This window comes from Vibrio nomapromontoriensis (assembly GCF_050337205.1).
Lineage (GTDB): Bacteria > Pseudomonadota > Gammaproteobacteria > Enterobacterales > Vibrionaceae > Vibrio > Vibrio nomapromontoriensis.
On the sequence record NZ_JAKJSS010000011.1, the window covers coordinates 1 to 57671 of the forward strand.

The following is a 57671-nucleotide window of genomic DNA, read 5'->3' on the forward strand; positions in this document are numbered from 1 at the left end:
GTCAGACCGACCGAGATGCCTAAACCTGTTTAATTGGGAAGTAATCAATACTGTTTAACGAATGAGGCTGGCATCATGCGAATATCATCAGGGTGACGGAGCAAATCCGATTAAACACCGAATGTAGAGCTGCTGTCCGACCCACTGTTGTCAGCGGGAGCTATTGTTGACAAAAGAGGGAGTCCATGTAGCCCTGTTAAGGTGTGAGCAACGCAATACTGAAGCTACCGCATAGCACCTTAATCACACAAACCAACGCATGGTAAAAATGCCACGCGTTGCGAATCACTCTTAAACAGTTTGTTAGGCATATTTAATGTGGTCCAAACGCCCAATTATGTGCAGCCCAGAACTCTCCGTTTTTATTGAAAGCACTATATTTAGTTAACGAAGCATGTAACTGAGCAGGTACCACATAGTTGTAATACGTGCTTTTGGGAAGCTCAAGCAAGGAATATTGATAAGGAACAGCGAAAGTCTGAATATCTTCCGCATTATATTTATCCAACAATTCACTCACAGCCACGCTCGGTAAGTCAGCTATAAATGTCATTGATTTTCCACTAATATTGTCAGAGTAAATATCAAATCCCTTGCTATCTATACCTTCACAGTAACTCGGCTTACCACTTTGTGTTGGGTGGGAAATTAATACATAGTTCCGCAACATCTCTGGGAGCTTTGATATTTCTACAGTTAAATAACGTTCCTTGTACAGATATGCCAATATTTTTGTTGCTTCTTCCAGTTGGCGAGCTTTAGCTTCCAAGGCGTCTGATTTTGCCTTGTTATATAATTTTACATCTTCAGATTCAGCGCCATTGCCATATTTTTTATAATACCCTTTAGCATCCATGCTTATACATTTGAATAAAACCTCCTCCCCAGCACATAGTTTTTTCAGAATATCTAATATCACAATATCACTATCAATGATCTTACCACTCTCAATCCTTAACTTCTTAGAGCGTGAATCTAGATATTTTGCTTTGACCTTCAGTTTAATAGGGCTATCAACCTTCACGACAGCTCCCAGTGAACCAAGGAAAACAATTGCTGGCTCCCAATCAGGTTGGAAGCAAAGCCAACCAAAAGATAAAATCAAAACTACTAAACTTAAAATAAACAAGCTTTACTCCTTACTAGAGATGCCTAACATGTATTAGACTGCATCACGCTCGTATAGTCAGGAAAAGCACGTGCCTAACAGCCCAATTGATGCTACCACTAATACTCATAAAATCAGTGTATTAACAGCGAAATTGTTTTGGTCATCACAAATATGCTGCAAGTTGCACTTATAGTTTCTGATACGACGTATTTTTACATGTAGTGTGTAAATAAACAGGGCTAATGCAGAGGGGCGGAAGTAACAAACTTGGTGAGTTCGCTTGAAAGAAAACGGAATCAGTGGATAAAGATAAGGTTCTGAAATGCAAAAAGCCGCTAACAAGTAGCGGCTTTTCAAATGGGTGGAAGCCCCAGCCGCACCCAAACCACCAGCTCATAAACCCTTGTAACATAAGGATTTGAAAGAATCAGGCACCGTTGAGAGATGCGAATTAGTACCAGCGTTTAGTACCAACTCATGAATGCTTTTACACTAGCCTAGTTACGCTCACAGTTCAATAATTAGGCGAAAAGTTAACCCCGTTTTGGTGATGACCACGACTCTTGTTTCTTCTTTATTTTCTTTGCTAACTTCTCATCCCAGCACTTTGCGGTTTTACTCTCCTCAAACGCCACACCAACCAACTCAAAAGCCCTAGCCTGATGCTTATCCATCAGCTCTTGACGTATCTCTTCAGGGATTGGGTTTCCAAGGCGCTGCTCAACATCCTCAAACTGTCGCTCAATCAAAGGAAGCAGTCGCTCCATGATGGTGTGTTTCGCCTCGGTCATTAATTCCTTTTTAGCATCGAGCATACTTTGATGCAGACTCTCAGCCATTGAGTCCAACTCAGCATAAAAACTCCTGACCTTGGTGTGTTGCGCAGAGCCTCCGTAATTGGGGGCTGTGAGTCTTGGCATTACACGTCGCATTACCTCGTTGTATTCCCGTTGTAACTGGGACAAGTTCGATTTGTTAAACAGATCTCGCGCATTGAGAACCCGACGTCCATCCGGCTTTTCATCAAGAGGTACTATGGTGATGTGCATATGGGGTGACGATTCATCAAGATGAAGGATAGCACTCGCGAGATTTTGTCCGAATCGCTCCCTCAGCCATTCAAGCGTTGTATCAACAAACATTTCAAGGGCTGCATTGTCTGGCGTTCCATCAGCCTTATAAAATGCTTCAGGCGATAGCGTGATCAATCCATCCATACATAGAACGGCGTTACGACGCGGTGATGTGGTGAGATCGTCGAGTCGGTTTTGAACATCTCTAGCCATATTGTCTGTACCCACCAGCACTACATTGAGATGTTGTCGCGCCGGATCGGCATTGGGAGTGTGTTTGTGGTGTCGATGTTGGTGTGCGCCCGCTTGACGAATATTGGCGAAACTTTTTAATTTTTCGACACGTAGAATTGTTGTTGCCATTTGAAGTCTTCTTTATATAGAAGGCTACAAATTGTATATGCGTATGTCCAATCCACACAGGTTGGACTCAGACAATCGCAGATTGTGTACTCACTATACAATCACGGCGTACCTTGATAATTGTGTGAGTCCTGCGGAACTAAAAAAACCTCCAAATGGAGGTTTAGACCTAATGTTGATAACCGCTCATCCAGTTGCTACAGCCTAAGGAAAATTTATCTAAAACCTATTTTCTGTCACTAGGTTTTGGCTCAAGACTTCGGGCAGGAGAACCAATCGACGGTACTTCCCAGATTTTCATTTCCATGATTATCAGGTAATAGATCCATAATGAATCTCGTACCTTTTCCAGCTCCTTCCGTTGCTGAACACGGAACTCATGTCGCAGCCTTTGCACAATCAATTGCAACGCTCGATCACTTGCTAGCCGCTGTTCTAAAATCTCTCGCACATAGGCACGGCGCATTGAGGATTCCATCAGATGCAACTCACGAGTGACGACTTCAAGCTCCCCTATAAGGGAAAATACTTGTTTCAAACTTGCCGTGTCGCTACCCAAAATATGCGCAATTTCTGCTTTCAATTGGGCGCTTTTGATTTTCAATATATCCATCTCTTTATTAAAAGGTTAATCAATTAAAAATCAGATTGCTATCGAGACAGCTTGCCTTTTTGGGGCGTGAATTCACGCCCATATTTAACTTTTACAATGAATAAAAAACAAACTACTCAATTTGAATCACCAAAATAAAACCCAACAAATCAACATCATAACAACTCATTGACTTCATGCGGACTTTTCGACTAAGCGCTTTTCGTCTCCTTCTCTTTTTGCTGTACGAGCATATCTCCACTCCCTAGATTGAATGGAAACCAACCCGTGACGCGGGAGCACCTGCGACACGATTACAATGAGCAACAAATCGTATGCACAATCAATCAAAGAAAATATATGGCGCGTTAGAGTTTTCTATCGGCTCTGAAGGCTTCGATCACATTCAATCTTGGCTCGCAAAGAGCTTCTTCTCAAAATCCTCATTTGGTGTTATCTACGGGCAATCCGGATCACGAAAAAGCTTTATTACAATAGACCTGAGCTGTTCAATTGCTACTGGCACACCATGGCAAGGCAAAACGGTTGCCGCTGGCGCTGTGATCTATGTTGCAGCCGAAGGGCAAACAGGCATGGCTCGCCGTATAAAAGCGTGGGAAATTGCAAACGGTAAAGAAGCCAACAAACTCTATTTGCTCAGTCAAAGCACGCTTATCTCTGATGCCACCGTCAGAAACACCTTGATTCAGTCCATACGTGATATTGAAGACAGGGAAGGAGTTAAAGTTCAGTTAGTCGTCCTCGATACTCTTGCTCGTAACTATGAGGGCGATGAGAATAGCTCGGACGCAATGGGACAGTTTATTCGCGGCTGCGATATCGTTAAAGATCTTATCGATACAACCATCTTATGTGTTCACCATTGCGGCAAAGATACTTCAAAAGGCGTTCGTGGAAGTTCTGCGTTGCGCGCAGCTTGTGATTTTGAGTTTAAGGTGACACACAACGTCTCAACGAACCTAACAACACTAAGTAACACCAAGCAGAAGGATGCCGAGCCAGCACCGGATCTTGTATTTGATTTCCAAGCCGTAGACCTAGGCACGTTTTGTGACGAGAACAAGCCCATCACCTCTTTAGCATTAACGACACCTGCTACGACCAAACGTGCAGAAACGGACGAGAACCACCCAGTTATCAAAGCGTTGCGCGACGAGTTTAAAGGCAAATGCACAAGGGATGAGCTACGAATGACTTGCTTTCCTCCTCAAGAAAATGTGAAGGCAAATACAACGAATCAGCAATTCAAACGCGCTTTGACTCACCTACAAAACCAAGGCTTGATTACCATCAGCCAAAAAGGTGCAAAGGCAGGCGCTAGCGACGAAATTACGGCTCTTCGCCAACACGAACTAACTCACGAATAACAACCAGCTCTTTCGTTCCTACCTTAATGACAAATGACGCACTCATAAGAGTGCGTCATTTGTCATTTGGGTAGGAGCATGATTTGTGAGCTTATAAAAGTTTCAACTGATAATGCTACTGCCGGAAACCACTATTCTATTTCATCAATACAGCGCTAGATATGCTCTTTATATACCACCTAATTAGCGATTAAAGCTCTTGCTTAAGATTTGGGTTCTCGCAAGTAAAGAACGACAGTACAGAGCGCCTAAAGATAGCGACTACGTCTCGGCTTTTAGGAGGAGAATGGTTGTTGAGAACCACACTTTTGCCCCAAAGTGTGTTTCGACGGATTGGGCATCACTTTACCAAATACTAGTTTGACCTACTTTTACTTATGATCGTAAGGTGTGTACAACATCAAGGGTGCATCAAACACAACAAAATAAAGGATAGTTAAACAATCATATGTTCAATTTTATACGGACAATACTAGAAGATAGGACTACAAAGTGGATTTTAGCTATGATTGGTATAGCCTATTTGTATAGCATGTTTGTATCTCCATTCACTAATAATCAGTGCCAAACAATGAGCTGCCGCTGGGCTAATTTGCTCGATACTTGGAAAATTTGGCAATCATTAAATGCGTCAGTTATTGCATTCGTATCTGGTTTGCTCGTCATCTATAGCACAACTCTATCTGAACAAACAAAAATGCTTCAAAAAAGAAAGGTTGCAAGGGCATTTCTTCCAAAAGCTCTGGCAGAAATATCTAACTACCTCAAAGAGATGGCAAGTGAACTTAGAAAACCCGACTTACCTCAAAGTGCATTAAAGCGGATTGAATCCTTTCTTGAATTTACTCAACCAGAAGATAGCTTGCTATCAGAGCATTTGGTTATTGTTATCAATACCCTACAGGTATATGACTCAAGGTTGGATGGTTACTATGACCGAAGACGAGTTAGGCAAGATTTACAAGCGTTTAATCAGATCAACCTATGTACCAAACTCAGTGCTTTGATATCAGGTATGTATTCTTACGCACGAAACCAAGAAGAAATATATGAAAACAAAACCTTAGATTGTAATATGTTTGGTACAAATGACATCAATCTTTATATGACAAAAGAAGAGCTAGATGAATGCTCGAAGAAGCCGATAACGCTAGAGTTATTCTGCTCTTAAATAGAAGGGTCTGACATTGAATGCTATTTTGCACTATTAATACTGGGCACTGAGTTAAGGGGGTTTCTAAATCTAGAGACTCCCTTTTTTATCTGTTGGCTAAGCAAGGTATGTTGAGATTGCAGTAGCGATAGCAGCCACATTTGCCCCTAGTGGTACTAGCGAGAATAAAAGAGTCTTAGCAGCCGTTAGCATAGGTTTTTCTGCTTTGACTAGACCTTCACAAGCTTGGATTGTTTCAAGGTGTCCTTTCTTATCATCAGCATTAAGCTCAAGCTCAGAGATAGCCTGTCTTAGCTCAAAAAACATCTTATCCAACTCACTATTCTCAACGGTAATAGAGGCTGTTTGATTGTTATTGTTACCAGTGATGTTCTGGTTAATCACGTTCTCAGCATGATGGACAATCTGAATCATAGGAGCAGTAACCTCTTGTCTGTCATCCATTGGTAGTTCTAGCTCAATGTCCTCTAGCTTATAGCCAATCTCTCGCATCAAAGGTTCAGTGACATTTTCATTGAAGAATGAAACAAACGTATCTATTCGGTTAGAAGAAGAAGCACAGAACGAGATAGAAAAATTAAGTACATCCATTTCTTTGTTACCGATCTTCTGCAAAGCCTGATACATCACTGATAGCCTGTCATCAGTGTTGGTAGGGAAGATTAAAGAACCACTGCCTCTCATACCTTTTTCAGTAGCTTTTCTCTCTTTGTACCAATCACCAAAATCAACATTAGGATTGTTGATTAACTGGTTATGGATCTCAGTAAATAGCTCATCAGTACGAATGAACTCTAGAAGTAGAGACAATCTATCTTCAAAGTTGTTCATATCTGAATAACGAAGATCTGATGAGTAGTCGTGGAATCGTCTAATACTTTGTCTAGCTTTTCCTGCTTTCAATACGTTATCTCCTACAGTTTTGGTATGAACATTATACTCCTATGCTTAGCCACTAGGAACAATAGCTAACCAAATCAACGTTATAGTGTAATTTACCAATAATGACCTTTAGTACTGATAGATGGCACGGCTTAAAGTAGTAAATCCCCAAAACTTAATACACCATCAAGTTGATTAATCGAGACTCAAACAGGATAGATTGAGATACAACATCTAATCCGTAGTTTATGAATCTAGCAGTGCCAGTAACTCGTTTCTGTCCAAAGATGAGTTAGAACAAAACTCTCACATGATCTGCCATGTACCCACCTCCTCAGCCCTTCTACGGTGCGAGGAGGCTATTGAATGATATAGCTAGTAAGTTGCCACCTTAAACGGCTTCACACCCTTCAAAATATCACTGACGTCGTATTGCTCTATCGTGTCTTTGAGCACCTCAATGGTCATTGAACCGCCATAAAGATCATCGGTGATATTGCCGTTCCCATGACCAATAAGCTGCTTGAGAGCCATACCGCTTTGCTTGCGCATTTGATAATCAAAAATAAACGTGTGCCTTAAGCTGTAGAGCGATTTATTTTGCCCTGTAAGCTTCATCGGCTTAGTAAAAGTTTTGTAAAACCAATCTTCTACTTTACCGTAATAACCTGAATCTTCGGTATAGGTAAGATCTGGGAACAGCATTCTCCCATCGCTCACCGAATCTATATACGCTTGAAAACCGAGCGTAAATACAGCGTTAGGGATAGGAATATACCGCACTGCATTATCATTTTTCACGCTTTGATCTTCGTCTTCTGCTTGTATACAAAAACACAGCACACCATCGACTCGCCGTATATCTTTGATTCTAAGCTGACAAATTTCGTTAGGGCGAGCACCCGTTAACATTACTATCAACAAAACCCAATACTGGTAATTCAAACGAATATTTTCGCGCGTGTTGCGCCCAATCTTGCCTTGTGTAAACACGGCGTGTGAGAAGATTTTTTTGAGATCTTCTCGGATAAATGGCACTTTTTTCTGTTTCTTGCCTTCCTTGTTCTCCATCGTGCGCGAGCCGTCAGTTTTGGACGATTCACTCCCAAGACCTTCAAAGGGGTTATACGATAATTTGTTGTGCAGTACCGCCCATTTGTAAACCGTGGACACGTTCCTCATATCTCTTAACGGCTGTTCTTTTTTCCGAACCTCAAAACCTAGCGCTTCATTTTTCTTGATAATTTCATTGGCACTCAAGCCAACAAAATGCTCCCTTTGATGACCATTATTCGCGTTTTTGGGGAACAATTTTAGCTTGGCAAGGACTAGTGTGGCATCTTCTCGGCTAACACGAGTCATATCTGAATTGTCTAATAAGTCATGAACCAAGCGGCACGATCTCAAGTATTTTTCAATGGTTTTTGAGCTTACGTTTTTCGCTTTCTGCTCAAGCTCGTAACCTTTCAATACCGCCTCGATATCGACAGCTACCGCTGCACTCTCCTTTTGCTGGACTTGTGGTTTTAGCTGTTCATCTGACTGTAAAGGTGTATTGTGGCTTTCGTGCACTGGCTCTTGGTTTAGCCAGCACTCGTCAATATTAAAATCATCGGGCAAAGGTTCTGACGTGCCTGACTCGTACTCCTCTATCGCTTTCAGGACGGCTTTAGCTCCTTCGAGATTGAGTGAATCTAGGCAACGCTGATAATCTCGGTAAAACTGCCCCATCGCGATGTGGATGTTCTTCTTGTCTTCACGATAGTGCAGAGTGTCCAAGTCAAAAGCATGGTCATCCAACGCAACAATCTGTTCTGCAATGTCTATAGGATTCGCATCTCGCTGATAGATCGACTCAATAATGTCGATAGATGGGATGCTCGCGTCATTTCTGCGCAGCTCAAGACGCTGCCTTTGCGCCCTCAATAGATTGGGATTACGCTCGAACAACTGAATATACGTTCTCAACTTAGTAAGAGTTTGCCGCTTTAAGCCGCTTAGGTATTTCGAAATGTAGCCATCATCCAAAGGTGGATGATTTGGCATTACGCCTATCACCTTACGTCCATCACTGCTGTGCTTTTCTAACAACTCCATTTTTTCCCATACGACCTGTTGCAATTGAGATGCTCTCAATTTAGCAGTAGTGAGAGAACGAGTGGATAGCGATCGCTTGATTTCACGCCCATATGGAAAAAAAGATCGAAATTTAGTGGGGATTTGATAGCGGAAGTACCAGATTCCAGAGGACGAACGTTGGGTAAGATAGCGCATGTTTAGTACCACTATTTAGTACCAGTCGCTTTCTTCACTATATTTAAAGGGTAATTGCTTGATATGTAAGGATAAAGCTTAGAAGGGCGGAGACCCCAGCCACATCCCGGCACACAAGTCATCCGCTGCGGCTGCTTCCTTCCGGATCTGACCGAGTTCACGAACTATTGTTGCGGGAGGACCAGGGCCTCCATAGATTCTTTTGATTTTGCGCTAAGGCTAAATCGTGGAAAGGATTATCGGGTATAGGCGCATTGAATGCAATAGCTAAGCGGACTTTTTAGTGTAAGTTAGCGTTAAGTGACTAGAGATTAAACAAAAAGGCATTAAAGTGAACTTCAATGCCTATCTAAGAGCCACTTTGCTAACAAAAATCAGTGCTCTTGGTTTTCATGGTCACTTCGCAAAATATAATCTGTCATCCATGCCGTCCCTAGTAGGCATATCCAAACAACAAAAACAGGCTTAGGAACATCCACACCTGGAACAATCACTAATGCCGCAAACCCTACGCTAGGTAGCGTCCAACAAAGCAGTTTATTCCAGCGGAAGGTTTTAAGCTTACCAAGACTCTCCATTGACGCAAGCATACCGGTAAAACACAATGCGATGAGCGCTGCATGAGGTAAGCCTGCGGCCCAAATTGGAATAATCAGCGCCAGTGACCACCAGCTGTGTTTATTACTGCCTTTCCAATGGCTCGCCGCATACCATGCCACAAATACCGCAAAGCCTTGAATCAACGTGACCATTGGGGTGCCCCCAAGCTTCCCAGACAGTTGAGTCATCATAATTCCGACATTAAGCGTGATAACAATCAGGCCAACAAGGCAAACTATCCAAATGTTGCTGCGCCGAGAAGAGGCAACCATAAATACCGGAAGAAGAATCCACACGGCAATAGACATCGCTATTGTTTGCATTGGCAATGTGATGCCATATACCACCATTGCGGCGAGCAATGCCAACCCAGCTACCCCTCCTTGCGGAAGTACCCATAATGCTGGAATCATCAACGCTAAAACGGGAATATCACCTTCAGTAACGCTAATCGCTCTGGCGCAAACCATAGCAAGAACACTTGTGATTATGAATTGAAACACCGAAAATACCATTGCTCCTCCCTATACCGAACCATGGCACATTGAACTAGGACTACATTCAGTATGGAACAGTTTCGAACACAAATCTTTGCTGTGATTCACCAAATTCCGCATGGAACTGTGACAACGTACGGACAGATTGCAAAAATGTCTGGCTATCCAGGTTACGCTCGACATGTTGGCAAAGCACTGAGCGACCTACCAAAAGGAAGTACTCTGCCTTGGCATAGAGTTATAAATGGAAAGGGAGAGATATCACTAACAGGGGATAAATTCAGTGAGCAACGAGCCAAGCTGCTAGAAGAAGGCATCGTTTTTACTAAAAGCAATAAAGTCAGTTTAAAGACCTATGGCTGGCAGCCATAGTAAGAAGATGTTGTTCGCTATCTGGTCAATCAGCAAACCAGATAGCGATAGTAAACCTACTTAGCGCGCACACCGATAAGCAGTAAATTCACTTCATTGGTTTTATTTTGGTCTGTGATCACAGGGTAAGACGTATCGCTAATAAAGCGTAACTTACCGTCGACTTCAATACGTGCACTCACACTATAAGTATGACGGCTATCGATATCCGCTGCGTTGTAGCTTAATTCAAAATCAAACGGAACTTGCGCTCCATCGGTTTCAAAGGTTTGTTCTGCAATCAATGTTGCTGGCGCATCGGCTAATGACACATCTTGAAGTTTAACCGTAACGATAGCGTTTGGCGGTAATGCAATTCTTTCACGGTAAGCAATGGTGCCCTTTACTGCTGTCATACTATTCTCCGCCGTGACTGGCGCATCTGTTGCAGGTGCAGTCTGACAGCCAGCAAGCGTTAAACCCAATGCCACTGCCAATAAACCGGTAATTATTTTTTTCATAAAGCCTCTCTAATTAGTCAGCAAATATTCGCTGTTTTGTTCCAACTTGTTTCTCCAAATGATCTCAAGATGCTCGCTCAGCAACATTGGCTGCTGAGGTAATAGTTTGAAATCGTTTGAGCGTATTGCATTAAAGATATCAGAAATTTACCTAACCATCGCTCTAATAGCGGTATATTGCATCAATCTCATACCATTCCTACACGCTTTGTTACGCGATGGCCATCATGAGCCGCTTGACGAATATACTGACAAAACCCACACTTGCTTTATCGACCTAAAGTATAAGTGAATTTATGAGTAAACCATTACGTGAATTGCTGGAATTGCTTCAACTAGAAAAGTTAGAAGAAGGATTATTTCGTGGTCAAAGCCAACACTTGGGTTTACCACAGGTGTACGGCGGTCAAGTGATTGGGCAAGCGCTGTCAGCTTCTCGATATACGGTGCCAGATGATCGCACAGTACACTCGTTTCACAGCTATTTCCTCTACCCTGGTGATGCAGAGAAACCCATTATTTATGATGTAGAAAACCTGCGTGATGGTAAGAGCTTTAGTACCAGACGAGTAAAAGCGATTCAAAATGGCCGGCCAATTTTTTACCTCACGGCGAGTTACCATGGGCACGCGCCCGGGTTTGAGCATCAAACAGAAATGCCCGTTGTTGATGGACCTGAAAATTATGTTTCAGAGTCAGAATTGGCGGCACGCATTGCTGACTTCTTACCCCCAAAGATTCGCGAAGTATTTTGCAGTGAAGAAGCCATTGAGGTGCGCCCAGTCACTGTAATTAATCCGCTAAAACCGGAAAAAGCGGAGCCGAAGCAGTATTTATGGATCCGTGCAAATGGAGAGGTACCAGACAACGCTCTTATCCATCAATACCTACTTGGTTACGCATCGGATTGGCGCTTCCTAACAACGGCGTTACACCCACATGGCGTCTCAATTATGTCGCCGAAATTTCAGCTAGCAACGATCGATCACTCTATGTGGTTTCATCGCCCGGTTAAAATTGATGAGTGGTTACTTTATGCCATTGATAGCCCAAATGCGAGTAACTCGCGAGGCTTAGTGCGCGGTGAGATTTTCAATAGACAGGGAGAGCTTGTCGCCTCGACAGTCCAAGAAGGTGTGATGCGATTCAGTGAATAGTTAACGTAAAGAGTCTCTCCTAGTCTTTATGGGCAGAGAGACTCGCTATAAATAAGGGAATTAATGCCTATGGCTGCGAATGCTTGCACTGGCACCAAATGACCCATCCACCGCTCCTTTAAAACAGTTTAATACCCATGGAAACGAGTCGGTGACATAGTAACCATACTGGCCGTCGACAAACATGCCATTACATTCATCTAACGTCCCTAATGCGACAACATATTCGTAATCACCGCGAAATTGCCCATCATACTGCTGACTCACGACTGAGCCTCCCACTACTGGTGTACTGTAACTACCCACATCTTGTCTTACGCCCGACTTTAGCTGATAACTAGACGTGGCCTTTTTCACCGCTCCGTCCGTTTGATCTAAATAACAACTGCCATAGATAGGATAGCCGTCGGCAGCAAACCCAATAACAGGGGATGCGGCGCTACCGGCACAATCTTGCTCAAACAATGCCATCGGGTTGCCATGGTAATGATAGGTTCCGTCGGGTTGGACGTGGGCGTGGTGCTCATCGGTTCCAAAACCATTCAGTTCAGACATTGGGTCGAAGCGCCATGGGTTATTGATCTGATCCTGACCGCAACCCGTACGTTCATCGCCAACGTCATAACAGGCCGCGGCTAAAAGATCGATTTTTACGCCGTTGAGTAATACCGCCTCAGAGACAGGTAGACTGAGCGCCGTTATCGAGCCTGAATGCGAAGGGGAAGATGAAAACTCAAACTGCTGGGCTTGCTCCGACACATTGGTCGCAAATGACGCGCTCTGATCATTGAAGTCGTGATTAGGGATGCCGTTTGACTCTATGATGCACTCAACACCTGATGATGATAACGAAACGCTTCCGGTGTAAGTAAGGCTTCGTTTAATGTCTTCGACACTAGAAAAATAATCACCTGAATATTGCTCACAATTGGCGCTCGTTTCACTCAATAGCCGATTGGTAATATCACTTCCATTGGTTGGTGTGTTGCTCACCGTCGAGCCAGAACCTGAATCACCGCTACCACAACCAGCCAGTAGCGTCACCGTGCATAGTATAAACGCAAAATAATAAGCTTGTTTCGTTGTATTTGGCATCACACCCTCACTCATTGTTATCATTTTGTTACAATAACAATGAGTCTATGTGCTAACTGTAAAGTTTCACGGACCTTTACAGTGTTTTACTTAACGTACGCACACAAAGGGTGAGTGAGAATCCCTCAAAGCCCATCATAATCAAAGTACTACTCTGGGTATTTCCCCCACTTTCTATTGATTAGAAAATTCACCATTCGGCGGGCAAAACCAGAATAAGGCGCACCAAGAAATGCGGTTGCGGCCCACTTGCCTTGCACCATGACAGGGCGCATCTTAGATAGGCTATTGAAACCCTCTCGTCCATGATAATGCCCCATACCACTTGGCCCCACGCCACCAAACGGTAAATCGTGCTGACCCACATGCAGCATGACATCATTGACCGTCACACCACCTGACAAGGTGTTCTCCAGTGCCGATTTCTGTAACGCTTTATCATCAGAGAAAATATACAACGCTAATGGGCGATCTCGTTGACTAATAAAGTGATAGACGTCATCCAACGTCTTGTAAGTTAAGATAGGCAAAATAGGCCCAAATATTTCACGAGTCATGACATGTTCATCAGCTGCAGGCGTCACGACTAAGTGAAGAGGAAAACGTCGACTTGCCGCGTCAGGCTCACTGTCAGGGATAAGATTAATTACTTCACCACTGCCCTCTTTCGCCGAGCGCAGTGTCTCGCTTAAACGCTGGAATGACACATCATCAATCACAGACGTATAGTCAGGGTGTTCAATGGTTTTAAAGCGCTTCTTCACTATAGATTTCGCAGCCTTAATCACTGAATCAAGCTTATCTTCAGGAACAAATAGATAATCGGGCGCAACACACGTTTGCCCGGCGTTATAGAGCTTGCCGGTCAAGATACGCTTCATTGCTTTCTTAATGTCGTAATCTGGCGCAATAATCGTCGGCGACTTACCCCCTAGCTCTAGCGTGACCGGCGTAAGATTCTCTGCTGCCGCCGCCATCACTTTGCGACCTGTTGCACCAGATCCTGTAAAGATAAGGTGGTCAAATGCTAGCTTTGAAAACGCTTGGCCTGTCTCGCCTGTTTCCGCGATAAAACAAATTTCATCTTCGGTAAACGCCGTTGAAAACACATCCGCTAACACTCGGCAAAGATGCTGAGAGTTTTCCGACATTTTTACCATCACTCGATTACCAGCGGCCAGTGCAGCCGTCATTGGTCCTATGGCAAGAAACAGCGGATAATTCCATGGCACAATAATGCCCACCACACCGATAGGTTGCGGAATTACACTGTTTTTGGCTGGCTGAAACCATATCGCGGTATGACGTGACTTGGGCTTCATCCACTTTTTAAGTTGTTTACGGGCATCGACAATGCCATCAATCGAAGAGAAAAATTCGAGTAGTGCCGTTTCGGTAGAAGAGCGATGCCCAAAATCCTTGCTAATGGCCTCGCACAACGCCGCCTGATTTTGACGAATAAGGCGCTCTACTTTAGACAGATTACTCAGTCGTAATTCACGACTAAGAAAAGGCGATTCTTTAAATGCTCGTTTTTGCTGGTTAAAACACTCTTGCATTTGTAATTCACTAAGCTCGACTTGGCTCATTATTCAACTCCTAATTCGACAAGTTTTTCTAATAACTGCTGGCACTGCGACAATGACATAGTCTCGGGAACCGGATACTCACCAAAGGCTTCTTTTATCGCTTGTTGCGCAATACGAGGGATGTCTTCTACTTGCAATTCTTTGACGACTTTTGGGATCGCAATCGTGTCTAATAACGTTTTTACCGCGTCGGTAAACTGCGAGGATGCGCTCCCGTGCACACTGTCTTTATAGCCCAGCTCAACCGCAAGCTGTGTCAGTCGTGCGTTATCTCTTTGTTGAATCATCTCGAGGACAAGAGGTAATACTATCGCGTTGGCTCTCCCGTGCGGAACATGATAAAACGCGCCGAGTTGGTGAGCGATAGCATGAACATAGCCGATGTAAGTGCGGGTAAACGCAAGCCCTGCTTCAAAACTTGCTAACGCCATTTGTTCTCTAGCATGGGCGTTTTTACCGTCTTGGTACGCGGTGGGTAACTCACTAAAAATCCGCTTTATCGCACTCACAGACCATTGGCGAGTTTGTGAATTAGCGTACCCACTCAAATAAGACTCTATGGCATGAGTTAACGCATCGGCTCCTGTTTCTGCCGTCACTTGCGCGGGTAAACCTAACATCAATTCAGGATCCAGAATCGCGACTTTCGGCACCAAAAACGGGTCGGTAATAGAGCGCTTTTTTCGAGCGTCAATATCGCTAACCACCGCAGCAACCGTGCACTCAGAACCCGTGCCTGCCGTCGTCGGTATCGCAATAATGGGCATAAGACGACGATGTACTTTAAGTAATCCCGGCAACCTAGCGACGTCTTTCTTGGTTTTCACACTCGCCGCCATGGCTTTTGCACAATCCATTGGCGACCCACCACCAAAGGCAATGACGCCATCGCAAGTATGATGCTGATAGTGGACGACGCCACGCCTCACCGTTTCATAATCTGGATCTGGAGTAATGTCATCAAAGATTGAATAGCCTATATTCGCCTCATCCAACGCTTGCATCAGGTTATCGAGTAAGCCAAGCTTCATCAAAACGTGATCAGTGACAATACAGGGCTTACTCACGCCAAGTTCTTGGCATATTTTGGCAATATCATTCACCTTACCACGCCCAGAGATACACCTTGGTTGTGGGACTGGCACCATTTTAATAAACGGCTTCTTAACGGAAACCAAGCATTGGTGCAGCATATCGACGCTCCTTATAAACAAGATGACTGGGTGGACAAGCTGACATAGCGCTCATGACATAGTTCTCATGACATAGCGCTCACGAGGTAGCTCTCTGAGATCATTCAGATGACCCAATTATCACGGTTACGTTCTAACAGCTCAGCTTTTAATGACATTCAGTTATAGAGTGATTGCTCCATATAAGCAAGATTCTCATCCAAGAGTTGAGAGCCTTATAACTGCTACATAGTGCCCGCTAGCGAATCGGTAATGCCGTGGTGTATTTTAAAGGTTCCATGGCAAAGGTGGAGGTCACGTTCGATAATTCATCGATACTGTTGACCAATTTTTTATAAAACTCATCAAAACACTTCATGTCTTTGACCAAGACTTTCATCATATAGTCGTACTCCCCTGCCATGCGATAAAACTCCATCACTTCAGGAAATAGCGATACCGTGTCCACAAAGGTTTTATACCACTCGTGAGAATGGTTGGTGGTTTTAATCTGTACAAACGCCGTAAAACACAGCCCTAATGACTCCGGATTAAGCAAGGCAACTCGCTTACTAATCACGCCCTGATCTTCAAGCTTCTTTAATCGTTTCCAACACGGCGTTGTCGTTAAGTTCACAGCCTCAGCTAAATCATGCAACGAAAGCGTACTGTCTTGCTGCAATAAGCCGAGTAGTTTTTTATCAATGCTGTCGATTTCCATTAAACCCTCAAATAGAGAATAGCTTTCTCTAAAAAGTCATTTATACAGTAAATATAGCAAAGTTTTTCTCTTCATTTGTAGGTAAATTATTACCATGACGATAGCCAAGTAGGAAACCTAACTATGTGTACTGATCATCAATGGATAAACAATGCCATTCGTAAAATTGAAGCTGACTATCAACGCTCTGCCGATACTCATCTGATTAAACTCGATCTGCCAAGCATTGAGGGTATCGATCTGTATCTCAAAGATGAAAGTACGCACCCTACTGGCTCGCTAAAACACCGCTTAGCACGGTCGCTTTTCTTATACGCGATTTGTAATGGTTGGATTGGTCCAGAAACAACGGTGATTGAATCATCGTCGGGCAGTACTGCCGTTTCTGAAGCCTATTTTGCAAGGTTACTAGGCCTGCCATTTATTGCGGTGATGCCAAAAAGTACCGCCTGCAAAAAGATTGAGCAAATTGAATTCTATGGCGGTAAAGCGCACCTTGTTGATCGATCTGACCAAATTTATGCGGAATCTCGCCGCCTTGCCGATGAACTAAATGGTCATTATATGGACCAATTTACGTATGCTGAGCGCGCCACTGACTGGCGTGGTAATAACAACATTGCTAACTCTATTTTTAGCCAAATGGAGTTAGAAGATCACCCGATTCCTACATGGGTGGTCATGAGCCCTGGCACAGGCGGAACATCGGCAACGATTGGTCGTTTTATTCGCTATCAAAAGCACGATACTAAATTGTGTGTTGTCGACCCAGAAAACTCGGTATTTCACCACCACTATCGAACGGGCGATACGACAATTACGAGAGATTGTGGCAGTAAAATTGAAGGTATAGGTCGACCTCGCGTAGAGCCAAGTTTTATTCCTGGTGTGGTAGATGAAATGCGCACGATTCCAGATGCTGCGAGTGTTGCGACCATTCACTGGCTCGAAAAAATCTTGGGTCGAAAAGTGGGCGCATCGACGGGCACCAACTTATACGGGGCATTGCAGCTGGCGTGTGAAATGAAAAAACGTGGTGAAACTGGCTCTATCGTAACCTTGCTGTGTGACAGTGGTGAACGTTACCTCGACACTTACTACAACCCAGAGTGGGTTAAAACCCATATTGGAGACTTGCAGCCTTATACTGAAAAGCTAGAGATCTTTGAAGCCACAGGTGAATGCAGCGCAGATTGCTAAGTGCCAACTAAGTGCTAAGCCCAATCATTCAGCCTAAAGGCACAAACAGCTAGCCTGACGGCGCAAATAAACAGAAAAAGGAGTGATGCTATCACTCCTTTTCTGTTTATCCGTATCACTTTTATTTCGTTCAGTGTTGCGTACTACTTGCGGTCATAAGTACGATTAACCTGCATTTGCGCAGCCGTGATGTAGGACACCAAGTCTTGATACGCTCGGTCTAACTCTTCAACCACCAGCGCATCGACTGTATCGTTAGCAATAAGCTGCAACCCATCATGGAATGCCTTCGCTTTTACTGAAAAGTACTCAAGTGGTCCGCCGACACTGGCCAACTGTCGTGTTTCCTCATGGTTTGCCACTACCGTACCAAATGTCGTTTCAAGCTCGCCAAGCAGTAATAGCGCGTGATCACAGTTAGCCCCAATAAGTTTTGAGTGCGCAGTTGTCCACATATTGGTGTACTGGGCAATACCACTTGAGGCATAAATATCAACGGTACTTTTGTAAATGACATCAACGGTTGTCGAGGACAAGGACAATATGGCTTGCGTATCCTTAACAATTTCTGCCGCCCCCACCGATGCATCCGCCACCTGCACAGAGACTTTCTCGATATTCTCTCCCGCAAGGTTGGTGCTCGATTCAATTCTTTCCACTAAGCCAGAAATCTCACTGGCGGCCTCATTAGCTCGCCCAGCAAGAGAGCGTACTTCATCCGCGACAACCGCAAAACCCCGACCATGTTCCCCTGCGCGCGCCGCTTCAATTGCTGCATTAAGGGCTAATAAATTGGTTTGCTCTGAGATCTGGTGAATAATACTAATGAACTGGCTAATGTCGCCAGTTAATACCTGTAATGCATTCACGGTGTCTTTACTTTCAGCGGAAGATTGAGAGACTAAATTAAGTGAACGGTACATTTCTTCAAGTTGACGTTGTGTCGACTCAAATACACCCAGCTTATTTTGCAGCTGGTCACTTTGAGCAATCAAATCATTATTCGCGACCTCGATACTATTCGCAGAATCTACAAGATGAGGGACAACCATACCTAAGAAGCGTCGTGAACGAGATTTTTGCTCAGTCAGCACCTGCTCTATCGCCGCCACTTCATTCTGCTTCGCCGCCAACTGCTGCTCCAGCTCGGTAACTTGTTGCTGTAATGCCTCGTTTGCTGTTTTTTCAGTGAGTACCTGCTGCTGCGCTTCTTTTAGTTGTTTTTTTGATACAAACATTGAATCACTTCTTCCACCACGACCTTCCTATGTTAACTACGCTAACACTCAGCAAGGAATTATAAATAGCGTGAAGGATAAGTTGTGATTACGACCAAGCCCTATACCCCGATTAGGGTATAGGCAGAGCAATATACTAAGTAACTGTTAAAATTTGGTGTTTATTTAAGCCAATTAGCCCCTCACCCACCGTGATATGTCGGATCGTGGCGATAAAAATAGTAATACCTCTGACAATGCAGAGGTATTACTGAATAAATGCTAACTAGAAAGCGTACGATTGAAACTCGATGAAAAACCAGCTCAGAATTACTTTTGCTTGGCTTCAAAAGCCGCCAGTTGCTCTGGGGTCGCTTTCGGCTGATGATTTTGTTTCCACTCATCATAGGTCATGCCATACACTCGCTCACGAGCGTCATCAATATCGAGATCAAGCTCTGCTTGTTCCGCTTCCGCTTTATACCATTTGCTAAAGCAATTACGGCAAAAGCCCGCCTGAATCATCAAATCAATATTTTGCACATCTTTGTTGTTGTCAAGGTGTGCGAGTAAGCGACGAAATACCGCTGCATCTAGTTTATCTTGTTGTTCTTGAGAAAGTGTTTTGTATTTGAATTCTGCCACGCGATGTCCCTTATTTTACTATTTACCCTATCCGCTACAAACCACGGTTTTACTTGTCCCACAACGCCAGATATGCACCAGATTGCAATATAAGGCGATGTGCAATACCATTATTGTTTACAATTTGGATACATACAGTCAAGCACTGTTCATCATCACTGGAAGATAGATAATGAAAAGATCCCTGTTACTCACACTCATCGCTACCGCCTCATTTTCTTCATTAGCCGCAACGTCCGTGGATTTAATCAAGTCCACGCAATCTTGGGATGGCACGCCGTTACCGACTTATCACTTAACACAACCTGAAGTGACAATAAAAGAGATCATCATTGAGCCAGGGGAGCGCCTACCACTTCATGTACACCCCGTCATTAATGCGGGAGTACTGCTTGAAGGCACACTCATCGTCAAACTGAAGGAAAAAGAAATCACACTTAACGCAGGTGACGGACTCATTGAAGTGATGAACAAGCCCCATTACGGTCTAAACCCTGGAGATATTCCGGCAAAAATCATTGTTGTTTATCTCGCTGAAAAAGGCGATACCGTCACTTTATTGGAAGATGAATAGCCCTCATTACAGTACTTTTCATCACGGTATAAAAACGGTCTGTTCATTAAAACAGACCGTTTTTATATTTACGATGACGGCAAGCGCCTTAGCCGTGACTAGTCCGCGCTTTCACATCTTTTTCTAACGCTTTATTAAGTTCGCTTTCCACATGCCCCGGCGATTGTGTCTTCGCAGATATTAAGCGATACATCGCTGGAATCACGAATAACGTCACTAAGGTTGCAAACGCCATCCCAAAGAAGATCACCGTACCTACCGCAACTCGGCTTTCATAGCCCGCCCCGGTGGAAACAATCAACGGGATTGCACCAGCTAACGTAGTAAACGCCGTCATTAGAATAGGGCGTAAACGCCTTGCCGATGCATCAATGATGGCCTGTTCAAATTCTATGCCTTTGTCTCTTAGTTGGTTAGTAAACTCAACGATAAGAATACCGTTCTTGGTCACCATACCAATTAACATTATCATGCCAATCTGGCTGTAGATGTTCAGCCCTTGCTGCATAATGAGCAAGCCTAAGAAGCCACCAAATACTCCCATAGGAACGGTAAACATCACCACTAACGGGTTAATAAAGCTTTCAAACTGCGCCGCTAAGACCAAGTAAGCCACTAACAGTGCCAATGCAAACACCACAAAAATACTCGATTGATTCTCTTTAAAGTCTTTCGACTCTCCCGCATAACTAATCGAAATATCACCCGGTAGCATCTCTATGGCCTGTTGGTCCATAAAGTCCAGAGCCTCACCTAAGGTATACCCTTCCTTGAGGTTGGCTTTAATGGTAATAGACTTCTGCTTGTTGTAGTGCGACAAGCGAGTGGAAGACGCCACTTCTTCAATATCGGTCACGGCATCTAATGTGACCAACTCACCAGACTGAGTACGCATGTAAATTTGGCTCAGATCTGCGGCATTGTTGAAGGTATTTTCATCCCCTCGCAAGTACACATCGTACTCTTCACCACGCTCAACATAGGTTGTTTCGCTTTTACCACCCAGCATAATTTCTAGCGTATCGGAGATATCTTCAACACTGATCCCGAGCTCTGCGGCACGCTCTCGGTCGATGGTCACTACCAGTTCCGGTGTTTTCTCAGAGTAGTCGGTACTCGCGCCTTCCATCATTGGTGAAGCGTCAGCGCGTTGTTCTAGTAAGTCTGCCCATTTTTGCAATTCAGCATAGTCAGAGCCGCCAATCACAAATTGTACTGGCTCACTTGACCCGCCTCTAAAACCTGGCATAAACGGGAACACACGAACATCAGGGATCCCAGCGAGGGCTTTTCGAGCCTCTCCCAGCGCTTCGGTTGCAGTCACATTACGTTCGTTCCAATCCTCTAGAATCATAATAACGAAGCCCGTTTGGTCACCGGCATTGCCGCCAAACGCTGGCGATTGAATACTAAATGACTTTAAGAAACCTTGCCCTAGCAACGGCATCAATCGCTCTTCCACGATGTCCATGTTCGCCGCCATTCGGTTGTAACTGGTGGCATCCGCACCACGAACAAAAGCGAAGATGACCCCACGATCCTCTTGCGGTGTTAACTGAGCAGGTACTTGCTGCATTAACTGATAACTGCCGCCAACACAGGCTAAAATCACCACTGGCGCGAGCCAACGAAATCGTAAGGCCTGCCCAAGCGCTCGCTTATAACCACGCTCTAATTTTCTAAAGCCTGAATCTACCCATTGTGTGAAACGATTTGGTTTCACGTTCGCTTTTAGAATCGAACTTCCTAATACCGGCGTAAGAGTGAGAGCAATCAAAGATGAGAAGATCACCGACATGGCTAGCAGCACAGAGAACTCGGTAAACAGCAGCCCTATCATGCCGTCCATGAATGAAATCGGTAAAAACACCATCACCAGCACTAATGTGGTGGCGATAACGGCAAACCCCACTTCGCGCGTCCCTTTATAAGCAGCAAGTAGTGGCGGCTCGCCTTTCTCGATATGGTGGAAGATGTTTTCCACCACCACGATGGCATCATCCACCACTAAGCCAATAGAGAGAATCAACGCCATTAACGTGATCAAATTGATGGAAAAGCCAAAGAAATAGGCGGCAATAAACGACGCAATCAAAGATACGGGTACCGTCACGGCGGGTATCAGCGTGGCTCTGGCTTGACCAATAAAGATGTAGAGCACCAATATGACCAAACACCCGGTGATAAACAGCGTGCTGTACACCTCAGAAATGGAGCGATCGATAAAGACGGTTGAGTCATAGTCAATGGCTAAGCGAGTCCCTTCCGGCAGAAACTGCTGCATACGTTCCACTTCTTTATGCACCAAGTCAGCCATTTCCAGCGGGTTCGCATCCGACTGTGGCACGATGCCCATGCTGACGTTAACCACACCATCACTCTTAAAGGTGGAATTCTCATTCTCTGCGCCGATATACACATCGGCGACGTCTTTCAAGTAAATCGGTGTATTGTCACTGGCGCGTTTCACCACCAAATATTCAAAATCTACCGGGGAGTTGTATGACCGGGCAGTACGAACCGACATCACCGTCGCATCATTTCGCACTTCCCCACCGGGGCGTTCAATATTTTCAGATCGTAGCGAAGCGGTGATGTCAGAGGTGGTCACCCCTCGTCCAGCCATGTACGCAGGCTTGAGCTTGATATACATCACTTGATATAAACCGCCAGAGATATTGACCGAACTCACGCCAGAAATCAGGCTAAACCTATCGAGAAGGACTCGGTTGGTGTAGTCCGTCAATTGGGTGCGATCCATCACCGACGAGCTAAGATTGATATAGACCGACGCTTCACCACTACCATTGTTTTTAAACACCAACGGATCATCAGCTTCATCGGGCAGGGAGCGCTGGGCTCGCGCCACTGCATCACGAATATCACTCACGCCGGTATTCAGGTCATAACCCAACTCAAATGTGACGGTAATTCGTGACATGCCATTTCGAGTCACCGACTCTATTTCGTCAATACCACTAATACCAGAGAGTTGATCTTCAATAGAGGAGGTAATCTGGCTTTCAATGATGGTGGCTGACGCCCCTTCATAACGAGTGGAAATCGACACCACTGGGTTTTCGATGTCTGGCATTTCACGTACAGCAAGTTTATTAAATGACACAATGCCAAATACACATAACAACAAGCTCAGTACGATAGCGGCAACCGGACGCTTGACTGAAATATCAGATAAAAGCATTAGCTGACTTCCTTCTCACTAATGAGTTCGGTGCGCTTGTCAGTGCGCTGTGCTGTAGGCTCCGATTTCACTTCCTGAACAGCAGATCCATCACGCATGTTAACAATGCCCTGCACGACAATTCTCTGACCAATTTCTAGCCCTTTTTCAATCACCACTTGGTTACCCACACGAGCTCCTAAGATGACCTCAGTACGATGCGCTTTGTTGTTTTCATCAATCACATAAACAAAGCGCTTGGTGCCCGAATACTCGAGAGCTTGAACCGGGATGATCGGTGCTTCAATAGGAGGAAAAGCCATGTTCGCTTGAGCCAGCATACCCGGCTTCAATCGATTCTCTTGGTTTTCAAAATGAATTCGCACGCGAAGGTTCAACGTCTCTTGGTTCACTCGTGTGTCCACCGCGACTACCGCACCTTCAAATAGGCGATTGCCCCAAGCTGACGTTTTCGCTGTGACTGGCATGCCTTTTTCAAGCATGGATAGGTATCGCTCTGGGACTTGTAAATCCAGCTGCATAATAGATAAATCATCTAACGTGAGTAGCTCTGTTCCCACATTTACTAACTTGCCTCGGCTAAAGTCTATCAAACCAACGGTGCCTGGGAATGGCGCTTCAATATGAAGATCATTTAACTGAGCATTGGCCGCGTCTAGGCGAGCATTGGCAATATCTACGTTGGTTTTTTGGGCATCAATTTCCGTTTTAGTAATCGCATTACTAGAAGCGAGACGTTGAAATTCTGCCAAAATACGTTTTTGGTCACGTAAATAGGCTTTCGCTTCTGCGACAGCAGCGACAGCTTTATCGTCATTAAGTAAAACCAGGATCTGCCCTTTAGGCACCTTTTCATTTGCCGACACTCGAATTTGGTCAACAATGCCAGATACTTCGGAAGCAATCACAACCGACTGATCCGCTTCTAATTTGCCAACCAACGAAAGTGACTGAGATACTTGGTGAACGGCCACCGTCTCGGTCACGACTGAGATTGCTTGCGACCCTTGAGGCCTTTTTGCGTAGCTTGCAGAAGACGCACTAAGAATAGACAGTGCTAGCAAACCGATTATTGTTTTATTTTTCATCGTATTTGTCTTTTAATATAGAAACTAATGATATTCTAGCGACTAATGAGCGACATAACGTCAAGAAGTGTAAATCCTAATCTGAGTTTTTGTTTACAAACATTGCACTGTCACCAACTGTGCTAAAAAATGAAACAAAAATGGCTCAGCTAAAAAGATCAATGAGTAAACATCGCCTTCTCATTGTAAGCATTCGCGGTAAAACCAGAACTTCCTGTAGCGAAGTGGTTAATAAATAGAGCATAAACCTATCTTTTTAGGCACCTCTGCCCAAAAAGGCACCATTCAGTTCAAAATGCCAAGAAAAAACTTTACAGCTTTGCGGAGTTTGCTATGATTCGCTCCGCACTTGAGTGATGCGTTGGGAAAACGTCAAACAAGTATAAAACACCCTGGAGGGGTTCCCGAGTGGCCAAAGGGATCAGACTGTAAATCTGACGGCTCTGCCTTCGATGGTTCGAATCCGTCCCCCTCCACCATATTTAGTTTAYTTGGTTATARCCAGATAAACRCACTTGAGTCGCCGCGTTGGGAAAACAGCGAAACAAGTATAAAACACCCTGGAGGGGTTCCCGAGTGGCCAAAGGGATCAGACTGTAAATCTGACGGCTCTGCCTTCGATGGTTCGAATCCGTCCCCCTCCACCATATTAGTTTACTTGGTTATRACCAAATAAACGCACTTGAGTTACTGCTTTGGGAAAACAGTGAAACAAGTATAAAACGCCCTGGAGGGGTTCCCGAGTGGCCAAAGGGATCAGACTGTAAATCTGACGGCTCTGCCTTCGATGGTTCGAATCCGTCCCCCTCCACCATATAAAAAAACCGACTCTTTGAGTCGGTTTTTTTTCGTCTGAACCTTTTAATATAAATACTGCCGAATATCATCACAAACCTAGAACGGAGTGCTACACAGAACAACTCGCTTTACATTGTAAGAAATGTAAACTAATACAATAAGTTAACTTACTCCCGCTTACAGCAACTCTTGAATGTTCGATGATAAGATCTCTCATGTCCTAATAACAATATCCAATGAGAAATCAGAATGAAAAAAACACTATTAGCACTTTCCTTGATCATAAGCTCTGTGTCTGCATCATCCATGGCGAGCGAAGGCTTTTATCTTGGCGCCGCCTACTCAAAGATGAATTATGACGCAGTGTTTGTGGCCAGCAATGAGGTCGAAAATGGCTACGCCGTAAATGGTGGATACGACTTCCCTATCGGCAGCTTTTTCGTGATTGGTACTGAAGTTGAGTACAAGAACTTAGGCTCGACAACAGAATCCATCGGCAGCGACTACTATAAGCTGTCTATGACCTCTTATGGCGTTAACGTGCTGCCAAAGCTCTACATCGGTGACCACTTCTACGCGCTGGCTAAATTCGGTTTTCATAAAATCAATTCCGAAATAAGCACTAACGTTACGACTGATGCTACCGCGGTATCTGACACCGCTTCGGTATATGGATTGGGCGCAGGATACGATATTTCCCCAAACTTTGCTATTCAAGCAAGCTACGAGATCCACAATATTGCTGTCTACAATACGTCTTCCGCCAACATTGGTGCAAAGTTTAACTTTTAATTCTTAATGGTTAACAACGCCTCACAAGTAGGCCATCAACGAATGGGCTACTTGTGATTTTTTAAAACAAAGGACCGTAAGTAACTTTAAAAATACAAGGGCGTAAATAAATTTGAGGCTATTCACTTACCACACGTTCAGACAGCGGCTGGTAATACTCAATCACATCGACATCTATGCCGTTTAATTGAGTAAAGGCATTAATTTCTCGAACTGGACGAAAGCCATTATTCTCCAACACCTTTCTAGAGCCAAGGTTAGTGGTTACCGCGTGTGCACGAACCTGTGTCAATGAGCTTGATTCACGTAATTGCAGGAGCAATAACCTCAGAGCCGATGAAGCAATACCTTGCTTAAGGTAGTTGTGTCCGATTCGATATCCAATCTCTGCCTGAGTGGGTGTGGACTCTTTAACATTGACATTAATACGACCGCAAATAGCGCCTGATGGTGTCTTGATTAACATAGGAAACATTAAACCAGCGCGATGATATAGAAGGAACTCTTGTGTCTGAGCTCTAACACCCTCGAGAGAATAAAAGCCATCCTCACGGGGAGGAACATGTTGTTCAAACCACGCTTGATTTTCTGTTTCGAATGCCAGCAACGCCGCGCAATCATTAAGGTGAAGCAAGGTTACCTGTATGCCTTCCATCGCTTATCCCTCGTCAATACAGTATTAACATAGACAGGTTGGGTAGTCCGTCTAAAAGACCTCATTGACATGGAAGTAAAAAGTACCACCATGCTCACCATAACCGATGTCGGCACGAACATTCACCGTATCTTTAATCTTCAATCGAAAGCCTGTCCCTGCGCTGGCGAGGGTATTGTCCCATAAGCCTGACACATCATTGGAAACCGTACCTGCCGCCCCCCAGAATACGACTCCGACACGCCAATAGACAGGCAATCGGTATTCAACTTGCCCCATCATCATTTGGTTGTCACGGTAACGCCCAAGAATGTACCCACGCATCGCATCTGAGCCCCCGAGATCCGGAAGATGATTCCATGGTACTTCACCCGACGTTAAATTGGCCTGAACTTGCCACGCAAGCAGGCCTGGCATCGGCGCCAATGCCAAATACTGCGATGCCTTTAATGAATACTTGCCAAAGTTTTCTGAGTTGGTGGTGTCGTGATACAAGCCAATATCAGCCTGCAATAACGTGCCTCGAGAAGCATTGGTGACGTTATCGCGTGAGTCATACACATTCGAAACAAACAGCCCATAGCTGGTGTTATCGGTAAGCTCTGATGCGACCCCCTCTTGAGTAGGCGTCTCAGACTTTATTTCATGCGGCTTGACCGATTTGATGTTACCGCCAAAGCCAATAAAGTAATCACCAGAAACACGGTTAAGCCAAGTCGGCTTAATGTCTATGACCTGTTCTTTAAAGTTGACGAGATTACCGTCTTGCTGACCATTGTCGTAGCCTTGGCCGTAGTATGTGGCCGCATCATCAAAGATTTTAAGATCTGTATAAAGACGATTATCGCCGCCATTATAAAAATGCTTATTACTTAGCGTGATCCCAGCAGAGCCGTTTGAAGAGGCATACGGATTCACAACCAAAGATGAAGGTTGCCCTGTGCCATCCGTTTCATCACCGTATAAGCCAACGTACAGTAACCCTAACCCTAGTCCTTGTTCTGGCTTGTAGAATACCGCGGGAATATAACTGGAATTTAATCCTTTTGATGAATCATATTCCGACTCGGCCCCGAACACATCCAGCACTTTATCTAGTGCGTCAGTGGTTGCATTGGGCTCTGCCTCAAAAAGGGGCACAACGTCTTTAGAAGCTGCGGCAGCCTGACTGATGCCGATAAAGGAGAATCCAAAAAGAAGAGTAGAAAATAGATTGCGCATAAATTGAGTTCTTAAATTCATCACTGATTGAGACAAACGAATGTGTCGAAGTATACGGGAAAATAATCCAAGACGTGCAAATATCCAGTCAATTGCGGCAACGATGCGCAAATGACTGCTGCCAGATATAAAAAAACCGTGGCCTTTGCCACGGTTTCATTCGGGTAATAGCAATGACAGAAACGCTAAACTCTAGGGGTTGCGTTATGAGCCAATGCTTACCTTAACCTTGAATACCTACTATCAACCATGGTGCATTCGGCGCTGTCAGATCACGCTCTAGATGCCAGATATCCTCGATATCTTCCTCAACACCCTCGGCAGCATCACGGTAACGACCTGAGAACTGTAGGCTTAGCTGAGCTTTATTTGCATCATAGTCACCGCGTACAATTTCAACATCCACGTACATAACGTCAGTGTGTTGTTCACCTTCAAGTTTCGCGCGCTCTGCCATTAAGTCTTGTAGTAAGCTTGGCGATACATACTCTTCAATAGTATGCAGTTCATTATGGTTCCACGCACCTTGTAGGATTCGGTAGTGCTCACGAGCACCATTTAAGAACGCCGCAGAATCAAAGCCTGGTGGGTAATTATGAGGAATATCACTTTGTCCAGCCGCACCAAAACCACTGCCTGTTGCCGCGCCCTGAGGCTGCTCAAAGCTTTGGAAGTTTTGTTGTGTTTGCTGCTTTTGCTCAAACGGATTGCGTGCGCCGTTGCCGCCAAATGCTGGCTGCTGTCGCTGCTGGTTCATACTACCCTGCTTAGCGCCGAGCATGCCTCTCATTAATTTGAAGATAACAAAAGCAATCAGACCCATAATCAAAATATCCATAAATTGGATACCTTCAAACGCGCCGCCAAAGAATGCTGCCAATAAACCACCAGCGAGAAGACCACCTAATAGCCCTCCCATCAGCCCTTTCTTACTGCCTGCTTTATTTTGATCCTGTCTTACCGTATTGGTGTTCTGCTTTTGTTGTTTTGGCGCTGGCGCCGTTTTAAAGCTCTTACCAAACGATTTGCCGCCACCGAATTTCTTCGCTTCAGCAACAGGATTCACCGTTACTGCAAGTACGAGTAACGCGATGAAAGAGAATAAACGTTTCATTCTGTACCTTTTTTATTATTACGCAAAATCGTAGACTCTACGGTAGGGAATACGATGGTTAACGAATCATATACTGAGCTTAGCACTAAAGGAAAGCATCATATGATCCGACTTGTTTCAGAATATTGCACGTTTGTTGCAAACATCGTAGAAATTACTGAACGATTTAGCGATGATCTCTTCTTATACAAGGCTTCATCAGTTGACGCTGGTAGTGCCTCACTCTAAAATAGTGAACTGTGTTCAATTCGATTATCACTATCATGGCCCGTAGAAACGATCATACAAGGGAAGAGCTTGTCCAGCTAACACTTAGCACGGTCAAAGACTACCTTAGCGAAAACTCACATCACACGCTTAGCCTGCGAAAAATCGCCACGCTGATCGGCTATGTGCCAAGCACCTTGGTCAACGTTTTTGGTAGCTATAACCTTCTATTGTTACGGGCCGTTGCCGAAACACTCGATGACTTATCAAGTGAAGCAAAAAATGTGGTTGAGAATGCTCAAAATCCAGAAGAAGCGCTTTATGCTTTAGCGGCTTGCTATCACGATTTTGCCAAGCAATCGCCTTATCGTTGGCAATTGATTTTTGAACATAATATGAACGGTGATCGCCTACCTGAATGGCAAGCACAACGTATCGATGGAATGACCGCTATGCTTGAAGGTTTACTCTCTGTTCATAGACCCGATAAATCTCACTCTGAGGTACTAAAAGCCAGTCGTGTGTTATGGGCTGGCGTACACGGTATTACATTACTGAGTGTTGATGATAAATTTTTCTCTGCCGAACCTATCGACGGCAACGAGCTTATTCGAGATCTGATCTCGAAATACCTACAAAGCTGGTAACACCACAAGGAACGGCAATGCCACACTCGAAATCAGGCTCTTTGCTCTCGCAAAGGCGCTTTTTACCCTATTTCATTACTCAATTTTTTGGCGCTTTCAATGACAACATTTTTAAAAATGTATTGCTATTGTTCGTTGCGTTTGCCGGTCCCCAAGTACTACCGGTATCGAGTAACTTATTTATTAACCTAGCGGCGGGTCTATTCATTCTGCCCTTTTTCCTATTCTCTGCCTCTGCGGGGGTGCTTGCAGATAAATACGAAAAATCATGGTTTATTCGTAAAGTTAAGCTCATTGAAATCGCCATCATGTGCTTGGGTGCCATCGGTTTTATCACACAAAGCTACGGTATTTTGCTCTTTTTGCTGTTCCTTATGGGGACACAATCGGCATTTTTTGGTCCAGTGAAATACGCATTGTTACCTCAACAGCTAAAGCCTAATGAGCTCCTTTCTGGCAACGCCCTCGTTGAAACGGGAACATTTATTGCCATTCTTGTAGGGACACTAGGTGCTGGGATTATTGCTTCGGCTGAGCATGCCAACTATGTCGCGGCAGCGAGTGTCGTTATTTTTGCTATCGCAGGTTACCTATCAAGTCGCTACATTCCAGAAGCCGCCGCCAGTGCTCCTAACTTGAAATTTCGTTGGCAGCCAATTAAACACACCAAAGAAACGCTGAAAATTGCTCATCAAGATCGTGTGGTATTCCAGTGCATCATGGCGATCAGTTGGTTCTGGTTTTTGGGCGCAACTTATCTAACCCAATTTCCAAATTTCACCAAAAACCATCTCATGGGCAACGAAGCGGCGGTGTCTTTTCTGCTGGCACTATTTTCTGTTGGCATCGCGTTAGGTTCTATGCTGTGTGACAAGATGTCTAGAAACCGCATTGATATTGGTATCGTGCCAATTGGTAGCCTTGGCATCACCATTTTTGGTGCGCTCATGGCCTACGCCGTTCCAAGCCATTTACCGCAGTTTGATACGTTTTCCATGTTTGTTGCACACTCCGAATTATGGCCTGTTTTTGGTTTCTTGCTGATGCTAGGTATTTCTGGTGGCCTCTTCATTGTGCCGCTTTACGCACTAATGCAACAACAAGCGAAAGAAACAGAACGCGCTCGAGTGATTGCCGCCCTTAATATCTACAACTCGCTGTTTATGGTAGGCAGCGCCGTTTTAGGTATCGTCACCTTGTCAGTGCTTGAATTAACAATCGTGCAGCTGTTTCTTGTTCTGGCATTATTGAATTTTGCGATGGCGGTTTACTTGTTTCGACAAGCGCCTGTTTTTGTCGTTTGCTCTATCGTCCGAGGTTTAACGGCATTGCTTTACCGAGTCAATCTAAAGAACCTTCACCACATACCTAAAGAAGGCGGTGCATTGATCGTTTGCAATCACGTCAGCTATATGGATGCGGTGGTAGTAACCGCTGCCTGTCCACGCCCAATGCGCTTTGTTATGGAAGAAGATTACGCCAACTTCAAACCAGCACGTCGCTTCTTTAAGGGCTTAGGTGTCATCCCAATTTCTGCGACCAAACAAGGCTCCATTCGCCGAGCCTTTGGTGAAATTGAAGAAGCATTACGTCAAGGTGAAGTCGTGTGTATTTTCCCAGAAGGACGCCTTACTCCAGACGGTGAGATGAACGAATTCATGCGTGGTGTTAACTTGATTATGAAACGCTCTCCCGTTCCCGTCATTCCAATGGCGCTTAAAGGACTATGGGGTAGCTATTTCAGTCGCCACAAAGGGCGTGCTTGCAAAGGTCTACCAAATCGATTCAGAGCCAAACTAGAAGTCGAAACGGGTGAACCGGTAGAACCTAGAGAGGCAAGCTGCCAAGTGATGTTTGAAAAAGTGTCTACGCTGCGTGGCCAATATCGCTGATTAACGTGCTACATGTTCAGTATTATTGAACGCTAGTTCATTAATATTAGATTTTTCTATCCAGTCAATAACGATAGGATGGCAATACTTATATTCGCCATCCTATTTATTTACGGTTACCCATGCTGACCTTGCTTCGATCATCTCCGCTGTTTTTTCTAGCCTTACTTGTTTGCCTCACCCCTTGGGTCTCATCACCAATCGCATTGATTCTGGGTTTTCTGCTCACAACCTTCAGCTTAGTTCCACGTGGGTTGCCGTTGGCAAAATTCACCAAAACGCTGCTCGCCTACTCTATTGTCGGACTGGGGTTTGGGATCCATCTCGATCAGGCCATTCAAGCCACTAGCCATGGTATCGGCATTATTGTAACGACTATTTTCGGCACGCTAATCATTGGTTGGTTTCTTGCCAAACGTATGGGTGTTGAAAAACAAACCGGATATTTAATTGCCTCCGGAACGGCGATATGTGGCGGAAGCGCTATCGCCGCTGTCGCTCCCGCAATAAATGCCGATGACGAAAAGATTGGCATAGCACTTGCCACAGTATTCGTCCTTAATTCTGTGGCTCTGTTTGTGTTCCCTGTCATTGGGCACGCGCTGCAACTCGATCAACACACCTTTGGTACATGGGCAGCGATCGCCATCCATGACACGTCCTCGGTGGTAGGCGCAGCATCAGCATATGGTGAAGAAGCCCTAACCACCGCGACCACTCTAAAACTGGCTCGCGCCCTATGGATTGTACCTGTGGCGTTTATCAGCGCGCTCATTTTTAGTAGCAAGCAGAAGAAAATCACCATCCCTTACTTCATTGTGTTTTATTGCGCGGCGATTGTATTTAGTGACTACTTCCCACAATTTGACATCGCCTATCAAAGTATCTTTGCGCTTTCAAAACAGCTACTGGTTGTCTGCTTATTTTTGATTGGCTGCAGCATCTCAGTTGATAAACTCAAGCAAGCAGGAAGTAAGCCCATGATCTTCGGTGTTACTCTGTGGCTATTGATTTCGACGATTTCTTTAGGTTGGTTGATGATGGGGTTGGCTTAACTTTTTGAGTGAGCGGCACAGTTGCCGCTTGTGCTGATGTCCGACGTTTAATGTTAGCAAACAACACGAAGGTAAGAATGAACGCGGTGAGCTCCGCCATTGCTCGTGGAAGCCCTTCCGTGGTGAGTGCCAGTACAATCTGCAACACTATCGCTATTCCAAGAGTTATATTCATTCCATTTGCTCACGTCATTATCCTAAAGACATTATGGTGAGCAATTACCAAAGAGAAAATTCCGTTTTGGACTATGAAATAACCACATAATCGGACTGCGCACTTGATAGCCAGATCTTAACTTGTGCCCTTGATATTTTAATACCCGACGACGCTAGTGATTCCGGTAGATGATAATAGGCGACAGGATATTTAAACTTCTCTAACCCAGTGCCTTTAAGTAGTTGACTCATTACCAACTTTTCATCTGAGCTCAATTCACATGGGCGCATCTCTAAATGTTCACTATTATTATCCGCTCTTTGTATAACGGCAACGGGTCGCGCACCAAACTCGTCGCAACCAACGGGTACGATAATGGACTGAATGATATTAGGGAGTCGATTTAATACCGCTTCTATCTCTTCACAATGGATGTTTTCGCCCCCCGATATAAATAAATTGTCTGCTCGCCCTGTCACGATCAGCTCACGATGTTCACTCCAGCGCCCCAGATCCCCGGTATCAAACCACCCATCGGTTAGCGCCAGCGCTCTAAGATGCCCTTGATAAAAATAGCCTTGTGACAATACTTCCCCCTTGACCAGTATGCGCTGACCTTGCAAGTTAACTTCTCGATGGGGTAAAGCGGTACCAGAAGAGCTATGTCGGTCAACGAGCTTAGCCGTTACTGTTGATGCGGTTTCTGTCATCCCATAACCCATCCACATCGCAATGCCTAAGGCTTGAGCCTGTTCAATCAAATCTGTAGGGATATGGCTACCACCCAGTAACACGCGTTTAAGCTGATTGGGAATACGTTGATCAATGATTCGCTTAAGCTGAGTCACAACCAAAGATGCATGACTGACATCCGCGATATCCTGGCTAAATACGCCACCAGCAATTTTTAACTGTGCACCGGCTGATAGCCAACGCCAAATAATCGCCAAACCGGAGACATGAAACATAGGTAGACTAAGCAGCCAACTGTCAGTGTCGCGATACGTAAACCGCTCCAATAATCCACTGGCCGATGCTAGGTGCTGCTCAACCGTGTGTACGACCGCTTTAGGTTGACCAGTCGATCCCGAGGTAAAAATAATCGAGGCGCGTTGGTTTAAATCAGCACCGCTGAACACTGCACGTGATGCCCTTTTCTCACGGTGCGATTTATTCTCGAGTGAATGTAGACGTATTGAACAACAATCTCTTGTCAGACTCTGCGCAGTAAAATCGATACCAGAATCTGAGCAGTCCCATAGGTAGGCTTTCTCGTTCGCTTTGTATAGCGTCTCTAGCCTGTCATTAATATTTGATGATGCTGACACCATTGCCGGTATCGCACTATGAGCGATACACGCCAGATAAGCGAACACAAAATCAACTTCTGATCGCCCTACTAGGCATACCACGTCGTGAGCTTGTACGCCTTCGTCAATTAAGTATTGTTGGTATTCCTGCACCGTATTCTGGATCTGCTGCCAAGTGTAAGGGCGATTCACCGTCACTAACGCAGTATCATTGGGCTTATGCTTCGCCCACGTTGTCCACAAATTCACGCGCTCATGGTCTCCATAGCCTGCCACTTGGTTACGACTGCCAGTACAACGTCTGCTCATCGAGTGTTACGACCGGAAGCCGACATTTTGGCCACGTCACTTCAAGTTGGGCGGCGAATAACTGCATTGTATCAAGCCCCGGCGTTTCGTTTGGAAGTTGCCATTGAGAAAAACGAGCCAGGTGATTAAGACCGATACTGCTTTCTAAACTCGAGCTAATGACGACTTGGATACCTTGCTGATGCGCCGCTTCAATCAGAGCGATGCACTTCTCTAAGCTACCGACCAAAGTAGGTTTAATAATCAGCGTTTTTACGCCGGTTAACGATTGGACCGAAAAATCCGATGCTCTCACTGCTTCTTGTAACGTTTCATCCCACGCAATCGCTATTCCGGTATCAATAGTAAAAGACAGACTATCTCCCGGTGTCTTGCAAGGTTCTTCGATAAAGTCGATACGCTGGCGCAGAGATGGGGCGATATAAGAGGCAAACTTGGTCGCTTTTTCAACGCTCCACGCTCGATTAGCATCCAGTCTCAACGTCAAATCTGGTATGGATTCTAAGAATAGGCTGACGATCATACCATCACGGATCGCTTCATACATACCTACTTTAATCTTTGCGACTTTACGACCGGGCATCGTATTGAGGATAGGAAGAAGGTCATCGGGATCACCAGAACACAACGGCGCCGCCTGATAGTTGCCACTGATCGGTAAACGATTAGACAGCTCCATGGCTGCGCAAGATAAGCCAAATGCCACAGAAGGAAAGCACTCGTCAAGGTCAAAGTCGGGATGGTCTTCTTTCACCCATGATTCAAGGTATTGCTGCGCTTGAGTGCCAGCTTCTTGTATCGATTCCTGACTAAAACCCGGTAGCGGTGCGATCTCGCCCAACGCCTGTTTGCCGCTTTCAATCAGTTCAACAACCCACCCTTCACGTGAGGTAAGTTTGGTATCTCGTAAGATCACGCCACTGTCCATAGGTAGCGTGTAGCGATAAAGCTTTGCTTGTCTCATGGTCAACATTCCGCGTTTAAATAGTAGTTTTGATCAATTTAGAAGTATTGAAGGTAGCGGTCGTCGGCCGCTCTTCCTATCAAAAAGAGCGGCATAACTACCGTTGTCGCTTAAGGGTTACGTGGAAATTTATGGAAATCAGGACGACGTTTCTCATTAAACGCATTGCGCCCTTCTTGTCCTTCTTCCGTCATATAGAACATCATCGTTGCGTTGCCTGCAAGCTCTTGCAGACCAGCTTGACCATCGCAATCGGCATTTAATGCAGCTTTAAGGCAGCGCAGCGCCATTGGGCTGTGTTGCAGCACTTCACGAGACCAACGGATCGACTCTTTCTCTAGTTCAGCAACAGGAACCACTGTGTTAACCAGCCCCATATCTACTGCTTCTTGAGCATCATAAAAACGACACAAGAACCAGATTTCACGTGCTTTCTTCTGGCCGACAATGCGCGCCATGTAAGAAGCCCCCCAGCCACCATCAAACGAACCTACTTTCGGGCCTGTCTGACCAAACTGAGCGTTGTCTGCAGCAATCGTTAAATCACACATCATATGTAACACGTGACCGCCACCGACAGCCCAGCCTGCTACAGCCGCAATCACTGGTTTAGGGCAGGTACGGATCTGACGTTGAAAGTCTAATACGTTTAAGTGGTGAGTACCCGTATCATCTTGGTAACCGCCGTAATCGCCACGAACTGATTGATCACCACCAGAACAGAAGGCCTTTTCGCCCAAGCCAGTTAAGATAATCACACCAACATTTTCGTCATAGCGTGCATCGGCAAGCGCACGGATCATTTCTTGAACGGTACGAGGCGTGAATGCATTGTGAACTTGTGGTCGTGCAATGGTAATTTTCGCAATACCATCTTCGGATTTGTGATACTGAATATCTTCAAAATCACAAGTGACGTCAGCCCAGTTTACGGGTGCATAAAGTTCTTCTTCGGTTAATCCAACTGTTTTTGCCATGGTATGTTCCAATGTTAGCCACCGTTTAGTTCGGTGTGTTTATATATTTGAGCAGAGCTGACGTAAACGCCTTAGGGTGCTCTTTGTGAACGTTATGTCCCGCATGCGGAACCACGTAATGATTTAGGCCACTATGCCTTGCCAATGCAGTGAACTTGGCATCATTAGCACCGCTAATGAATAACGGCGTATGACCGGAGCCAAAACTCAGTTGTTGCACTTTGTCTAGTAAGTACGGCTGACGCCCTAATGAGGTGCAATCAAGCATCACACTTAATTCGTTACCTAGGTTAACACTTCGCTTTGCAATCAAAAGTTGTCTTTGCTCATGATTTAATGAAGAAAACACGGGCTGTTGGTACCAGTCGGCTAAAACCTCTTCGATTTTTTCATTTTGAAAGCGTCTTGCCCAAACTTGATCCGATACTAGCCGTTGCTGACGTTCATCGTGATGTTGTAGGCCAAAATTGCCCCCTTCAATAACCAGCCCTAAAATTGGGTTTGTACACCATGCCTTTGAATGGTGCATCGTTAAGTGATACATCAGCAATCGTGCGCCTAATGAATAGCCAATTAGGCAAACAGGAGTTACAGGGTCAATTCGGTGTTCATCTAATGCACGTTGAATCGCTGCACCCAGTAACACACTTGCCTCTTCAAACCCAGAGCAAGTGACGTCGGCACTTAAGCCGTGCCCCGGCAAATCTAGAAGTAAACGCGGGTAATCCGTCAAGTTATCGGTGACGTGACACCAATCATCGGTCGAACCAAGAAAGCCATGCACAAAGACTAATATAGGTCGATGCATATGTGGTTGGCATCCCGGTAGGAACCGCGAACTCAGTAAATGGGTGTTTAGTAAATGAGCGTTATTCGGCATGATGCAAGTACGGGAGTTTCAACGCTTTAACCTGCTGGGTAAGCGAGCGAATGTGACTACCGACTTCTTCGCTAGGCGTGATCACTTCAACCAAGAGCGTCTGCGTACCATTCGCTAAGTGATCAAGCAGTATTGACTCAAGCTCATTACTCGATTGAGGCTGACAATACTCCAACCCAAATTGCGCGGCAGCATGCTTGAAAGTAAAACCGTGAGGCATTTGATAGCAGGCGACTTTTTGCTCCATAGGTACTGGCAGCAAATCAAAAATCGCGCCACCATCATTGTTGGTCACGACAATGATATTCGGTTTTGTTGAGCGGCTAAACAACGCTAACGAGTTCAAGTCATATAAGAGCGAAGTATCGCCTAAATACATCACTATCGGTGAGTCTTCAGCGCGAGCAACGCCGCAGGCAGTTGCCACTAACCCATCGATTCCCGACGCGCCCCGATTACTGTATGTGCGATGCCCATTAACTGACGACAGCATATCAACAAGCCGAACAATGAGGCTATTGCCTAAAAATAGCGGTATCCCCTTAGGCAATACTTGGATACTTTTTGCTACATCCAACTCGCTTATTGCCTCACTCGGAGCAGACAAGCTATTAGTTGCAGTCGCGAATCTCTTTAAATCATCTCCCCAATGCGCATGTTGAGAAGGTGTTGACATCGCTAACGCATCGCCTAACCACCGTTCTGTGTCCACTAGCAAGTGCGTCATCGGTATATGATCTGGGTTAAGACGATCAAAATGCTCGGTAAGTAAGACGCAACGGGTACCGCTGGTGACTTGCTCATTTATCCATTGGTTAAGTCTTTTAGAGACAAACCTCGCACCAATTTGCAAGACAAAGTCGGCTTGTGAAAACTGATGATTTACCACTGGATTCTGCAACCAAAGATCATAATGTTGCCAATCGCTGCTTTGACCCGATTGAGGGTCAAACATAATAGGCCAGCCTAACGAATGAGCAAGTACTGCAGCTTGATTGGCAATATTCAAGCTCGTATTCCCAACGAGAATGACCCCTTTTTGAACGACAAGATCTAAGCGTTGTATGCTCTCAGCATAGTCTTGAACGACAGGCCGTTCGTAGCGCACATACGCACCTTCACTTTCTAACCAGCCCCTGATTGAGCCTCGATACTCCTCGAACATTGACTGGTCTTCCCCGCCATACAGTGGCTCAGGATAAGGACAGTTAATGTGAATACTGCCGCCATTTTGTTGTTGCGAGACAAAAGCCGAGTCAATCGTGGTCAGCAGCCAATTTAATGAAATAGTGGTATTTGGAGAAGGCAGTCCGACGTATTTCGTCACGTGATGAGAAAAAATGCCGCTTTGCACTATGGCTTGATTTGCGCCGCACTCCACTAACTCGATCGGGCGATCAGACGTTAGCAATATCAGCCGCTCTTTAGTCAGCATAGACTCCGCAACAGCAGGTAATAAATTGGCGACCGCAGTGCCAGACGTGACAATAACAGCAACTGCATTATTGGTTGCCTTTGCCAGCCCTAGCGCTAAAAACCCTAACCCACGCTCGTCAAAGTGGGTATGCAATGTAAAGCCACCGTGAGCCACCGCTTCTAACGTTAACGGCGTAGAGCGAGAGCCTGGTGCAATACAAAGGTGACGTACCCCTTGTCGATACAGCGCCTCCAACATGACCTTTGTCCACACCCGATTTAATGCGGCTTGGTGTGCCATCATGATGCCACCCCAAGTAACGGGTGCTCAGTAATAAGGCTAAGTAAGGTCGACATCTTTTTATCCAACTCTTGCCACTCGTGCTCAGCAACAGAACCGGGGACAATGCCAGCGCCTGCGAAGAGTTGCAATTGATCTTCAACGATTAGCGCACTGCGAATCGCCACGCAAAATTCGGCACTATCGGGGCTCAAATAGCCGACAGAACCAGCATACCAGCCACGCGCAAAGGGTTCATTTTGTTCGATATATTGCATAGCAGCCTGACGCGGCAAGCCAGCAACGGCCGCCGTCGGCTGCAACGCTTGCAGTAGCTGTACGCCATTAATTCCAGGGTTAAGCTGGGCATGAATATTACGCTTAAGATGCTGAACCTTTCGCAATCGCACCAATCGGAGCTCTTCTTCTATCGCAACAGTGCGGGAATGCGGGGCCAAGCTTTGTTGAATATCATCCACGACATACTGATTTTCATTAATATTTTTAACGTCTTGGGTTAGCCAATTAGATAGCTGCATGTCATGAGAGGCGTTGCCACCTCGACCTATCGTACCAGCCAAGGCTTCTGTTTCTAACTCTTGTCCGCGGCGTCGATATAAACGCTCAGGTGTCGACCCAACAAAACTGTGTTTCGGAGATAACGCCATCAAAAAATGAAAGCTATGATGGTTATTCAAATAACTTGCTTTTAGCAGTTGGGCTGGTGAAATTGGCGTTTGCAGATCAATTGATGTCTTACGGGCCAATACCACCTTTTTAAATTTTTCTTGCTGAATTCCCTGTAACACATCATCGACTAAGCTCCCCCACTTCGCCTCTGTAGGAGTGTGCGTCATCGCCACCACCGACGTCGAGATAGGAGGTAAATCTTGATGAGAAACAATAAGCCGCTGCAAGGCTCTTATTGAGATATCAACATTCGTCCCGATATTAACCGCCAAGCGCCAGCCTTTATCAAAACGAATCAATTCAATTTGCGGTAAAAAGAAGAAAGCAGGCATGCAACGGCGGTTCTTGGCCGTATGACCATCAAAAGAACGTCCACCCCATACACGCTGATTGTGACCTAAAATCGCATACGCAGGAGCTGGTTCAGAAAACGTATGCAACTGACCTAACGCCACGACTTCTTCACGGGTGTCTCGCGACTGCCAATAGAATTTTGGGTAATGAGGTTGCACATCTAACCAGTCAATACTTGATGACTTGGGTTTACCATCCAATGGTTGCTCGAGACGCTTTGTACCCGGCGGTACACTCTTCAACTTATCAAGAAGCTGGATAATAGCTGGTTCTAAATGAGACAAATCAACCTCAAAACGATTTCTTTAATTTAATCAGTAATACAGAAGCTACTGTATTTATACCTACAGGATAGATCAAGCGCCATTACCCTAATTTGCTAGCCACGTGTTGTAGCACGTCACAACCAGATTTATATCAACACTTTATTTGTGCGTTTTCTTAGATTTTTATTCTAAAAAAACGCAATCTGGTGTAATTTGGTAAAGAAATTATCGGATTTTTAGGAACATAACAATGAAAAATATCGAGATGTCGTCAAAACTCGATAATGTCTGCTACGACATTCGAGGACCAGTACTCAAACATGCTAAGCGCATGGAGGAAGAGGGGCATAAAATCCTGAAACTCAATATTGGAAACCCCGCCCCTTTTGGTTTTGACGCCCCCGATGAAATCTTAGTCGATGTGATAAGAAATTTACCAACATCGCAAGGTTATTGTGATTCCAAAGGTATTTACTCCGCTCGTAAAGCTGTGGTGCAGCACTATCAAAAGAAAGGCATTCACAGCCTCGATGTAGAAGACGTCTATATCGGCAATGGCGTATCTGAGCTTATTGTAATGGCGATGCAAGCTCTGTTAAACAACGGAGATGAAATGTTAGTTCCCGCTCCTGACTATCCTTTATGGACAGCAGCGGTTTCTCTGTCTGGTGGCACGCCCGTTCACTACCTCTGCGATGAGGAAGCCGATTGGTACCCAGACCTAGATGATATTAAGAAAAAGATTACACCGAAAACACGCGGTATTGTGCTTATCAACCCGAACAACCCTACGGGTGCAGTGTACAGTCGCGACTTTTTGCTTGAAGTGATCGAAATTGCTCGCCAGCATAAGCTGATTATTTTTGCTGACGAGATTTATGACAAAGTTCTTTATGATGGCGCAACACATATTCCAGTAGCAACGCTTGCTGAAGATGTACTTGTTCTAACCTTTAATGGTTTGTCTAAGTCGTACCGTGTTTGTGGCTTCCGTGGCGGTTGGATGTTTTTAACAGGACCAAAAGAACATGCAGTTGGTTACATCGCCGGTTTAGAAATGCTCGCTTCCATGCGACTTTGTGCCAACGTGCCTATGCAACACGCCATACAAACAGCGCTTGGTGGATACCAAAGTATTAATGAGCTCATTCTTCCCGGCGGTCGATTACTTGAGCAGCGAGATCGCGCGTACGATCTTATTACGCAAATTCCGGGTATTTCTTGTGTGAAACCGAAAGGTGCCATGTACCTGTTCCCAAAAATTGACACTAAGATGTACAACATCAAAGATGATCAACGCATGGTACTCGACTTTCTCAAACAAGAAAAAGTACTGCTAGTACAAGGCACTGGCTTTAACTGGCCAAAGCCCGATCACTTCCGCATTGTGACACTGCCACATGTCGAAGACCTTGAATTGGCCATTGGGCGATTTGAAAAATTCCTGACAACATATAGCCAGTAACTCTTTCATATTATTATTAATAAGCCTATTCTTATTGAATGCCGCACTGTGAGGTGCGGCGTTTTATTAGGGAGTATGTGCAATGGAAGACAGTTGTATCAAAGAAAGCCATTTTTTTGCCCACTTAGCGCGGATGAAGCTCATACAACGCTGGCCTTTAATGCGTTCCGTATCCAACGAAAACATCTCCGAGCATAGCCTTCAAGTCGCGTTTGTCGCGCATGCACTGGCGATAATAAAAAACAAAAAGTTTGGCGGAAAAACCAACCCTGAACGCATCGCGATCTTAGCGATGTATCACGATACTAGTGAAGTGTTAACCGGCGATCTCCCCACCCCAGTAAAATACTACAATCCTGAAATCGCCAAAGAATATAAAAAAATAGAAGCTGCGGCCGAATTAAAACTTCTGTCCATGCTGCCTGAAGAATTTCAAGATGATTTTAAGCCTTTTCTTGTCTCCACTAGTGCTTACGAAGAAGACACAAAAATCGTCAAACAAGCCGATTCTCTTTGTGCTTACCTCAAATGTCTTGAAGAACTCAGTGCGGGCAATCACGAATTTGCATTGGCGAAAAAGCGACTCGATCAAACGCTTAAGTCCATAGCGACCGAGGAAATGAATTACTTCCTATATACCTTTGCCCCGAGCTTTGAATTGTCACTCGATGAAATCAGTTAATCTGCCTCAAAATTAGGTGCGAAAACGACAAGACAAAACAAACAAACAAACAAACAAACAAACAAAAACACAATAACTCCATCGCTGACCGCTTGAAAATAGCATGATGGAGCGTAATGAGAGTGGTAACCCTATGCAGCTAGAACAACCGTTGATTTGGCAATCCAGGCACAGTGATGAGCACAAGCTACGCCGTAATGACCATAGGGACCCTTACCAAAGAGATAGAGCCCGAGTCCTGCATTCCGCCGCTTTTCGTCGCCTACAAGCTAAAACACAGGTACATGGTACTGGAGGCAATGACTTTCATCGAACCCGCCTGACGCACTCACTTGAAGCGGCACAAATTGGCTCTGGTATCGTTTCACAGTTGCGACAAAAACAGCCTGAATACGTAGCCATTTTACCCAGCGATGCGTTGATTGAAACCTTATGTCTGGCGCATGATATTGGCCACCCCCCATACGGGCATGGTGGCGAAGTTGCACTAAATTATATGATGAGAAACTTTGGCGGTTTTGAAGGTAACGCGCAAACATTCCGCATCGTGTCACAACTCGAACCTTATACCGAACATAACGGGATGAATTTAACTCGTCGAACGTTACTTGGTTTACTTAAGTACCCCGCATATTTGAGCCAAACCTGCGCAAGAATTCAGCCAGAGCCAGTCGCACATCAACGTCAGCTTAAAGCCAAAGACTGGTCACCCGCTAAAGGCATTTATGACCAAGATAACGCGCAATTTGAATGGGTCACACAGCCACTCAGCCAAGGTGACCAATCGCAGTTACAACAAATGCGTACACCACTACCGAAATGTCACCAGCACCACAAAACCAAATTCAAATCTCTAGACTGCTCTATCATGGAATTGGCCGATGATATTGCCTATGGCGTTCACGACCTCGAAGACGCCATTGTGCTTGAGTTAATCAGTAAAGAAACTTGGCGAGCGAGTATTGAAGGTCAACTTTCCCTACAAGCTAATTCATGGTTTGCTCAGCATTTTGATGCCATTACTGAGTTACTATTTTCTGGCAAACACTACCAAAGAAAAGACGCTATTGGGGGCATTGTAAACGCGTTACTCACGAGCATTTGTATCACACCGCACGCTGATATTGCCTTTGATTCGCCTTTGCTTCAGTTCAATTCCTACTTAGAGCCTGAAATGGCGCATGTACTCGCCATCCTTAAGCAATTTGTTAGTGAGCACGTCATACAAGTGCCACGGGTTCAGATTTTCGAATATAAAGGTCAGCAGATTATTATGGATCTTTTTGAAGCGTTCAGTGCGGATCCAACACGCTTGCTACCAGAGTCCACAAAAGAGATTTGGCTGAGTACCGAAGGGAACAAAGCAAAAGAAATGCGGGTGATCGCCGATTATATCTCTGCAATGACCGACGGCTATGCACAAAAAATGCACCTACAATTGTTTGCGGCGCATTCGCATTGATCACAACTATTCATCGACGTTGGCAGACTAGTCGTAGTTTCGCTCAAAAACACCCGGTGGCATCTGCGAGATATGAAACTCAATCATTTGGTTAAAAGCAAAGATTAGCGCGGAAAAATCTCGTTCGGGTTCGAGTATAGACAAAATATGGTAGCCAGCTTCCACTGTTGACAAGGCATTACTCGTTGGGGCTTTTCTGATGCGATAATCGCCCTCAAGATCGGTCGGCAATTGCACCAATGGCAGCTTATGAAGGTTCTTCGATAGGGTCCAAATCTTATAGGCCTTTTTCCATGTACCATCTAATAAAATAATACGAAACGGTCGAGTATCATGGGTTTGATCAAGCTGCTCTAGTGGCTGAGATTGCTCACCGAGAAATAACACGCAACTTCGAAAACTCTCGTCTGCCAATAATGCATTAAGTGCAGTATCATATGAAAAGTCTTCACCGATGAATACCTGTGTCGAAGGTAAGGACAACTGCAATATTTTAGCCGTACCCAGTGGGCGTTTTTCCTCAGTTGAGTGCTGTAAAATAATCAATTCAGATCGGCTGTTAATCGATGTAATCCATTGACAGATACAGGCACGCTTTGCCTTAAAACATTTAGGACAATATCGCAACATGACCTTTTCTTTCGTCATAAGACTGGCTCTCATCTTACTACTTTGCGTGGTGTTACAAATACCCGAGATCCAAAATTGGGCAATGTGGCATCGTGAAGCTATTTGTAACGGTGAATGGTGGCGGATAGTAACAGGAAACTTCTCTCACACCAACCTTGCCCACTTAGCAATGAATATGGCAGGTCTCATCGTCATTTGCTATTTGTTTAGACCTTCCGAAAAAGCACTGTATGCTCTGTTAGCACTATTATCCGTCTCGGTTGGTGCAGGATTACTGTTAACGAGCCTTGACGCTTATCTAGGTCTCTCTGGCGTCTTACATGGCTTATTTGCTTACTGGGCATTAACCGAATGGCTATCAGGAAGAAAGAGCAGTGTTTGGCTGGTACTGGGCGTTTGCATCAAGGTCGGCTGGGAATCGGTGTTTGGTGCATCGGCCTCGACCAAAGACTTGATTGCTGCCAATGTGGCAACCGAGGCCCACGCTATCGGCATGGGCGCTGGTTTTACGTTCGCGTTATTGTACTGGTTGTATCAAAAACGTCATTTACAATAAGATTCTGGCACGGTTTTTTTCAACCGTTGCAGGCCCCACGCCTTTCACTTGCGTCAGATCATCAATGGTTTTGAAGTCACCGTGCGTATCGCGATACTCAACAATACTTTTTGCTTTTTCAATACCAATGCCGTTAAGCAACGCCGCAATTTCTTCTGGTGTTGCTTGATTCACATTAACGGTAATTTCGATACCTTCTAACTTATCGGCTTTGGCGGCGAAGCTCGTTGATAGCGGACTCAATGCACACAATACAATAAGCCAAACTGACAGCAATAATTTCATTTCTGATCCCTCTCTGATTAGTGATTCCTCAAAATACACTCAGTATCAAGAATGACCAGATGACAATACGTAAAATAAAACGGGCCGCTTTCGCGACCCATTTTTATTCTACTATCAGTTGCATTGTTTTCGTGATCTCACAAGGGTTTCTCATGAATTCAACGAGATACTCAGCAACATTTACTCAGAAACAATGAAGTACTCAATCTCTGTGTTTTTACGCAGAATCGTTAGCACTGATGCTAAGTCTTGTTGAGTTGCAGCACGCTCCATCTGAGCACTAATTTGCTCGTTATACATAGGATCAGCATTTGACGCCACTTTACTCAGCTCTACCACTACGACATTGCCGTCCGCGTCTTTCGCTTGAGCAAAGGTCAACGCGCCTTCTGCTGGTTTCGTCATTGCAAAGACGGTACCAGCCAGTGGTGAACTACGATCAATCGTTTCAAGCTCACCAAAGCTTAACTGGTTCGCCGTCAGAGCGTCAGTGTTGCCTTCTTTGAGTTCGTTAACGAGTTGAACGCCAAGCTCCATTGCCGCTTGCTCACCTTTCACGCTTGCTAGCTGTGAGGTCACTTGCGCTTTCACTTCACCAAGAGGTAATACTGTTTCAGCACGAATGTCTTCTACACGAACAACCACAATATGTTCTGGAGCGACTTCCATTGCCTCAGAATTCAAGCCGTCTTCCTTCACTTCAGGTGATTGAAGAGCTTGTACTACTGACTGGTTCTGTAGAACGTCTGGCAATTCTGATAGTGAGATAAAGTCTGTTGTTACTACATTTTGCTTAATTGCAGCAGCAGCATCATCAAGTGAATCTGGGTATTCAAAGGCGATTTTTTCCAACTCGTTTTGTAAGTTATAAAAATCATCAACCGCAAGTTGATCAACCAACTCTGCAGAAATTTCATCTTTGACTTCAGTTAAAGGCTTAGACTCTGAAGCTTTGATTTCATCAAGTTTAATGATGTGATAACCAAAGTCAGATTTCACTAACGCTGTCACGTCACCGACATTTTTAAGCCCAAACGCGGCTTCTTCAAATGCAGGGTCCATAACGTCACGCTCGATCCAACCTAAAGAGCCGCCTTCTTCAGCACTGCCAATGTCTTCAGATTTCTCTTGCGCCAATGTTGCAAAGTCAGCCCCTGCATTCAATTCATCTAAGAGAGCTTGTGCTTTGGCTTCATCATCACCTTGAACCAAGATGTGACTCACTTTACGCTGCTCCGACGTAGAGTACTTATCTAGATGCTCATCGTAGTACTGCTGAATTTGCTCGTCTGAAATTTCAACGTTGTCTTTTAGCGCTTGAGCAGATAATTCAACGTAAGACACTTTTAGCTGTTCAGGGCGAGTAAATTGCGCTGGGTTAGCATCGTAGTACTGCTGAATTTCTTCGTCAGTAATCTGCGCTTGCTGTGCAAACTCTGCAAGAGAGAGCGTCAACGTCTTAATGTCTCGAGTTTGAGTCAATAGCTGACTTTGTAATTCGATTTCGCTAGGAAGCGTAAATTCACTGCCTTGCAAAGCAGAAAGAAGTTGGTTGCGTACTAAATCTGTACGTAGGTATTCAGCAAAGCTATCGGCACTAAAACCTGCACGTCGTAGCGTTGCTTGATAAATATCTTGATCAAACTTTCCGTTACTTTGGAATTGAGGCATTTCTAAAATCATTTGACGAATCTGAGCGTCACCAATTCGAAGGCCTAAAGACTCTGCGTGTTGCTCAAGTAGCACATCGTTAATCATGCGATCAAGAACAGACTTGCGGAACGATTCCACATAATTTGGATCAGCCAAGAGCGTCGAGAAATAGTCGCCCATTTGAGATTGCATTCGATTACGCTCATTTTGGTAAGCCTGCTCGAATTCGCCACGACCGATCTCAACATTGCCAACTTTTGCTGCGGTGTTACCACTGCCACCCGCGATGTAGCTGCCTACGCCCGCGAATACAAAAGATAGGATGATGAGTCCAAGGATAATCTTAACAGCGATACTGTTCACGCCTTCGCGCATTCGCTCCATCATAATTTTATTACTCTCCAGATAGGAAGGTTTATCTTCTACTGAATAGGATAATATCAGAAAAAGAAATGCGCATCAGTAAGATGCGCATATTTAACAAAGGTTGGCCTTTTTAGCCAATCAAACCCCAAAAAGGTTCGATTTTTGCTCAGTTGGTAATCAATTTGCTTCCAACTGTAACAATTGATTAGTTACAAGCGTCTTTCAGCGCTTTACCAGCTTTAAACGCTGGCACTTTTGCTTCTGCGATTTGGATTTCATCACCCGTCTTAGGGTTACGACCAGTACGTGCTGCACGAGTACGCACGCTGAAAGTACCAAAGCCAACTAGCGCAACTTGGTCACCATCTTCTAGCGTTGTGCTTACTGCTTCAATAAATGCATCTAGCGCACGTCCAGCTGAAGCTTTAGATAGGTCTGCGTTCTCTGCGATTTTTTCTACTAATTGAGTTTTGTTCACTGTGTTTCCCCTTAGTGTTACCGAGTTATTATTTTGAAAAAGGTAACGTTAGTTCCGTTCTAGTAATAAAAGACCCTAAGCCTTGTCTATCAAGGGTTCAGAGTTACATAGCTAAAGTTAGTGCGACAAAAAAACGCTGACAAGCTTTTTTTACTTATCAGCGTATTTCTTTTACCTAAATTTGGAGCACATCACTATTTTACAGGCTCAAATGCGACACCAAGTGGTGAACGCTCTAGCGCAACTTCCAATACATCATCAATCCATTGCACTGGAATGACTTTCAAATCGGCAATAACGTTGTCAGGAATCTCTTCGAGATCACGTTCATTATCCTTAGGAATCAGCACGGTTTTAATACCGCCTCGGTGCGCTGCAAGTAATTTTTCTTTCAAACCACCAATCGGAAGTACTTCGCCACGAAGGGTAATTTCACCCGTCATTGCCACTTCAGCTTTTACCGGGTTACCCGTTAAGCTAGATACTAAAGCGGTACACATTGCGATACCCGCACTTGGTCCATCTTTAGGCGTCGCCCCTTCCGGAACGTGTACGTGAATATCACGTTTTTCATAAAAATCGGTATTAATACCCAATTTTTCTGCACGAGCACGTACTACTGTCATTGCTGCCTGAATAGACTCTTGCATGACATCACCCAGCGAACCGGTTTGCGTCAACTTGCCTTTACCTACCATGGACTCAGTTTCAATCGTAAGTAGATCGCCACCAACCTCCGTCCAAGCAAGACCCGTTACCTGACCAATACGATTGCTGTCGTCAGCTTTACCAAAGTCGCAACGTTGTACACCAAGGAACTCTTTCAAGTTATCTTGATTAACGACGACTTTCTTCAGGTCCTTGTTAAGCAGAATATTCTTCACCGCTTTGCGACAGATTTTTGAAATCTCGCGCTCCAGACTACGTACACCAGCTTCACGGGTGTAGTAACGAATAATGCCGATAATCGCCGAGTCTTCAATCTCGATTTCGTGTGGTTTTAAACCATTACGCTGTACCTGCTTCTCCACCAAGTGACGACGAGCAATATTTAGCTTCTCGTCTTCGGTGTAGCCTGACAAACGAATTACTTCCATACGATCAAGCAAAGGACCAGGAATGTTCATTGAGTTCGACGTTGCAACAAACATCACATCGGACAGATCGTAATCCACTTCTAGATAGTGGTCATTAAAGGCATTATTTTGTTCTGGGTCGAGTACTTCAAGCAATGCCGATGAAGGGTCGCCTCTCATGTCAGATGCCATCTTGTCGATTTCATCTAACAGGAACAATGGGTTTTTCACGCCCACTTTTGACATCTTCTGAATCAGCTTACCTGGCATTGAGCCAATGTACGTGCGTCTATGGCCGCGTATCTCTGCTTCATCTCGAACCCCGCCTAATGCCATACGTGTATACTTACGGCCTGTAGCTGACGCAATAGAGCGCCCTAGCGATGTTTTACCAACGCCCGGAGGACCAACTAGGCAAAGGATTGGTCCTTTAAGCTTGTTGATACGGTTTTGCACCGCAAGATACTCAAGAATGCGCTCTTTAACACGTTCCAAACCGTAATGGTCTTCGTTAAGCGTTTCCTCAGCTTTCGCCAAATTCTTTTTCACTTTAGAGCGTTTCGCCCAAGGTACGCCGACCATCCAATCAATATAGCTACGAACCACTGTCGCTTCAGCCGACATTGGTGACATCATTTTAAGCTTTTGCAGCTCTTGTTCTGTCTTTTCTTTCGCTTCCTGAGGCATTTTAGATTCTTCAATCTTTGCCTTCAGCGCTTCAAATTCATCCGGTGCATCATCTAAATCACCAAGCTCTTTCTGAATCGCTTTCATTTGCTCATTCAGATAGTACTCACGTTGTGATTTTTCCATCTGCTTTTTAACGCGGCCGCGAATACGCTTCTCAACTTGCAGCAAGTCTATTTCAGACTCCATCTGCCCCATTAAGAACTCTAGACGCTCGGATACGTCAAGTAACTCAAGCACTTGTTGCTTATCCACTAATTTCAGTGGCATATGCGCAGCAATCGTATCCGCTAGACGTGCAGCCTCATCGATACCACTCAATGACGTTAGCACTTCTGGTGGGATCTTTTTGTTTAGCTTAATAAACCCTTCGAACTGATCAATAGCACTGCGAACGATAACTTCTTCTTCGCGTTCTTCAAGCTCTGGGGTAATGAGAAATTCAGCGTCCGCCATGAAGAACTCTTCATCACGGTATTGGTTAATTTTGGCTCTTTGCTGACCTTCGACAAGGACTTTTACCGTGCCGTCTGGAAGTTTTAATAATTGAAGAATAGTGGCAACGGTGCCAGTGGTGAAAAGATCTTCAATGGTGGGTTCTTCAGTATCTGCTTCTTTTTGAGCGACGAGTAGGACTTGTTTGTCATTATCCATTGCCGCTTCTAAGCAACTAATGGACTTTTCGCGGCCAACAAACAAAGGAATTACCATGTGTGGGTAGACCACAACGTCGCGCAGAGGCAATACCGGGATTTCGATACGCTCGGAACGTTCCAAGTTCATATTATTCTCTCTTCCGCTTAGTATTATTTTCTGTATATGGGGGCGTATTCGTTGGATTCAATAAAAGAATAAAAAAAAGGAGGTATCAAATACCTCCTTTCTTTATCACTCTTGCAAATTAGTCTGCACTTGCGACCTGATTATCATTATTGCTGTAAATAAGCAGTGGTTCTGACTCACCATTTATTACACTTTCATCAATAACAACTTTGCTCACACCTGTTGCAGATGGTAGCTCATACATCGTTTCTAAAAGGACACCTTCTAGAATAGAACGTAAGCCACGAGCACCCGTTTTACGCTCCATTGCTTTTTTCGCAATCGCACGCAAAGCGTCTTCACGGAATTCAAGCTCAGCACCTTCAAGATCAAATAATGCACCGTATTGTTTCGTCAGCGCATTCTTTGGTTCATTCAGTATCTGAATCAACGCTTCTTCATCAAGTTCCGTCAATGTAGTTGTAACGGGTAGACGACCGATGAATTCAGGTATAAGACCGTACTTCACCAAATCTTCAGGTTCTACCTGCTTGAACAACTCACCCGCCGTTTTGGTTTCATCTTTAGAGCGTACTTCTGCTCCAAAGCCAATACCAGCTCCCGTCGCAACACGCTGGTCGATAACTTTATCAAGACCAGCAAACGCACCACCACAAATAAACAGAATCTTCGATGTGTCTACTTGTAGGAATTCTTGTTGCGGGTGCTTACGACCACCTTGTGGTGGAACGGAAGCGATGGTGCCTTCAACGAGCTTGAGTAGTGCTTGCTGAACACCCTCACCTGATACATCACGGGTGATCGATGGGTTTTCTGCTTTACGCGAGATTTTATCAATCTCATCGATATAAACGATGCCGCGCTCAGCTTTGGCTACGTCGTAATCACACTTTTGAAGAAGTTTTTGAATGATATTCTCAACATCTTCACCCACATAACCCGCTTCGGTTAATGTGGTGGCATCAGCCATTGTAAATGGTACGTCTAGGAAACGAGCAAGCGTTTCAGCAAGTAGCGTTTTACCACTACCCGTTGGACCGATAAGCAGAATGTTACTCTTACCTAGTTCAACACCATCAGCTGTCGTATCACCATTGCGAAGACGCTTATAGTGATTATATACCGCAACTGAAAGCACTTTTTTTGCGTAGTCTTGACCGATTACATAATCATCGAGGTGCGCGCGAATATCTTTTGGCGTTGGTAACGCTTCAGATTCTTTTTTCGGCAACACATCTTTAATTTCTTCACGAATGATGTCGTTGCATAAATCAACGCATTCGTCGCAGACGTAAACAGAAGGGCCCGCAATTAGCTTGCGAACTTCGTGCTGACTTTTGCCACAGAAAGAGCAGTAAAGCAGTTTACCACTACCACTCTCTTTGCTTTTATCTGTCATTCGCTAACCTCTTAGCCTGTACTTTCTATGATTTGAGTGTATATCAATTTGGACCAAAATGCGCCCGAGAATTAATCATTCTAGGCGAACAATTTGGTCTATTTACAATCAAACCGTTATGGATCAACCTCGTTGGGTCAATACCTCATCAATAATGCCGTATTCAGCCGCTTGTGCCGCTGACATGAAATTATCGCGATCCGTATCTTTTTCAATCACTTCTAGTGGCTGACCTGAGTGCTCAGCGAGTAGCTTATTCAGCTTCTCTTTAATCGTCAGGATTTCTTGTGCGTGGATTTGAATATCCGACGCTTGCCCTTGGAAACCACCAAGTGGCTGGTGAATCATGACGCGAGAATTTGGCAGAGCAAAACGCTTACCTGGTGCACCACCCGCCAATAGGAATGCACCCATTGAACAAGCTTGACCAGTACATAACGTACTTACATTCGGTTTAATGAACTGCATCGTGTCGTAAATCGACATACCCGCCGTCACACTACCACCAGGTGAATTGATGTATAGGAAGATGTCTTTGTCAGGATTTTCTGATTCTAAGAAAAGCAGTTGGGCAACCACAAGGTTTGCCATGTTGTCTTCCACTTGACCCGTCAAGAAAATGATTCGTTCTTTTAGTAATCGCGAGAAAATATCATAAGAGCGTTCACCACGGGAAGTTTGCTCAACAACCATAGGTACTAGCGCGTTCATAATTGGCGACATTGCATTTTTTTCTTGGTAGCTCATATTCTTATGTCCCTAAAATAAATGGCCCGGATGATAAACATCATACGGACCATTGTTAGCAGAGAAGTCGACTCTAAGTCAACCTTCTATACAAGATATTGCTTATTGAGCTGGTTGCTGATTCATTAGCTCGTTAAAGCTAACTTCTTTATCAGAAACTTGTGCTTTAGCAAGAATCGCATCAATTGCTTGCTCTTCTAGTGCAACGTTGCGCATGTTGTTCATCATTTGCTCGTTTTGCTCGTAGTAAGCGATAACTTCTGTTGGATCTTCGTATGCTGTTGCCATTTCAGCGATAAGTGCTTTCACTTTCTCGTCGCTTGCTTCTAGCTTCTCAGACTTGATGACTTCACCAAGAAGAAGACCAACAACTACGCGACGCTTAGCTTGCTCTTCGAACAATTCACGTGGAAGTTGCTCAGCTGCTTCAGGGTTGCCACCGAAACGCTGTGCTGCTTGTTGACGTAGGCCAACAATTTCTTGATCGATAAGTGCAGAAGGAACGTCCATTTCGTTCTCTTTTACTAGACCGTCAAGCGCTTGCTCTTTGATGCGGTTTTTGATCGCTTGCTTAAGCTCACGTTCCATGTTCTTGCGAACTTCAGCTTTAAGTGCTTCAACGCCACCTTCAGCTACACCGAACTTAGATACGAACTCGTCAGTTAGCTCAGGAAGCTCACGCGCTTCAACTTTACTTACTTTGATTGCGAATTTCGCCGCTTTACCTTTTAGGTTTTCAGCGTGGTAATCTTCTGGGAAGTTTACGTCGATTTCAAATTCCATGCCGGCAGTCTTGCCTTTAACACCGTCTTCAAAACCAGGGATCATGCGACCAGCGCCCATCTCTAGTGGGAAGTTCTCAGCTTTACCGCCTTCGAATTCTTCGCCATCGATAGAACCAACGAAATCGATAGTTACGCGCTTACCGTCTTCTGCAGCTTCTTCAACTTCTGCCCACGTAGCTTGTTGCTTACGTAGCGTGTCGATCATTTCTTCAACGTCAGAGTCGTTAACTTCAGTTGCTGGCTTTTCAACAACGATGTTTTCTAGGCCTGCTAGTTCAACTTCTGGGTAAACTTCAAACGTTGCAGCAAAAACAAGGTCTTTACCCGCTTCGTTTTCAACAGGAGCGAATGTAGGTGCGCCCGCTGGGTTGATTTTTTCAGAAACGATTGCTTCGATGAAGTGGCGTTGCATTACTTCGCCCATTACGTCTTGACGTACTGCTTGGCCGTACATTTTCGCAACCATTTTCATCGGCACTTTGCCTTTACGGAAGCCATCAAAACGACGGTTTTTCGCGATGTTGCGTAGTTCAGCTGTCACTGCATCTTCGATGTTTGCAGCAGGAACAGTAATGTTTAGACGGCGCTCTAGGCCCTCTAGAGTTTCAACAGTAACTTGCATTCTATAAACCTCAGTTTGGCTCAGCGTTAGCCGAGCATATGAGCATCCATATCAGGTAAGCGATATGACTATCAGCTTACACGATACTTCTGCTTCATCCTTGTTAGTGCACTAATGCACCTTCTAAATGGGTATCGATAATCATCAAACATATTTCATGACTACCGGACTAATAAGTGACGTCTTCTTTTTATGAAGTGTAACTTCGAAGGCATCTCCAATTAGTCTCAGGACAAAATTTCAGACGCGACATTCTAGCGATCTCAATCTATGGTGTCGAGTCGAACTCCAATCAATCGGTGGTTTTGTCACTAATTACTCAACGAAACGAACAAACCAAAGAGTTTCCTCTCGGTTCCAACCAGAAATGGGGACAATATTGCCATTTTCAAGAAAATAAACGTTTTTTTTTGTCAAACCTTTAAAAACGCGAACTAAGTCCACTTTCCCACCTTGTCACCTCTCAGTTCGTATAACTTTTTCGCCACATATTGATCAAATTCGTTAACCTATGCGCAAGCAATATGACGGAGGTGCTATGCGATTAAAACAGATATTATTCGGCCTAACCGTCCTGTTTGTTATCCTTTCCACACTCGGGGGAAAATGGTACTGGCAACACAACTTTGCTTTACTTAAAGAGCAGCATGAAAGCTGGCTCAACCGATTTGTGGAAAATATCGACAGTAAACTCGACAAGTATCGGCATATCCCGCAACTTTTATCCCAAGATAAAGAACTTGTTGATGCCCTACTGACACCAAACAACAGCGCTCAGCTTGAAATCACCAATCGTTACTTATCGCAGGCCAATCATGTTGTCCAAGCTTCTGACACCTATCTTATCGACAAGTTCGGCAATACCATTGCTTCAAGCAACTGGCGTCTTAAGCACTCTTTTATTGGTAAAAATTTCGCATTTCGGCCTTACTTTCAACAAGCGATAAGAGGACAACAAAGCACGTATTTTGCCTTGGGTTCAACCTCTGGGCAACGTGGCTACTATTATTCTTATCCCGTGACCTACGCCGCTGAACATATTGGCGTGGTCGTGGTTAAAATGGATCTCTCCACCATAGAGCGAAACTGGCAAAGTGATACCAGTATCTATGTCGCGACCGATAATAATCATGTGGTTTTCATGTCAAGCCAAACGGAATGGTTGTTCCACAGCTTAGCTCCGCTGTCTGCGGGTACCTTGAACAACATCAAGCGCTCAAGACAGTATCTATCTACGTCTATTCCCGATCTCGGTTTTAAGGGTTTGTTGACGGCAGATTCGAGTATTATCACCAAACCAAACAACAATCTGTTTACTCAGAGTTACTTAATGAGCCAACGAGATTCCGGCGTGCCCAACCTTACCTTGAGGGTACTCACACCACTTTCTACGCTTTACATCGATATATTAGCGTTTGTGTTTATCCTGTTTCTTTTATTTGTGACCGCTTATTTGATTCTGGTAGTGATTGCTACACGCCAATCTAAACATCGACAAATTGAACGCCTTCAAGCAGAAGCAAAGCAAAAGCTGGAATTTTTGGTGATGGAAAGAACCTCAGAACTGCATGTTGAAATAGATGAGCGAGTCAAAACAGAAAAAGCACTACGCAAAACACAAGACGAACTGATACAAGCCGCAAAGCTGGCGGTGCTTGGACAAATGTCGGCAAGCATTAGTCATGAGCTAAATAACCCACTCGCTGCCATTCGAAGCTTTGCTGAAAATGGTCAGCGGTTTATCGAAAAGCAAAAAATTGACCGCGCGGAAGATAACTTAGCCAGAATTGTTGCGTTAACGGAGCGTATGGCAAAGATAAGCCAACAGCTTAAATCCTTTGCCAAGCGTAGCGACGCCGATGAACTGTGTGAAGTCAGCCTAGCACCCATTATTTTTTCCACGCTTGAGCTAATTCAGCCACAATTAAAAACGAGTCAAGTTGTCCTTAATTACACGGCCACAGAAGATGAAAATCTGGTGTGGGTCAATCCGATTCAAGTCGAGCAAGTGCTGATCAATTTAATCACCAACGCCATTCAGGCCATGGCGCAACATGAGACTAAGCAACTCAAAATTTCTATTCAGACGCATGACCATAACGTCGAAATCCATATCGATGATTCTGGACCTGGGTTAAACGATCATATCCTTAGTGAGCTATTTGAACCTTTCTACACGACCAAAGATAATGGACTAGGGCTTGGGCTTTCTATCTCCCAACAGATCATCCACAACCTCAATGGGAAAATCTCAGCGACCCGATCTCCTCTAGGTGGCGCGCGTTTTACCGTTTCACTTCCCACCCGGCATGCCAAGACAAAGAAGGAATAACCTATGAGCCATGTGTTTTTTATCGACGATGAAACCGATATTCGCATTGCTTTACAGCAAAGCTTTGAGCTAGCCGATATCAACGCGCAGTGCTTTTCTTCAGTCGAAGACGCTCTGCTAGCGCTACAACGACAAACGCCTCCATTGGCGATTATTTCTGATATTCGCCTTCCCGGTTTATCTGGGATGGATTTGCTAAATACCATTACGCATCAACACCACAGTATTCCGGTTATTTTAATTACGGGGCACGGTGATATATCTATGGCAGTGCAGGCCATTCAAGACGGGGCCTATGATTTTATTGAGAAGCCATTCTCTGCCGATAGACTCATTGAGACCACGTTGCGCGCCATTGAAAAGCAGCAATTAACTTTAGAAAATGAACGCTTAAAGCAGTCCTTAAAAGTGAGCCAAACACTGGGCCCAAGGATCATCGGCGACACTAATATTATTCAAGAACTAAGGCAGACTATTACTGCAGTAGCCGACACCAGCGCTGACATTTTGTTATTTGGTGAAACCGGTACTGGCAAAGAACTGGTCGCGCGCTCTTTGCATGAACAAAGCGCACGACGAGATGCAAACTTCGTTGCTGTCAACTGTGGCGCGGTACCAGAAAACCTAATAGAAAGTGAACTATACGGCCATGAAAAAGGCGCATTCACAGGTGCAGATTCTGCACGCATCGGAAAGTTCGAACACGCTCAAGGAGGCACGCTGTTTCTTGACGAGATTGAGTCAATGCCAATACAAGCGCAAATCCGTCTCCTCCGAGTATTACAAGAAAGAGTCATCGAGCGAGTCGGTTCCAATAACCTAGTCCCTCTGGACATCCGAGTTATTGCTGCAACTAAAGTGGATCTCAAAACAGCCGCAGCTCAAGGTACCTTCCGTGAAGATCTCTACTATCGTCTTAATGTCGTCACGCTGCAACTCCCGCCACTGAGACAACGCAAGGAAGACATACCCGCGTTATTTCATCACTTTTTATTGGTTGCCGCGGCTCGTTATGGAAAAGCCGCCAATGCACTTCCTGCTACCGATTTACAAACATTGATGAGTCAAGACTGGCCGGGAAATGTGAGAGAGTTACGAAACTGCGCAGAACGATTCGTACTATTAGGAAAACTAAGTAATTCCGCTGACGCTAACCAAGCGAGCACAGACGCGCCACTTACCACGCAAGTCGC

49 protein-coding genes, 3 tRNA genes and 1 other RNA gene (1 of these 53 running past the window's edge) are annotated in these 57671 nt (G+C 44.8%); 19 read left to right on the top strand and 34 right to left on the bottom strand.

The features are described 5' to 3' along the window. Window positions 1-313: 313 nt before the first annotated feature. The 3 genes from L4D05_RS14570 to L4D05_RS14580 all read right to left on the bottom strand — a co-directional run bounded on the left by L4D05_RS14570 (window position 314) and on the right by L4D05_RS14580 (window position 3151). Entirely contained in the window at window positions 314-1129 is an 816-nt protein-coding gene (locus L4D05_RS14570; RefSeq protein ID WP_428794472.1) for a hypothetical protein, read from the bottom strand. A gap of 515 nt (window positions 1130-1644) precedes the next feature. Next, window positions 1645-2547, bottom strand: coding sequence for a MobV family relaxase (gene mobV / locus L4D05_RS14575; RefSeq protein WP_428794473.1), 903 nt, complete (start codon window positions 2545-2547; stop codon window positions 1645-1647). Window positions 2548-2773: 226 nt separating this feature from the next. Further along, a complete protein-coding gene (locus tag L4D05_RS14580; protein WP_428794474.1) occupies window positions 2774-3151 on the bottom strand; it encodes a hypothetical protein in 378 nt (125 codons plus the stop codon). A gap of 323 nt (window positions 3152-3474) precedes the next feature. On the opposite strand from L4D05_RS14580, the gene L4D05_RS14585 reads away from it, so the two are divergent. Then, entirely contained in the window at window positions 3475-4527 is a 1053-nt protein-coding gene (locus L4D05_RS14585; protein WP_428794475.1) for a helicase RepA family protein, read from the top strand. A 505-nt stretch (window positions 4528-5032) separates the two neighbouring features. Then, the gene (locus L4D05_RS14590) at window positions 5033-5698 is read left to right on the top strand and encodes a hypothetical protein (protein ID WP_428794476.1); all 666 of its coding nucleotides are present in this window, start codon (window positions 5033-5035) and stop codon (window positions 5696-5698) included. A gap of 99 nt (window positions 5699-5797) precedes the next feature. On the opposite strand, the gene L4D05_RS14595 is transcribed toward L4D05_RS14590, so the two are convergent. From L4D05_RS14595 to L4D05_RS14610, 4 genes are all read right to left on the bottom strand, one after another. Continuing rightward, on the bottom strand, window positions 5798-6604 hold the full coding sequence (locus L4D05_RS14595; RefSeq protein WP_428794477.1) for a hypothetical protein: 807 nt from the start codon (window positions 6602-6604) through the stop codon (window positions 5798-5800). Between the two features lie 354 nt (window positions 6605-6958). Continuing rightward, window positions 6959-8857, bottom strand: coding sequence for a DUF6538 domain-containing protein (locus L4D05_RS14600; RefSeq protein ID WP_428794478.1), 1899 nt, complete (start codon window positions 8855-8857; stop codon window positions 6959-6961). A gap of 90 nt (window positions 8858-8947) precedes the next feature. Continuing rightward, window positions 8948-9044: signal recognition particle sRNA small type (ffs, locus tag L4D05_RS14605), an RNA gene on the bottom strand. 187 nt (window positions 9045-9231) lie between these two features. Further along, window positions 9232-9972, bottom strand: a complete 741-nt coding sequence (locus L4D05_RS14610; RefSeq protein ID WP_428794479.1) for a VP0952 family biofilm-associated protein — start codon at window positions 9970-9972, stop codon at window positions 9232-9234. A gap of 51 nt (window positions 9973-10023) precedes the next feature. Between L4D05_RS14610 and L4D05_RS14615 the strand changes: the two genes are divergently transcribed. Then, window positions 10024-10326: an MGMT family protein gene (locus L4D05_RS14615; RefSeq protein ID WP_428755007.1), complete on the top strand. Its 303-nt coding sequence runs from the start codon at window positions 10024-10026 to the stop codon at window positions 10324-10326. Window positions 10327-10382: 56 nt separating this feature from the next. Here L4D05_RS14615 and L4D05_RS14620 read toward each other — a convergent pair whose 3' ends face one another. Beyond that, a complete protein-coding gene (locus tag L4D05_RS14620; protein ID WP_428794480.1) occupies window positions 10383-10826 on the bottom strand; it encodes a YbaY family lipoprotein in 444 nt (147 codons plus the stop codon). A gap of 296 nt (window positions 10827-11122) precedes the next feature. Here L4D05_RS14620 and tesB point away from each other — a divergent pair, with 296 nt between their 5' ends. Further along, complete coding sequence (gene tesB, locus L4D05_RS14625) at window positions 11123-11983, top strand: acyl-CoA thioesterase II (protein WP_428755009.1); 861 nt, start codon at window positions 11123-11125, stop codon at window positions 11981-11983. A 60-nt stretch (window positions 11984-12043) separates the two neighbouring features. On the opposite strand, the gene L4D05_RS14630 is transcribed toward tesB, so the two are convergent. The 4 genes from L4D05_RS14630 to L4D05_RS14645 all read right to left on the bottom strand — a co-directional run bounded on the left by L4D05_RS14630 (window position 12044) and on the right by L4D05_RS14645 (window position 16560). Continuing rightward, on the bottom strand, window positions 12044-13078 hold the full coding sequence (locus L4D05_RS14630) for a YHYH protein (protein ID WP_428794481.1): 1035 nt from the start codon (window positions 13076-13078) through the stop codon (window positions 12044-12046). 149 nt (window positions 13079-13227) lie between these two features. Next, on the bottom strand, window positions 13228-14667 hold the full coding sequence (locus L4D05_RS14635; RefSeq protein WP_428794482.1) for a coniferyl aldehyde dehydrogenase: 1440 nt from the start codon (window positions 14665-14667) through the stop codon (window positions 13228-13230). After that, window positions 14667-15860 carry an iron-containing alcohol dehydrogenase gene (locus L4D05_RS14640; RefSeq protein ID WP_428794483.1) on the bottom strand — a complete coding sequence of 398 codons (1194 nt, stop codon included), beginning with the start codon at window positions 15858-15860 and terminating at the stop codon, window positions 14667-14669. Before L4D05_RS14640 ends, L4D05_RS14635 begins: the two co-directional genes overlap by 1 nt. 238 nt (window positions 15861-16098) lie before the next feature. Continuing rightward, window positions 16099-16560, bottom strand: a complete 462-nt coding sequence (locus tag L4D05_RS14645; protein WP_428794484.1) for an Lrp/AsnC family transcriptional regulator — start codon at window positions 16558-16560, stop codon at window positions 16099-16101. 123 nt (window positions 16561-16683) lie between these two features. On the opposite strand from L4D05_RS14645, the gene L4D05_RS14650 reads away from it, so the two are divergent. Next, window positions 16684-17760 carry a PLP-dependent cysteine synthase family protein gene (locus L4D05_RS14650; RefSeq protein ID WP_428755014.1) on the top strand — a complete coding sequence of 359 codons (1077 nt, stop codon included), beginning with the start codon at window positions 16684-16686 and terminating at the stop codon, window positions 17758-17760. A gap of 143 nt (window positions 17761-17903) precedes the next feature. Here the strand turns inward: L4D05_RS14650 and L4D05_RS14655 are convergent, their stop codons facing one another. Both L4D05_RS14655 and L4D05_RS14660 read right to left on the bottom strand, forming a co-directional pair. Continuing rightward, window positions 17904-18998 carry a methyl-accepting chemotaxis protein gene (locus tag L4D05_RS14655; protein ID WP_428755015.1) on the bottom strand — a complete coding sequence of 365 codons (1095 nt, stop codon included), beginning with the start codon at window positions 18996-18998 and terminating at the stop codon, window positions 17904-17906. Window positions 18999-19307: 309 nt separating this feature from the next. Further along, complete coding sequence (locus L4D05_RS14660) at window positions 19308-19622, bottom strand: DUF1244 domain-containing protein (protein WP_428794485.1); 315 nt, start codon at window positions 19620-19622, stop codon at window positions 19308-19310. Between the two features lie 172 nt (window positions 19623-19794). On the opposite strand from L4D05_RS14660, the gene L4D05_RS14665 reads away from it, so the two are divergent. Further along, window positions 19795-20196 carry a cupin domain-containing protein gene (locus L4D05_RS14665; RefSeq protein WP_428794486.1) on the top strand — a complete coding sequence of 134 codons (402 nt, stop codon included), beginning with the start codon at window positions 19795-19797 and terminating at the stop codon, window positions 20194-20196. A gap of 88 nt (window positions 20197-20284) precedes the next feature. Here L4D05_RS14665 and vexH read toward each other — a convergent pair whose 3' ends face one another. Both vexH and L4D05_RS14675 read right to left on the bottom strand, forming a co-directional pair. Beyond that, a complete protein-coding gene (gene vexH, locus L4D05_RS14670) occupies window positions 20285-23398 on the bottom strand; it encodes a vibriobactin export RND transporter permease subunit VexH (protein WP_428794487.1) in 3114 nt (1037 codons plus the stop codon). Beyond that, window positions 23398-24486, bottom strand: a complete 1089-nt coding sequence (locus L4D05_RS14675; RefSeq protein ID WP_428794488.1) for an efflux RND transporter periplasmic adaptor subunit — start codon at window positions 24484-24486, stop codon at window positions 23398-23400. The genes vexH and L4D05_RS14675 overlap by 1 nt, the downstream gene beginning before the upstream one ends. Window positions 24487-24880: 394 nt before the next feature. On the opposite strand from L4D05_RS14675, the gene L4D05_RS14680 reads away from it, so the two are divergent. The 4 genes from L4D05_RS14680 (at window position 24881) to L4D05_RS14695 (ending at window position 26076) form a co-directional block, all read left to right on the top strand. Beyond that, a tRNA-Tyr gene (locus L4D05_RS14680) sits at window positions 24881-24965 on the top strand. Between the two features lie 83 nt (window positions 24966-25048). Next, a tRNA-Tyr gene (locus L4D05_RS14685) sits at window positions 25049-25133 on the top strand. An 82-nt stretch (window positions 25134-25215) separates the two neighbouring features. Further along, window positions 25216-25300 (top strand) — tRNA-Tyr (locus tag L4D05_RS14690). A gap of 233 nt (window positions 25301-25533) precedes the next feature. Beyond that, the gene (locus tag L4D05_RS14695) at window positions 25534-26076 is read left to right on the top strand and encodes an outer membrane beta-barrel protein (RefSeq protein ID WP_428794489.1); all 543 of its coding nucleotides are present in this window, start codon (window positions 25534-25536) and stop codon (window positions 26074-26076) included. A gap of 118 nt (window positions 26077-26194) precedes the next feature. On the opposite strand, the gene L4D05_RS14700 is transcribed toward L4D05_RS14695, so the two are convergent. The 3 genes from L4D05_RS14700 to L4D05_RS14710 all read right to left on the bottom strand — a co-directional run bounded on the left by L4D05_RS14700 (window position 26195) and on the right by L4D05_RS14710 (window position 29066). Next, the gene (locus tag L4D05_RS14700; RefSeq protein WP_428794490.1) at window positions 26195-26731 is read right to left on the bottom strand and encodes a GNAT family N-acetyltransferase; all 537 of its coding nucleotides are present in this window, start codon (window positions 26729-26731) and stop codon (window positions 26195-26197) included. A 51-nt stretch (window positions 26732-26782) separates the two neighbouring features. Next, on the bottom strand, window positions 26783-27952 hold the full coding sequence (locus L4D05_RS14705) for a BamA/TamA family outer membrane protein (protein ID WP_428794491.1): 1170 nt from the start codon (window positions 27950-27952) through the stop codon (window positions 26783-26785). A 223-nt stretch (window positions 27953-28175) separates the two neighbouring features. Next, window positions 28176-29066 (bottom strand): Tim44 domain-containing protein, encoded by an 891-nt coding sequence (locus L4D05_RS14710; protein WP_428754621.1) that lies wholly within the window; start codon window positions 29064-29066, stop codon window positions 28176-28178. 263 nt (window positions 29067-29329) lie between these two features. On the opposite strand from L4D05_RS14710, the gene L4D05_RS14715 reads away from it, so the two are divergent. The 3 genes from L4D05_RS14715 (at window position 29330) to L4D05_RS14725 (ending at window position 32867) form a co-directional block, all read left to right on the top strand. Further along, on the top strand, window positions 29330-29920 hold the full coding sequence (locus L4D05_RS14715; RefSeq protein WP_428754622.1) for a TetR/AcrR family transcriptional regulator: 591 nt from the start codon (window positions 29330-29332) through the stop codon (window positions 29918-29920). Window positions 29921-29937: 17 nt separating this feature from the next. Next, window positions 29938-31812 (top strand): MFS transporter, encoded by a 1875-nt coding sequence (locus L4D05_RS14720; RefSeq protein ID WP_428754623.1) that lies wholly within the window; start codon window positions 29938-29940, stop codon window positions 31810-31812. A 122-nt stretch (window positions 31813-31934) separates the two neighbouring features. Continuing rightward, the gene (locus L4D05_RS14725) at window positions 31935-32867 is read left to right on the top strand and encodes a YeiH family protein (RefSeq protein WP_428794492.1); all 933 of its coding nucleotides are present in this window, start codon (window positions 31935-31937) and stop codon (window positions 32865-32867) included. On the opposite strand, the gene L4D05_RS14730 is transcribed toward L4D05_RS14725, so the two are convergent. From L4D05_RS14730 to L4D05_RS14760, 7 genes are all read right to left on the bottom strand, one after another. Further along, window positions 32806-33042: a hypothetical protein gene (locus L4D05_RS14730; protein WP_428794493.1), complete on the bottom strand. Its 237-nt coding sequence runs from the start codon at window positions 33040-33042 to the stop codon at window positions 32806-32808. The two genes, L4D05_RS14725 and L4D05_RS14730, sit on opposite strands and share 62 nt — an antisense overlap. A 71-nt stretch (window positions 33043-33113) precedes the next feature. After that, entirely contained in the window at window positions 33114-34643 is a 1530-nt protein-coding gene (gene menE / locus L4D05_RS14735; protein WP_428794494.1) for an o-succinylbenzoate--CoA ligase, read from the bottom strand. After that, the gene (gene menC / locus L4D05_RS14740; RefSeq protein ID WP_428794495.1) at window positions 34615-35607 is read right to left on the bottom strand and encodes an o-succinylbenzoate synthase; all 993 of its coding nucleotides are present in this window, start codon (window positions 35605-35607) and stop codon (window positions 34615-34617) included. Before menC ends, menE begins: the two co-directional genes overlap by 29 nt. A 110-nt stretch (window positions 35608-35717) precedes the next feature. Further along, window positions 35718-36584 carry a 1,4-dihydroxy-2-naphthoyl-CoA synthase gene (gene menB / locus L4D05_RS14745; protein ID WP_428794496.1) on the bottom strand — a complete coding sequence of 289 codons (867 nt, stop codon included), beginning with the start codon at window positions 36582-36584 and terminating at the stop codon, window positions 35718-35720. 25 nt (window positions 36585-36609) lie between these two features. Next, entirely contained in the window at window positions 36610-37392 is a 783-nt protein-coding gene (gene menH, locus L4D05_RS14750; RefSeq protein ID WP_428794497.1) for a 2-succinyl-6-hydroxy-2,4-cyclohexadiene-1-carboxylate synthase, read from the bottom strand. A 61-nt stretch (window positions 37393-37453) separates the two neighbouring features. After that, window positions 37454-39184: a 2-succinyl-5-enolpyruvyl-6-hydroxy-3-cyclohexene-1-carboxylic-acid synthase gene (gene menD / locus L4D05_RS14755; protein WP_428794498.1), complete on the bottom strand. Its 1731-nt coding sequence runs from the start codon at window positions 39182-39184 to the stop codon at window positions 37454-37456. After that, window positions 39181-40467, bottom strand: a complete 1287-nt coding sequence (locus tag L4D05_RS14760) for an isochorismate synthase (protein WP_428794592.1) — start codon at window positions 40465-40467, stop codon at window positions 39181-39183. Before L4D05_RS14760 ends, menD begins: the two co-directional genes overlap by 4 nt. Window positions 40468-40720: 253 nt before the next feature. On the opposite strand from L4D05_RS14760, the gene L4D05_RS14765 reads away from it, so the two are divergent. The 3 genes from L4D05_RS14765 to L4D05_RS14775 all read left to right on the top strand — a co-directional run bounded on the left by L4D05_RS14765 (window position 40721) and on the right by L4D05_RS14775 (window position 44079). Next, a complete protein-coding gene (locus tag L4D05_RS14765) occupies window positions 40721-41935 on the top strand; it encodes a pyridoxal phosphate-dependent aminotransferase (RefSeq protein ID WP_265675909.1) in 1215 nt (404 codons plus the stop codon). Window positions 41936-42032: 97 nt separating this feature from the next. Then, on the top strand, window positions 42033-42617 hold the full coding sequence (gene yfbR / locus L4D05_RS14770; protein WP_428754669.1) for a 5'-deoxynucleotidase: 585 nt from the start codon (window positions 42033-42035) through the stop codon (window positions 42615-42617). 106 nt (window positions 42618-42723) lie between these two features. Then, on the top strand, window positions 42724-44079 hold the full coding sequence (locus tag L4D05_RS14775; protein ID WP_428794593.1) for an anti-phage deoxyguanosine triphosphatase: 1356 nt from the start codon (window positions 42724-42726) through the stop codon (window positions 44077-44079). A gap of 27 nt (window positions 44080-44106) precedes the next feature. Here the strand turns inward: L4D05_RS14775 and L4D05_RS14780 are convergent, their stop codons facing one another. Further along, entirely contained in the window at window positions 44107-44709 is a 603-nt protein-coding gene (locus tag L4D05_RS14780; protein ID WP_428794594.1) for a tRNA-uridine aminocarboxypropyltransferase, read from the bottom strand. Here L4D05_RS14780 and rrtA point away from each other — a divergent pair. Further along, entirely contained in the window at window positions 44708-45265 is a 558-nt protein-coding gene (gene rrtA / locus L4D05_RS14785; RefSeq protein WP_428794499.1) for a rhombosortase, read from the top strand. The genes L4D05_RS14780 and rrtA overlap by 2 nt on opposite strands. Here the strand turns inward: rrtA and L4D05_RS14790 are convergent. The 7 genes from L4D05_RS14790 to tig form a co-directional block, all read right to left on the bottom strand. Continuing rightward, entirely contained in the window at window positions 45257-45550 is a 294-nt protein-coding gene (locus L4D05_RS14790; protein WP_428754634.1) for a ComEA family DNA-binding protein, read from the bottom strand. The two genes, rrtA and L4D05_RS14790, sit on opposite strands and share 9 nt — an antisense overlap. A 180-nt stretch (window positions 45551-45730) precedes the next feature. Next, the gene (gene ppiD, locus L4D05_RS14795; protein WP_428794500.1) at window positions 45731-47590 is read right to left on the bottom strand and encodes a peptidylprolyl isomerase; all 1860 of its coding nucleotides are present in this window, start codon (window positions 47588-47590) and stop codon (window positions 45731-45733) included. Window positions 47591-47774: 184 nt separating this feature from the next. Next, on the bottom strand, window positions 47775-48047 hold the full coding sequence (locus tag L4D05_RS14800) for an HU family DNA-binding protein (RefSeq protein ID WP_102470995.1): 273 nt from the start codon (window positions 48045-48047) through the stop codon (window positions 47775-47777). Between the two features lie 194 nt (window positions 48048-48241). Continuing rightward, window positions 48242-50593, bottom strand: a complete 2352-nt coding sequence (gene lon / locus L4D05_RS14805) for an endopeptidase La (RefSeq protein ID WP_428754636.1) — start codon at window positions 50591-50593, stop codon at window positions 48242-48244. A gap of 118 nt (window positions 50594-50711) precedes the next feature. Beyond that, the gene (gene clpX / locus L4D05_RS14810) at window positions 50712-51992 is read right to left on the bottom strand and encodes an ATP-dependent protease ATP-binding subunit ClpX (RefSeq protein WP_265675916.1); all 1281 of its coding nucleotides are present in this window, start codon (window positions 51990-51992) and stop codon (window positions 50712-50714) included. A 123-nt stretch (window positions 51993-52115) separates the two neighbouring features. Beyond that, entirely contained in the window at window positions 52116-52739 is a 624-nt protein-coding gene (clpP, locus tag L4D05_RS14815) for an ATP-dependent Clp endopeptidase proteolytic subunit ClpP (protein ID WP_250618449.1), read from the bottom strand. 102 nt (window positions 52740-52841) lie between these two features. After that, window positions 52842-54146 carry a trigger factor gene (gene tig / locus L4D05_RS14820; RefSeq protein WP_428794501.1) on the bottom strand — a complete coding sequence of 435 codons (1305 nt, stop codon included), beginning with the start codon at window positions 54144-54146 and terminating at the stop codon, window positions 52842-52844. Window positions 54147-54684: 538 nt separating this feature from the next. Between tig and L4D05_RS14825 the strand changes: the two genes are divergently transcribed. Together L4D05_RS14825 and L4D05_RS14830 are read left to right on the top strand one after the other, a co-directional pair. Then, window positions 54685-56478, top strand: a complete 1794-nt coding sequence (locus tag L4D05_RS14825; RefSeq protein WP_428794502.1) for a sensor histidine kinase — start codon at window positions 54685-54687, stop codon at window positions 56476-56478. A 3-nt stretch (window positions 56479-56481) separates the two neighbouring features. Continuing rightward, on the top strand, window positions 56482-57671 hold the 5' portion of the coding sequence (locus tag L4D05_RS14830; protein WP_428754639.1) for a sigma-54-dependent transcriptional regulator. It continues 151 nt past the right edge of the window; only the first 1190 of its 1341 coding nucleotides appear in the window; its start codon is at window positions 56482-56484; its stop codon lies off the right edge, out of view.

Excerpts from the sequence above, each read along its gene's own strand:
- L4D05_RS14635 (WP_428794482.1), bottom strand. The coding sequence starts at position 14,667 with ATGAGCCAAGTCGAGCTTAGTGAATTACAAATGCAAGAGTGTTTTAAC.
- L4D05_RS14780 (WP_428794594.1), bottom strand. The coding sequence starts at position 44,709 with ATGTTGCGATATTGTCCTAAATGTTTTAAGGCAAAGCGTGCCTGTATC.
- menC (WP_428794495.1), bottom strand. The coding sequence starts at position 35,607 with ATGAGACAAGCAAAGCTTTATCGCTACACGCTACCTATGGACAGTGGC.
- L4D05_RS14655 (WP_428755015.1), bottom strand. The coding sequence starts at position 18,998 with ATGTTTGTATCAAAAAAACAACTAAAAGAAGCGCAGCAGCAGGTACTC.
- L4D05_RS14705 (WP_428794491.1), bottom strand. The coding sequence starts at position 27,952 with ATGCGCAATCTATTTTCTACTCTTCTTTTTGGATTCTCCTTTATCGGC.
- L4D05_RS14720 (WP_428754623.1), top strand. The coding sequence starts at position 29,938 with ATGCCACACTCGAAATCAGGCTCTTTGCTCTCGCAAAGGCGCTTTTTA.
- L4D05_RS14700 (WP_428794490.1), bottom strand. The coding sequence starts at position 26,731 with ATGGAAGGCATACAGGTAACCTTGCTTCACCTTAATGATTGCGCGGCG.
- L4D05_RS14650 (WP_428755014.1), top strand. The coding sequence starts at position 16,684 with ATGTGTACTGATCATCAATGGATAAACAATGCCATTCGTAAAATTGAA.
- L4D05_RS14730 (WP_428794493.1), bottom strand. The coding sequence starts at position 33,042 with ATGAATATAACTCTTGGAATAGCGATAGTGTTGCAGATTGTACTGGCA.
- clpX (WP_265675916.1), bottom strand. The coding sequence starts at position 51,992 with ATGACAGATAAAAGCAAAGAGAGTGGTAGTGGTAAACTGCTTTACTGC.
- L4D05_RS14725 (WP_428794492.1), top strand. The coding sequence starts at position 31,935 with ATGCTGACCTTGCTTCGATCATCTCCGCTGTTTTTTCTAGCCTTACTT.
- vexH (WP_428794487.1), bottom strand. The coding sequence starts at position 23,398 with ATGCTTTTATCTGATATTTCAGTCAAGCGTCCGGTTGCCGCTATCGTA.
- L4D05_RS14790 (WP_428754634.1), bottom strand. The coding sequence starts at position 45,550 with ATGAAATTATTGCTGTCAGTTTGGCTTATTGTATTGTGTGCATTGAGT.
- L4D05_RS14675 (WP_428794488.1), bottom strand. The coding sequence starts at position 24,486 with ATGAAAAATAAAACAATAATCGGTTTGCTAGCACTGTCTATTCTTAGT.
- L4D05_RS14600 (WP_428794478.1), bottom strand. The coding sequence starts at position 8,857 with ATGCGCTATCTTACCCAACGTTCGTCCTCTGGAATCTGGTACTTCCGC.
- L4D05_RS14640 (WP_428794483.1), bottom strand. The coding sequence starts at position 15,860 with ATGCTGCACCAATGCTTGGTTTCCGTTAAGAAGCCGTTTATTAAAATG.
- L4D05_RS14630 (WP_428794481.1), bottom strand. The coding sequence starts at position 13,078 with ATGCCAAATACAACGAAACAAGCTTATTATTTTGCGTTTATACTATGC.
- lon (WP_428754636.1), bottom strand. The coding sequence starts at position 50,593 with ATGAACTTGGAACGTTCCGAGCGTATCGAAATCCCGGTATTGCCTCTG.
- L4D05_RS14610 (WP_428794479.1), bottom strand. The coding sequence starts at position 9,972 with ATGGTATTTTCGGTGTTTCAATTCATAATCACAAGTGTTCTTGCTATG.
- L4D05_RS14765 (WP_265675909.1), top strand. The coding sequence starts at position 40,721 with ATGAAAAATATCGAGATGTCGTCAAAACTCGATAATGTCTGCTACGAC.
- tesB (WP_428755009.1), top strand. The coding sequence starts at position 11,123 with ATGAGTAAACCATTACGTGAATTGCTGGAATTGCTTCAACTAGAAAAG.
- L4D05_RS14775 (WP_428794593.1), top strand. The coding sequence starts at position 42,724 with ATGGAGCGTAATGAGAGTGGTAACCCTATGCAGCTAGAACAACCGTTG.
- L4D05_RS14715 (WP_428754622.1), top strand. The coding sequence starts at position 29,330 with ATGGCCCGTAGAAACGATCATACAAGGGAAGAGCTTGTCCAGCTAACA.
- rrtA (WP_428794499.1), top strand. The coding sequence starts at position 44,708 with ATGACCTTTTCTTTCGTCATAAGACTGGCTCTCATCTTACTACTTTGC.
- ppiD (WP_428794500.1), bottom strand. The coding sequence starts at position 47,590 with ATGATGGAGCGAATGCGCGAAGGCGTGAACAGTATCGCTGTTAAGATT.
- menD (WP_428794498.1), bottom strand. The coding sequence starts at position 39,184 with ATGATGGCACACCAAGCCGCATTAAATCGGGTGTGGACAAAGGTCATG.
- L4D05_RS14645 (WP_428794484.1), bottom strand. The coding sequence starts at position 16,560 with ATGGAAATCGACAGCATTGATAAAAAACTACTCGGCTTATTGCAGCAA.
- menE (WP_428794494.1), bottom strand. The coding sequence starts at position 34,643 with ATGAGCAGACGTTGTACTGGCAGTCGTAACCAAGTGGCAGGCTATGGA.
- menH (WP_428794497.1), bottom strand. The coding sequence starts at position 37,392 with ATGCATCGACCTATATTAGTCTTTGTGCATGGCTTTCTTGGTTCGACC.
- mobV (WP_428794473.1), bottom strand. The coding sequence starts at position 2,547 with ATGGCAACAACAATTCTACGTGTCGAAAAATTAAAAAGTTTCGCCAAT.
- clpP (WP_250618449.1), bottom strand. The coding sequence starts at position 52,739 with ATGAGCTACCAAGAAAAAAATGCAATGTCGCCAATTATGAACGCGCTA.
- L4D05_RS14695 (WP_428794489.1), top strand. The coding sequence starts at position 25,534 with ATGAAAAAAACACTATTAGCACTTTCCTTGATCATAAGCTCTGTGTCT.
- L4D05_RS14615 (WP_428755007.1), top strand. The coding sequence starts at position 10,024 with ATGGAACAGTTTCGAACACAAATCTTTGCTGTGATTCACCAAATTCCG.
- L4D05_RS14665 (WP_428794486.1), top strand. The coding sequence starts at position 19,795 with ATGAAAAGATCCCTGTTACTCACACTCATCGCTACCGCCTCATTTTCT.
- menB (WP_428794496.1), bottom strand. The coding sequence starts at position 36,584 with ATGGCAAAAACAGTTGGATTAACCGAAGAAGAACTTTATGCACCCGTA.
- L4D05_RS14710 (WP_428754621.1), bottom strand. The coding sequence starts at position 29,066 with ATGAAACGTTTATTCTCTTTCATCGCGTTACTCGTACTTGCAGTAACG.
- L4D05_RS14585 (WP_428794475.1), top strand. The coding sequence starts at position 3,475 with ATGCACAATCAATCAAAGAAAATATATGGCGCGTTAGAGTTTTCTATC.
- L4D05_RS14620 (WP_428794480.1), bottom strand. The coding sequence starts at position 10,826 with ATGAAAAAAATAATTACCGGTTTATTGGCAGTGGCATTGGGTTTAACG.
- L4D05_RS14825 (WP_428794502.1), top strand. The coding sequence starts at position 54,685 with ATGCGATTAAAACAGATATTATTCGGCCTAACCGTCCTGTTTGTTATC.
- L4D05_RS14590 (WP_428794476.1), top strand. The coding sequence starts at position 5,033 with ATGATTGGTATAGCCTATTTGTATAGCATGTTTGTATCTCCATTCACT.
- tig (WP_428794501.1), bottom strand. The coding sequence starts at position 54,146 with ATGCAAGTTACTGTTGAAACTCTAGAGGGCCTAGAGCGCCGTCTAAAC.